Source organism: Streptomyces sp. NPDC058240 (assembly GCF_042882135.1).
Classification (GTDB): Bacteria; Actinomycetota; Actinomycetes; order Streptomycetales; family Streptomycetaceae; genus Streptomyces.
Map to the genome: position 1 here is coordinate 1 of NZ_JBHVWT010000008.1, position 56,291 is coordinate 56,291.

50 protein-coding genes, 1 tRNA gene and 1 pseudogene (1 of these 52 running past the window's edge) are annotated in these 56,291 nt (G+C 70.4%); 24 read left to right on the forward strand and 28 right to left on the reverse strand.

Features of this window, described 5'->3' with window-relative positions; genetic code table 11:
* The first annotated feature begins 288 nt into the window (after positions 1–288).
* Positions 289–696, forward strand: coding sequence for an SH3 domain-containing protein (locus ACFVX4_RS16275; RefSeq protein ID WP_389977060.1), 408 nt, complete (start codon positions 289–291; stop codon positions 694–696).
* Between the two features lie 443 nt (positions 697–1,139).
* Here the strand turns inward: ACFVX4_RS16275 and ACFVX4_RS16280 are convergent, their stop codons facing one another.
* Positions 1,140–2,951, reverse strand: coding sequence for a bifunctional metallophosphatase/5'-nucleotidase (locus ACFVX4_RS16280; RefSeq protein ID WP_389977063.1), 1,812 nt, complete (start codon positions 2,949–2,951; stop codon positions 1,140–1,142).
* 181 nt (positions 2,952–3,132) lie between these two features.
* Between ACFVX4_RS16280 and ACFVX4_RS16285 the strand changes: the two genes are divergently transcribed.
* Positions 3,133–3,882 carry an SIMPL domain-containing protein gene (locus ACFVX4_RS16285; protein WP_389977066.1) on the forward strand — a complete coding sequence of 250 codons (750 nt, stop codon included), beginning with the start codon at positions 3,133–3,135 and terminating at the stop codon, positions 3,880–3,882.
* A 74-nt stretch (positions 3,883–3,956) separates the two neighbouring features.
* On the forward strand, positions 3,957–5,390 hold the full coding sequence (pyk, locus tag ACFVX4_RS16290; protein ID WP_389977069.1) for a pyruvate kinase: 1,434 nt from the start codon (positions 3,957–3,959) through the stop codon (positions 5,388–5,390).
* A gap of 8 nt (positions 5,391–5,398) precedes the next feature.
* On the opposite strand, the gene ACFVX4_RS16295 is transcribed toward pyk, so the two are convergent.
* Both ACFVX4_RS16295 and ACFVX4_RS16300 read right to left on the reverse strand, forming a co-directional pair.
* Positions 5,399–6,163, reverse strand: coding sequence for a transcriptional regulator (locus ACFVX4_RS16295; protein ID WP_389977570.1), 765 nt, complete (start codon positions 6,161–6,163; stop codon positions 5,399–5,401).
* 110 nt (positions 6,164–6,273) lie between these two features.
* Positions 6,274–6,348, reverse strand: a tRNA-Leu gene (locus ACFVX4_RS16300).
* Between the two features lie 99 nt (positions 6,349–6,447).
* Here ACFVX4_RS16300 and ACFVX4_RS16305 point away from each other — a divergent pair.
* Positions 6,448–7,098, forward strand: coding sequence for an ANTAR domain-containing response regulator (locus ACFVX4_RS16305; protein WP_266420680.1), 651 nt, complete (start codon positions 6,448–6,450; stop codon positions 7,096–7,098).
* Positions 7,099–7,164: 66 nt separating this feature from the next.
* Here ACFVX4_RS16305 and ACFVX4_RS16310 read toward each other — a convergent pair whose 3' ends face one another.
* The 7 genes from ACFVX4_RS16310 to ACFVX4_RS16340 form a co-directional block, all read right to left on the reverse strand.
* Entirely contained in the window at positions 7,165–7,881 is a 717-nt protein-coding gene (locus tag ACFVX4_RS16310) for an ABC transporter ATP-binding protein (protein ID WP_266420683.1), read from the reverse strand.
* Positions 7,878–8,801, reverse strand: coding sequence for an ABC transporter ATP-binding protein (locus ACFVX4_RS16315; RefSeq protein WP_389977572.1), 924 nt, complete (start codon positions 8,799–8,801; stop codon positions 7,878–7,880). The genes ACFVX4_RS16310 and ACFVX4_RS16315 overlap by 4 nt, the downstream gene beginning before the upstream one ends.
* Before the next feature lie 5 nt (positions 8,802–8,806).
* Positions 8,807–10,600 carry a branched-chain amino acid ABC transporter permease gene (locus ACFVX4_RS16320; RefSeq protein WP_389977073.1) on the reverse strand — a complete coding sequence of 598 codons (1,794 nt, stop codon included), beginning with the start codon at positions 10,598–10,600 and terminating at the stop codon, positions 8,807–8,809.
* A 5-nt stretch (positions 10,601–10,605) separates the two neighbouring features.
* Positions 10,606–11,535 (reverse strand): branched-chain amino acid ABC transporter permease, encoded by a 930-nt coding sequence (locus ACFVX4_RS16325; RefSeq protein ID WP_266420688.1) that lies wholly within the window; start codon positions 11,533–11,535, stop codon positions 10,606–10,608.
* A gap of 101 nt (positions 11,536–11,636) precedes the next feature.
* Positions 11,637–12,854, reverse strand: a complete 1,218-nt coding sequence (locus tag ACFVX4_RS16330) for a branched-chain amino acid ABC transporter substrate-binding protein (RefSeq protein WP_389977574.1) — start codon at positions 12,852–12,854, stop codon at positions 11,637–11,639.
* Between the two features lie 684 nt (positions 12,855–13,538).
* A complete protein-coding gene (locus tag ACFVX4_RS16335; RefSeq protein WP_266420691.1) occupies positions 13,539–14,009 on the reverse strand; it encodes a PaaI family thioesterase in 471 nt (156 codons plus the stop codon).
* A gap of 99 nt (positions 14,010–14,108) precedes the next feature.
* Positions 14,109–16,385, reverse strand: coding sequence for an FdhF/YdeP family oxidoreductase (locus tag ACFVX4_RS16340; RefSeq protein ID WP_389977077.1), 2,277 nt, complete (start codon positions 16,383–16,385; stop codon positions 14,109–14,111).
* Positions 16,386–16,556: 171 nt separating this feature from the next.
* Between ACFVX4_RS16340 and polA the strand changes: the two genes are divergently transcribed.
* A complete protein-coding gene (polA, locus tag ACFVX4_RS16345; protein WP_389977080.1) occupies positions 16,557–19,268 on the forward strand; it encodes a DNA polymerase I in 2,712 nt (903 codons plus the stop codon).
* Between the two features lie 99 nt (positions 19,269–19,367).
* Here the strand turns inward: polA and ACFVX4_RS16350 are convergent, their stop codons facing one another.
* The gene (locus tag ACFVX4_RS16350) at positions 19,368–20,195 is read right to left on the reverse strand and encodes a DUF4184 family protein (protein WP_389977084.1); all 828 of its coding nucleotides are present in this window, start codon (positions 20,193–20,195) and stop codon (positions 19,368–19,370) included.
* A gap of 187 nt (positions 20,196–20,382) precedes the next feature.
* Here ACFVX4_RS16350 and ACFVX4_RS16355 point away from each other — a divergent pair, with 187 nt between their 5' ends.
* The 3 genes from ACFVX4_RS16355 to ACFVX4_RS16365 all read left to right on the forward strand — a co-directional run bounded on the left by ACFVX4_RS16355 (position 20,383) and on the right by ACFVX4_RS16365 (position 23,429).
* A complete protein-coding gene (locus tag ACFVX4_RS16355) occupies positions 20,383–22,095 on the forward strand; it encodes a lytic transglycosylase domain-containing protein (RefSeq protein WP_389977086.1) in 1,713 nt (570 codons plus the stop codon).
* 143 nt (positions 22,096–22,238) lie between these two features.
* Positions 22,239–22,376, forward strand: a complete 138-nt coding sequence (locus tag ACFVX4_RS16360; RefSeq protein WP_136330601.1) for an SPW_0924 family protein — start codon at positions 22,239–22,241, stop codon at positions 22,374–22,376.
* 57 nt (positions 22,377–22,433) lie between these two features.
* A complete protein-coding gene (locus ACFVX4_RS16365; RefSeq protein ID WP_389977089.1) occupies positions 22,434–23,429 on the forward strand; it encodes a DUF3068 domain-containing protein in 996 nt (331 codons plus the stop codon).
* Here ACFVX4_RS16365 and hrpB read toward each other — a convergent pair.
* On the reverse strand, positions 23,416–25,914 hold the full coding sequence (hrpB, locus tag ACFVX4_RS16370; RefSeq protein WP_389977092.1) for an ATP-dependent helicase HrpB: 2,499 nt from the start codon (positions 25,912–25,914) through the stop codon (positions 23,416–23,418). The two genes, ACFVX4_RS16365 and hrpB, sit on opposite strands and share 14 nt — an antisense overlap.
* 58 nt (positions 25,915–25,972) lie before the next feature.
* Positions 25,973–26,785: a class I SAM-dependent methyltransferase gene (locus tag ACFVX4_RS16375; RefSeq protein WP_389977094.1), complete on the reverse strand. Its 813-nt coding sequence runs from the start codon at positions 26,783–26,785 to the stop codon at positions 25,973–25,975.
* 400 nt (positions 26,786–27,185) lie between these two features.
* Between ACFVX4_RS16375 and rpsA the strand changes: the two genes are divergently transcribed.
* Positions 27,186–28,697 carry a 30S ribosomal protein S1 gene (gene rpsA / locus ACFVX4_RS16380; RefSeq protein ID WP_124718271.1) on the forward strand — a complete coding sequence of 504 codons (1,512 nt, stop codon included), beginning with the start codon at positions 27,186–27,188 and terminating at the stop codon, positions 28,695–28,697.
* A gap of 97 nt (positions 28,698–28,794) precedes the next feature.
* Here the strand turns inward: rpsA and ACFVX4_RS16385 are convergent, their stop codons facing one another.
* Positions 28,795–29,757, reverse strand: coding sequence for a right-handed parallel beta-helix repeat-containing protein (locus tag ACFVX4_RS16385; RefSeq protein WP_389977096.1), 963 nt, complete (start codon positions 29,755–29,757; stop codon positions 28,795–28,797).
* 463 nt (positions 29,758–30,220) lie between these two features.
* Here ACFVX4_RS16385 and ACFVX4_RS16390 point away from each other — a divergent pair, with 463 nt between their 5' ends.
* From ACFVX4_RS16390 to ACFVX4_RS16400, 3 genes are all read left to right on the forward strand, one after another.
* Positions 30,221–31,159, forward strand: coding sequence for a PAC2 family protein (locus ACFVX4_RS16390; protein ID WP_389977099.1), 939 nt, complete (start codon positions 30,221–30,223; stop codon positions 31,157–31,159).
* 133 nt (positions 31,160–31,292) lie between these two features.
* Positions 31,293–31,895 carry a dephospho-CoA kinase gene (gene coaE / locus ACFVX4_RS16395; RefSeq protein ID WP_389977102.1) on the forward strand — a complete coding sequence of 201 codons (603 nt, stop codon included), beginning with the start codon at positions 31,293–31,295 and terminating at the stop codon, positions 31,893–31,895.
* Between the two features lie 114 nt (positions 31,896–32,009).
* The gene (locus tag ACFVX4_RS16400; protein WP_266420798.1) at positions 32,010–32,378 is read left to right on the forward strand and encodes a tetratricopeptide repeat protein; all 369 of its coding nucleotides are present in this window, start codon (positions 32,010–32,012) and stop codon (positions 32,376–32,378) included.
* Positions 32,379–32,435: 57 nt separating this feature from the next.
* Here the strand turns inward: ACFVX4_RS16400 and ACFVX4_RS16405 are convergent, their stop codons facing one another.
* On the reverse strand, positions 32,436–32,714 hold the full coding sequence (locus ACFVX4_RS16405; protein ID WP_266420800.1) for a DUF6343 family protein: 279 nt from the start codon (positions 32,712–32,714) through the stop codon (positions 32,436–32,438).
* 78 nt (positions 32,715–32,792) lie between these two features.
* Between ACFVX4_RS16405 and ACFVX4_RS16410 the strand changes: the two genes are divergently transcribed.
* On the forward strand, positions 32,793–33,923 hold the full coding sequence (locus ACFVX4_RS16410) for an ADP-ribosylglycohydrolase family protein (RefSeq protein WP_389977105.1): 1,131 nt from the start codon (positions 32,793–32,795) through the stop codon (positions 33,921–33,923).
* Positions 33,924–33,989: 66 nt separating this feature from the next.
* Here the strand turns inward: ACFVX4_RS16410 and ACFVX4_RS16415 are convergent, their stop codons facing one another.
* From ACFVX4_RS16415 to ACFVX4_RS16425, 3 genes are read right to left on the reverse strand one after another with little or no spacing between them, the layout of a single operon-like run.
* Positions 33,990–35,087, reverse strand: coding sequence for a tyrosine-protein phosphatase (locus tag ACFVX4_RS16415; RefSeq protein ID WP_389977108.1), 1,098 nt, complete (start codon positions 35,085–35,087; stop codon positions 33,990–33,992).
* A gap of 40 nt (positions 35,088–35,127) precedes the next feature.
* On the reverse strand, positions 35,128–37,119 hold the full coding sequence (locus tag ACFVX4_RS16420) for a hypothetical protein (protein ID WP_389977111.1): 1,992 nt from the start codon (positions 37,117–37,119) through the stop codon (positions 35,128–35,130).
* Positions 37,120–37,124: 5 nt separating this feature from the next.
* Positions 37,125–38,081, reverse strand: coding sequence for an SGNH/GDSL hydrolase family protein (locus tag ACFVX4_RS16425; RefSeq protein WP_389977114.1), 957 nt, complete (start codon positions 38,079–38,081; stop codon positions 37,125–37,127).
* A gap of 130 nt (positions 38,082–38,211) precedes the next feature.
* Here ACFVX4_RS16425 and ACFVX4_RS16430 point away from each other — a divergent pair, with 130 nt between their 5' ends.
* Positions 38,212–39,426 carry a PucR family transcriptional regulator gene (locus ACFVX4_RS16430; protein WP_389977576.1) on the forward strand — a complete coding sequence of 405 codons (1,215 nt, stop codon included), beginning with the start codon at positions 38,212–38,214 and terminating at the stop codon, positions 39,424–39,426.
* A gap of 75 nt (positions 39,427–39,501) precedes the next feature.
* Entirely contained in the window at positions 39,502–40,239 is a 738-nt protein-coding gene (locus ACFVX4_RS16435; RefSeq protein ID WP_389977117.1) for a class I SAM-dependent methyltransferase, read from the forward strand.
* 13 nt (positions 40,240–40,252) lie between these two features.
* Here the strand turns inward: ACFVX4_RS16435 and ACFVX4_RS16440 are convergent, their stop codons facing one another.
* A complete protein-coding gene (locus ACFVX4_RS16440) occupies positions 40,253–40,600 on the reverse strand; it encodes a hypothetical protein (RefSeq protein WP_389977120.1) in 348 nt (115 codons plus the stop codon).
* 258 nt (positions 40,601–40,858) lie between these two features.
* Here ACFVX4_RS16440 and ACFVX4_RS16445 point away from each other — a divergent pair, with 258 nt between their 5' ends.
* The 3 genes from ACFVX4_RS16445 (at position 40,859) to ACFVX4_RS16455 (ending at position 46,281) form a co-directional block, all read left to right on the forward strand.
* On the forward strand, positions 40,859–41,842 hold the full coding sequence (locus ACFVX4_RS16445) for a slipin family protein (RefSeq protein WP_389977123.1): 984 nt from the start codon (positions 40,859–40,861) through the stop codon (positions 41,840–41,842).
* A 183-nt stretch (positions 41,843–42,025) separates the two neighbouring features.
* On the forward strand, positions 42,026–44,980 hold the full coding sequence (locus ACFVX4_RS16450) for a DEAD/DEAH box helicase (RefSeq protein WP_389977126.1): 2,955 nt from the start codon (positions 42,026–42,028) through the stop codon (positions 44,978–44,980).
* On the forward strand, positions 44,977–46,281 hold the full coding sequence (locus ACFVX4_RS16455; protein ID WP_389977129.1) for an SWIM zinc finger family protein: 1,305 nt from the start codon (positions 44,977–44,979) through the stop codon (positions 46,279–46,281). Before ACFVX4_RS16450 ends, ACFVX4_RS16455 begins: the two co-directional genes overlap by 4 nt.
* Before the next feature lie 22 nt (positions 46,282–46,303).
* Here ACFVX4_RS16455 and ACFVX4_RS16460 read toward each other — a convergent pair whose 3' ends face one another.
* From ACFVX4_RS16460 to ACFVX4_RS16470, 3 genes are all read right to left on the reverse strand, one after another.
* The gene (locus ACFVX4_RS16460) at positions 46,304–46,615 is read right to left on the reverse strand and encodes a hypothetical protein (RefSeq protein ID WP_389977131.1); all 312 of its coding nucleotides are present in this window, start codon (positions 46,613–46,615) and stop codon (positions 46,304–46,306) included.
* 89 nt (positions 46,616–46,704) lie between these two features.
* Entirely contained in the window at positions 46,705–46,947 is a 243-nt protein-coding gene (locus ACFVX4_RS16465) for a TetR-like C-terminal domain-containing protein (RefSeq protein WP_389977134.1), read from the reverse strand.
* Between the two features lie 75 nt (positions 46,948–47,022).
* Complete coding sequence (locus ACFVX4_RS16470) at positions 47,023–47,538, reverse strand: DUF3574 domain-containing protein (protein WP_389977137.1); 516 nt, start codon at positions 47,536–47,538, stop codon at positions 47,023–47,025.
* A gap of 269 nt (positions 47,539–47,807) precedes the next feature.
* Between ACFVX4_RS16470 and ACFVX4_RS16475 the strand changes: the two genes are divergently transcribed.
* From ACFVX4_RS16475 to ACFVX4_RS16485, 3 genes and pseudogenes are all read left to right on the forward strand, one after another.
* Positions 47,808–48,218: a RidA family protein gene (locus ACFVX4_RS16475; RefSeq protein WP_389977139.1), complete on the forward strand. Its 411-nt coding sequence runs from the start codon at positions 47,808–47,810 to the stop codon at positions 48,216–48,218.
* A 68-nt stretch (positions 48,219–48,286) separates the two neighbouring features.
* Positions 48,287–49,018 (forward strand): hypothetical protein, encoded by a 732-nt coding sequence (locus ACFVX4_RS16480; RefSeq protein WP_389977141.1) that lies wholly within the window; start codon positions 48,287–48,289, stop codon positions 49,016–49,018.
* A 32-nt stretch (positions 49,019–49,050) separates the two neighbouring features.
* A pseudogene (locus ACFVX4_RS16485) lies at positions 49,051–49,136 on the forward strand.
* Between the two features lie 336 nt (positions 49,137–49,472).
* Here ACFVX4_RS16485 and ACFVX4_RS16490 read toward each other — a convergent pair.
* Both ACFVX4_RS16490 and ACFVX4_RS16495 read right to left on the reverse strand, forming a co-directional pair.
* The gene (locus ACFVX4_RS16490; protein WP_389977144.1) at positions 49,473–50,090 is read right to left on the reverse strand and encodes a peptidase; all 618 of its coding nucleotides are present in this window, start codon (positions 50,088–50,090) and stop codon (positions 49,473–49,475) included.
* A 13-nt stretch (positions 50,091–50,103) separates the two neighbouring features.
* Complete coding sequence (locus ACFVX4_RS16495; protein ID WP_389977147.1) at positions 50,104–51,315, reverse strand: pyridoxal phosphate-dependent aminotransferase; 1,212 nt, start codon at positions 51,313–51,315, stop codon at positions 50,104–50,106.
* A gap of 86 nt (positions 51,316–51,401) precedes the next feature.
* Between ACFVX4_RS16495 and ACFVX4_RS16500 the strand changes: the two genes are divergently transcribed.
* Entirely contained in the window at positions 51,402–52,070 is a 669-nt protein-coding gene (locus tag ACFVX4_RS16500) for a winged helix-turn-helix transcriptional regulator (protein ID WP_389977150.1), read from the forward strand.
* Positions 52,071–52,168: 98 nt separating this feature from the next.
* Here ACFVX4_RS16500 and ACFVX4_RS16505 read toward each other — a convergent pair whose 3' ends face one another.
* On the reverse strand, positions 52,169–52,534 hold the full coding sequence (locus ACFVX4_RS16505) for a nuclear transport factor 2 family protein (protein WP_389977153.1): 366 nt from the start codon (positions 52,532–52,534) through the stop codon (positions 52,169–52,171).
* Positions 52,535–52,965: 431 nt separating this feature from the next.
* The gene (locus ACFVX4_RS16510; RefSeq protein ID WP_389977155.1) at positions 52,966–53,538 is read right to left on the reverse strand and encodes a hypothetical protein; all 573 of its coding nucleotides are present in this window, start codon (positions 53,536–53,538) and stop codon (positions 52,966–52,968) included.
* Here ACFVX4_RS16510 and ACFVX4_RS16515 point away from each other — a divergent pair.
* Together ACFVX4_RS16515 and ACFVX4_RS16520 are read left to right on the forward strand one after the other, a co-directional pair.
* Positions 53,507–53,746 carry a hypothetical protein gene (locus ACFVX4_RS16515; protein ID WP_389977158.1) on the forward strand — a complete coding sequence of 80 codons (240 nt, stop codon included), beginning with the start codon at positions 53,507–53,509 and terminating at the stop codon, positions 53,744–53,746. The genes ACFVX4_RS16510 and ACFVX4_RS16515 overlap by 32 nt on opposite strands.
* A 28-nt stretch (positions 53,747–53,774) precedes the next feature.
* Positions 53,775–54,425 (forward strand): uridine kinase, encoded by a 651-nt coding sequence (locus ACFVX4_RS16520; RefSeq protein WP_389977159.1) that lies wholly within the window; start codon positions 53,775–53,777, stop codon positions 54,423–54,425.
* Positions 54,426–54,496: 71 nt separating this feature from the next.
* Here ACFVX4_RS16520 and ACFVX4_RS16525 read toward each other — a convergent pair whose 3' ends face one another.
* Positions 54,497–55,393 (reverse strand): carbohydrate kinase family protein, encoded by an 897-nt coding sequence (locus ACFVX4_RS16525; protein ID WP_389977162.1) that lies wholly within the window; start codon positions 55,391–55,393, stop codon positions 54,497–54,499.
* On the reverse strand, positions 55,390–56,291 hold the 3' portion of the coding sequence (locus tag ACFVX4_RS16530; RefSeq protein WP_389977165.1) for a pseudouridine-5'-phosphate glycosidase. The gene runs 64 nt beyond the window's last position; only the last 902 of its 966 coding nucleotides appear in the window; the start codon falls outside the window, past its right edge; its stop codon occupies positions 55,390–55,392. Before ACFVX4_RS16530 ends, ACFVX4_RS16525 begins: the two co-directional genes overlap by 4 nt.

Sequence of the window (56,291 nt, forward strand, 5' to 3'; positions counted from 1 at the left end):
ACTCAACGCCTTCGACATCACCTTCGACGGCCGGCTCTCCGCAGCACGCCAGTAACTCCAACAACCTGAGTTACACCGCTCGTTTGACAGACCCAGCCGGTCGGCCCTCCCGGACGGACGGCTGGGCAGAACCTGCCGCCCAGCTCGGTGCGCAGTCGACCTTAGCCCGATTGCGATCGTCTTTTCGGGGGGTCAATACGCTCCCACGGCACAGGGTGCAGGGCATATGACCCGAGAGGTGATCGGATGTGACTCAGGGGCAGGGGCGAAGAGCGAGAGGAAAAAGTCATGTTGAAGATCGTGAAGAGGCGCGCTCGGCACATTGCCGCGTGCTCGGGTGCTGCCGTAGCCATGGTGCTAGGTGCTCCGTTGCTGGCAGCTGCGGCGCCTTCTCAGGACTCTGTTCCCGTGGAGCCCTACGCCACGGTGATCAGTCAGAGTGGGGTGAACGAGCGGCAGTACCCCAGCACCGACTCGTCGGTGCTGGGCATCCTCAGTTACTACGATCAGGTGGGCCTGCGATGCAAGGTCCGTGCGCAGGACATCGTCGGCGACGACGTCTGGTACCTGCTGCGTGACGAGCAGGCATGGATCTCGGCCAGGTACGTAGTCCAGACCGGAGCCGTCCCCTACTGCAAGGATGCCCAACCGAACGGGTTCACTTCCAGCCCGCAGGCCGCCGACGCCAAGGGCTGAGCACACCTGTCCCTCCGAACGTTCGAACCTTGGCGGACCGTGGTCCTCGGGCTGTTTCGCCCGAAACTGCGGTCCGCCGTGGCGTGCCCCGCCCGGACGACGAAGTCCTCGTCGTCACTGCCGAGCAGACGGGGGCGGCCTCCCGCTCGCTGAGGGGCCAGGCACCAAAGCCCAATCCCGTTGAAACGATGGATCAACCCGGACGGCGTCCTCGTCCGCCTGGACCAGGCGCGCGACGACCGGGACCGAACCGGTACTGCCCCGCCACACGATCTGCTACGGCCTCTGCCCTTCCGGCTCGGTCGGCCTGCGATCCCTCACCGGCGGTGCCGAACCCCGCCCCGGTAGGAGACGTTGCCATGGCCAACCAGTGCAACGAGCAACCCGGCGAACGTTCCCGTCACAGGACAGAACAACCAGGGCCATGATCCGCCGGACAGGACCTAGAACACCGGCGTGCCGTCCCGCGTCAGACGCCAGTCCACCGACGCGAACTGCGAACGGTCCACCGAACCCTTCGCCTGCACCCAAGCAATGATCGTGTTACGGATCTCCTCCGAATTCGCCCACAACTGCTTGGCACCCGCCACATGCGGGAAATTCCCCCCACCACTGGCCCGATAATTGTTCACCGCCAGCACGAACTGAGCCGCCGGATCGATCGGCTTCCCCTCGAACGCAAGATTCACGATCCGCGAACCATTCGGCTTCGCGATATCGATCTCATACGTCAGACCCGACACCGCGTCATAGTTGTAATCCGGGGTATTGTCCGCATTCGTCAACTTCGCCGTGTCCACCGGCGCACCAGCCGCCGTCTGCACGTAATACCGCGCCGAGAACTCCAGATAATCCTTCAGCTGCGCACCCGTCAGCAAACGCGCCTCAAGCGTGTTCTCGAACGGATACAGACCCGCCGCATCCTTGATCGTCACATCGCCGGCCGGAATCTGCGCCGTACGCGAGAAGCACGACGCCTGCGAAAGCACCGGAAGCGCCGCATACGCGCCACCCGCCAGAGCCGCCTTCACCGTCTCCGCCTGAACGACATTGATCAGATCGATGATCGGCTCGTCCTTCCACGCGGCCTCCGCCGTCGTCATCGCCGCCGTCGACGTACCGATCACCTGATTGACGTACGCCACAACCTTCTTGTGCTCGTCCGTCAGCAGCCTCGTGATCTTCGGGTCCTCCGCCACGGTGTTGGAGTTCAGCACCTGCGAACCCGCCTTCTCTACCACCCAGCGACCCTTCTCCCACACCAGATCGAAGTCGAACAGCGTCAGCCGCTGCCCCCACTTCAACGGCTCCGAAAGCACCACCTTCTTGCCGGTCTGCTTGTTCTCCACGAAATACTCGGGGATCTCCAGATGCGCATGCCCGACCAGAATCGCATCGATACCCGGCACCTGCTCGGCCACCAGACCCGCCGCATTCTCCACATACGGGATCTGATCACCGTACGACGACGTACCACTGTTGCCCGAGTGCGCCGAAACAATCACCACATCCGCACCCATCGAACGAAGCCGCGGCACAAACTTCGCCGCCTGCTCCTCCAGGCCCGGGAACACCATCTTCCCGCCGACATTCGCCTTGTCCCAGATCGCAATACCCGGATTCGTCAGCCCCAGGATCGCCACCTTCACATCCCGGCCGTGCGGAGTACGCAACCGCTTGATGACATACGGGGCGAACGCCGGCCGCAACGTCTTCGCATCCAGTGCGTTCGCACCCAGCAGCGGGAAGTCGCACTGCTCCTCGAACTTCCGCAGCACCGGAATACCGTAATTGAACTCATGGTTGCCCAACGCCGCCGCGTCGTACCCGATCGCATTCATCGCCTGCGCCATCGGATGCACCGGACCACGCTTCGCCGTGATCGGATCGATCTTGGCGTAGTAGTACGACAACTGGGTGCCCTGGATCGTGTCACCCGCATCGATCATCAGCGTGTTACGACGACCCTTCTCCCGGCGCACCTGGTCCACCAGAGTCGAGATCTTCGCCAGACCGACATCGTTGTGCGCCTTGTCGTCGAACTCCTTGTCCGTGAAGTAGTCCCAGTTGAAGACATTCCCATGCAGATCCGTCGTCCCCATCACGGTGAACGAGTACCGCTTCGGCGGACGCCCGTGACCATGCCCATGGTCATGACCATGGGCCGCGGCAGGCGCCGCGGAACCCCCCGCGATCGCCACACCCGCACCGGCGGCCGCCGATGTGCCCAGGAACGTCCTACGGTTCAGCGGCATTTCGTCTCCCACATCTCAGTTCTCACGCAGCTCGGTTCTCGTACGACACGGCACCCGCACAACAGGGCCCGCCGCACACAACGCGCGTAGATAATGACCCAGGAGCCGCACCCGGCAACACCCCCTGCGGGTTTCGATCTGATGACCACCCGCTGTCGGACCCGGATGCGACAGTGAACCCATGACCCACACCCCACCGTCCTACGGCACCCCCGAACACCCCCGCGTCGCAGTCCGCGGCGAAGCCCGCCTCGAAGTCGACCCCGAGACCGCCCGCATCACCATCACCGTCACCGCCCGCGGCAAGGACCGCCGCAACGCCCTCGAAGACCTCACCCGCCGCAACAACCACGTACTCGAACTCGCACGCTCCTACGGACAAGCCATAGAAAAACTCGAAACCGGCGCAATCTCCATCACGCCCGAACTGACCCAGAAAGGCCGCAACGAACAAATCCACGCCTACCACGGCCGCGTCCACATCACCGCCGTCCTCAACGACTTCACCGCGCTGGGCGAATTCACCACCCGAATCGCCGACCTCGACATGACCCGGGTCAACGGCCCCTGGTGGGACCTGCGCCCCGACTCACCCGCCCACGGAACCGCCCGCCGCCAAGCCGTCCACGAAGCCGTCCAACGCGCCCGCGAATACGCCGACGCCCTCGGCGCCCAGCTCACCGCCCTCGTCGAACTCGCCGACTCGGCGCCGAGAACACCGCCCCTCCCGCGCTCCCCGCCCCCGGCGCCATGCGCGGCCGCGCCGCCTTCGGCGGAGCAACACCCGAACCCGCCCCCGCCCTCGACCTCGAACCACAACGCCAGACCGTCTACGCCCAGGTCAACGCCCGCTTCATCATGTCACCGCCAAAACTGTAGAAAACAATGCTCATCCGAGCACCCCGCCGCACAATTCAACACTTGTCAATAAGCCTTCATCCAAAGGTCGTTGAGCAGTCACGGCACGCCAAATAACTACCCGTAGGTAAGGTCTAGGCTCGAACCATGCGCCGAGCAAAAATCGTTTGTACCCTGGGCCCCGCCGTCGACACATACGACCAGATCAAGGCATTGGTCGAAGCGGGAATGGACGTCGCCCGCCTCAACCTCAGCCACGGCACCTACGCCGAACATGAAGAGCGATACCACCGCGTACGCAAGGCCTCCGACGAGAACGGACACAGCGTCGGCATCCTCGCCGACCTTCAAGGCCCGAAGATCCGCCTCGGACGCTTCCGCGAAGGCCCCGTACTCCTCGAACGCGGCGACAGCTTCACCATCACCGTCGAACCCGTCGAAGGCGACCGCCACACCTGCGGCACCACCTACGACGGCCTCGCCGCCGACGTCACCACCGGCGAACGCATCCTCGTCGACGACGGCCGCGTCACCCTCGAAGTCACCCAAGTCGACGGCCCCCGCGTCCACACCACCGTCATCGAAGGCGGCATGGTCTCCGACCACAAGGGCCTCAACCTCCCCGGCGTCGCCGTCTCCGTCCCCGCACTCTCCGAGAAGGACATCGAAGACCTCCGCTGGGCCCTGCGCACCGGCGCCGACATCATCGCCCTCTCCTTCGTACGCAGCGGACGCGACATCGAGGAAGTCCACCGCATCATGGACGAGGAAGGCCGCCGCCTCCCCGTCATCGCCAAGGTGGAGAAACCCCAGGCCGTCGAGAACATCGACGGCATCGTCGCCGCCTTCGACGGAATCATGGTCGCCCGCGGCGACCTCGGCGTCGAAATGCCCCTGGAGCAGGTGCCGATCGTCCAGAAGCGCGCGATCAAACTCGCCAAGCGCAACGCCAAACCGGTCATCGTCGCCACCCAGATGCTCGACTCGATGATCGACAACTCCCGCCCCACCCGCGCCGAGGCCTCCGACGTCGCCAACGCGGTCATCGACGGCACGGACGCGGTGATGCTCTCCGGCGAGACCAGCGTGGGCAAGTACCCCATCGAGACGGTCCGCACGATGTCCCGCATCGTCGAGGCCGCCGAGGAGGACATCCTCACCAAGGGCCTCCCGCCCCTGACCGACCGCAACAAGCCCCGCACCCAGGGCGGCGCGGTGGCCCGCGCGGCAGCCGAGATGGGCGACTTCCTCGGCGCGAAGTTCCTGGTCGCCTTCACCCAGAGCGGCGACACGGTCAGGCGCCTCTCCCGCTACCGCTCACCCATCCCGCTCCTCGCCTTCACCCCGGACCCGGCCACCCGCTCCCAGCTGAACCTGACCTGGGGCGTCGAGACCTTCCTCGGCCCGCACGTGGACTCGACGGACGCGATGGTCGCCCAGGTCGACGAGGAGCTGCTGAAGATCGGCCGCTGCCAGGAGGGCGACGTCGTGGTCATCACGGCCGGCTCCCCGCCGGGGGTCCCGGGCTCGACGAACCTGGTGCGGGCGCATCACATCGGTGAGGACGACAGCCCGAAGTAGGCCGGTCGTCAGTACTTCGGCCCGACGTGGGCGTCCATCAGCGCGACGGACGCCCGTCGGGCGACGGAGATGTTCCGGCTGTTGGCCTGCTTCCAGTGAACGCCGACGAAGTCCAAGGCGTCGGTGAAAAGCCGCAGGATGTCGGCCGACAAGTTGGTGAAGAAGTACCGGGGGTATTCGTAGCGCTTCTGCTCGCCGCCGATGAGTCTCGTGGTCCAGTTGGTGACTCGGCATCCGTCGGAGTGGACCAGACCGCGGATGAACTCCCAGGGGTGGGTACGCACGATCTGCTGCTGCCAGGGTTCGAGAGAGATCGTGCGCTCGTGCTTCTTGCCGGGGCCGTGCTGGGGGAAGAAGCACGGCCAGTGCTTGCTGTAGCAGGTCACGTTCTGGCAGCCCTGACGCTGAACTCGGAACACCTTGTTGCCGGGGCGCACGAGCTGCATGGCTTCGGCGCAAGCGTCGATGAGACCGGGCCAGCTGTCGGCGCAGGCGATACGGAGGAAATGCACGCCCCTCTTGCTGGAGCTGATGCAGCCGTCGCCGAGATAGAGGCCCAGTAAGTAGGCGTACGCAGCGGGGACTTCAGGATCACTCGGCATGTCGCTGCATCGCGGACAGCCCGCAGCGCGCCCCCTGCCGAGGGGATCTGTTCGTGTCTGCCACGAACGGATTGCGGCGCGCGAGATGCCGGTCTGTCTGCTTACGGAGTTCTGGCTGAAACCCTGCGCGACGAGGGCCAGAGCGCGCTTGCGCGTATCAAGGTCGTACACCAGGCCGAGCCTGTCCGGTATCCAGGCAACCTGGAGGCGGAACAAGCTGGCATTCACACGTTCACGTGAAGCCTAGCCATTCTTCGGCGGCCTTGGAATCGAAGGAAAAGTACCCCGAGTCGGACTCGAACCGACACTGTATGGGTTTTGAATCCATTGTCTCTAACCAATTGGACTACCGGGGCTCGCTGAATCGTAGGTTTCCCTCGACCCGCTGCCCGACCACCTTACCGCAGCTGGGTAGGCTCTTGGCAGCAGTACCCCTGCCTTGATCAAGGAGCCCCGTGACCACGCCCGAGTCGCCCCAGCCCGCCGCCGACGACGACAAGTCGCACGTTCCGCCGCTGACAACCCGCGTCGTCATCGCCGAGGACGAGGCGCTCATCCGTCTCGACCTCAAAGAGATGCTGGAGGAAGAGGGCTACGCGGTCGTCGGCGAGGCCGGGGACGGGCAGCGGGCCGTCGAGCTGGCTCGGGAGCACCGGCCGGACCTGGTCATCCTCGATGTGAAGATGCCGGTCCTGGACGGGATCTCCGCGGCGGAGAAGATCGCCGAGGAGTCCATCGCGCCGGTCCTGATGCTGACCGCGTTCTCGCAGCGCGATCTCGTCGAGCGGGCCAGGGACGCCGGGGCGATGGCGTATCTGGTGAAGCCGTTCAGCAAGAGCGACGTGGTGCCGGCCATCGAGATGGCGGTGTCGCGGTTCGCGGAGCTGAAGGCGCTGGAGTCCGAGGTCGCGGATCTCGCGCAGCGGCTGGAGACGCGGAAGCTGGTGGACCGGGCGAAGAGCATTCTGCAGACGGATTACGGGCTCTCCGAGCCGGCCGCGTTCCGGTGGATCCAGAAGACGTCGATGGACCGACGGCTGTCGATGCAGCAGCTGGCAGAGGCGTTGATCGAGGACGCCGAGGAGAAGAAGAAGGCGGCCGAGTAGGCCGTACGCGAGTACGAGGAAGGCCCGCGTCCCGGACATCCGGGACGCGGGCCTTCCTCGTGTGTGTCAGTCCTCGCCGAGGTAGGCCTTGCGGACGGACTCGTCGTGGAGGAGGTCCGCGCCGGTGCCGGAGAGGACGATCTTGCCGACCTCCATGACGTGGCCGTGGTCCGCGAGCGAGAGCGCGGCCTGGGCGTTCTGCTCGACGAGCAGGATGGTGGTGCCCTGGGCCTTGAGTTCGACGATGGTCTCCATGATCTTCTGCATCATGATCGGGGAGAGGCCCATGGAGGGTTCGTCGAGCATCAGGAGTTTGGGCTGGCACATGAGGGCCCTGCCCATGGCGAGCATCTGCTGTTCGCCGCCGGAGAGGGTTCCGGCGGCCTGCTTCCGGCGTTCCCCGAGGATGGGGAAGAGGTCGTAGGCGCGCTGGATGTCCTTTTCGATGCCCGCCTTGTCGTTGCGGAGGTAGGCGCCGAGCTGGAGGTTCTCGGTGATGGTCAGCCGGGGGAAGATGTGGCGTCCCTCGGGGGAGTGGGCGAGGCCCAGGGAGACGACCTTGTGCGCGGGGATGTCGGCGAGCGGTTTGCCGTCGAAGACGATGCGGCCGCCGACCGGTTTGAGGAGGCCGGAGAGGGTGCGCAGGGTGGTGGTCTTGCCGGCGCCGTTGGTGCCGATGAGGGTGACGACCTGGCCGGCTTCGACGGTGAAGGAGATGCCCTTGACGGCTTCGATCTTGCCGTAGGCGACGCGGAGGTCCTCGACCTCTAGCAGTGCGGTCATCGGGTGTCCTCCTCCTCGGTGCTGGTGCTGGTGCTGGTGCTGGTGTCGGTGGTGGCCGCGGTCCTGGCGGTGCTCGCTCCGGCGGCTCCGGCTTCTGCGGCTTCGACCTCGGCGGCTTCTTCGGCGCCGGGGGCGCCTTCGAAGGGGGTGCCGAGGTAGGCCGCGACGACGCGTTCGTCGCTCTGGACGATGTCGGGGGTGCCTTCGACGAGCTTTTCGCCCTGGACGAGGACGGCGACGCGGTCGCAGAGGTTGAAGATGAACCGCATGTCGTGCTCGATGACGAGGACGGCGATGCCCTGGTCACGGATGGCGAAGATGAGTTCTTCGGTGACGCGGGTCTCTTGCGGGTTCATGCCGGCGGTGGGCTCGTCGAGGAGGAGGAGTCCGGGGTCGCTGGCGAGGGCGCGGGCGATTTCCAGCTTGCGCTGGTCTCCGTAGGGGAGGTTGCGCGCGAGGTGGTCGGCCTTGTCCGCCAGGCCGATGAAGTCCAGGAGTTCCATGGCGCGTTCGCGGCTGGCGTTCTCGGCCCTGGTGAAGCCGGGGAGGCGCAGGAGGGCGGACCAGAGGCCTTCCTTGGTCCTGGTGTGGCGTCCGACGAGGACGTTTTCCAGGACGGTCATGTTGGCGAAGAGCCGGATGTTCTGGAAGGTGCGGGCGATGCCTGCCTGGGTGACGAGGTGGGGCTTGGGCGGCAGGACGGTGCCCTTGTAGCTGACCTTGCCCTCGGTGGGGACGTACAGGCCGGTGAGGCAGTTGAAGAAGGTGGTCTTGCCGGCGCCGTTGGGGCCGATGAGGCCGACGATCTCGCCCGCGTTGACGGTGAGGTCGACATCGCGTACGGCGGTGAGGCCGCCGAAGCGCATGGTGACGCCGCTGGCGTCGAGGACGGTGGTGGCGGTCTTCGTGGTGGTGGTCATGGTGGTCACGCCCCCGCCTTGGCGATGCCGGCGCCGGTCTCTTCGGGCTGCCGTGCTTCCGGTACGTCGGGCTCGTCGTTCTCGTGGAATTCGAGCTGCTTCCTGCGGTCGGCGACCAGTCCTTCGGGGCGCAGGCGCATCAGGAGGATGAGTGCGATGCCGAAGAGGAAGAGCTGGTAGTCCTGCATGAACTGGAGCTTGGCCGGGATGAGGTAGAGCAGTGCGGCGCCGACGAGGGGTCCGCTGAGGGTTCCCATGCCGCCGAGGATGACGGCGGCGAGGAGGAAGGCGGAGTTGGGGGGTACGGAGCCGGCGAACTGGTACTGCTCGGGTGTCACGGTGTAGTTGACGTGTGCCTGGACGGTTCCGGCGAGTCCGGCGAGGGTGGCGCCGAGGGCGAAGGCGAGCAGTTTGAGCCGGAAGGCGTTGATGCCCATGGCGGTGGCTGCGGTTTCGTCTTCGCGGATGGCGACCCAGGCGCGGCCGATGCGGGATTCTCCGGAGCGGCGGAAGACGAGGACGACGACGGCGGTGAAGACGAGCATCAGCAGGTAGTAGTTGGCGGACCTGCCGAGGTCGAAGCCGAGGATGTTGTGCTTGAGGCCGAAGTCGAATCCGAAGAAGTTGAGGTCGGGGATGCTGGGGATGCCTTGGGAGCCGTTGGTGAGGTCGGGTCCGCTGTTGCCGTTGAGGTTGTTCACGGTGAGGCGGAAGATTTCACCGAAGCCGAGGGTGACGATGGCGAGGTAGTCGCCGCGCAGTCGCAGGGTGGGTGCGCCGATGAGTACGCCGAAGACGAGTGATGCTCCGGCGCCGGTGAGGACGGCGGCCCAGAAGGGGAATTCGACGCCGATGGCCGACATGGTGGAGCCGGAGACCAGGGCGGCGGCGTAGGCGCCGACGCCGAGGAAGGCGACGTATCCGAGGTCGAGGAGGCCGGCGAGGCCGACGACGACGTTGAGGCCGAGTGCGACGGTGCCGAAGATGAGGATGTTGGCGCCGATGAGCGCGTATTCCTCTTTCTGCTGGGTGAAGGGGAAGCAGACGGCTGCGACGAGGGCTGCGGCGAGAGTGATGTTGCGGTGCTTCGCGGTCAGTGCGGTGAGGCGGGAGATGAGTCCGGCTCGGTGGAGTGCGGTGAAGGCGAAGCCGACGGTGATGAGGAAGCCGATGAAGAGTTCGGTGTAGTCGGTGTCGATGCCGTAGGTGAAGACATAGAGGCCGATGCCGAACGCGGCGACGATGATGAGGATTTCGGCCCAGGAGGGGAGGGCTTTGGCGCGGGGGGCCTGGGGGGCGCCGAGGCTGTTGCGGAAGCGCTGCCAGGCGGTGGTCCCGGTGTCGGCGAGTGGGTGGTCGCCGGGGAGTCCGAGTGCGGTGATGGTGGCGATGAGTGCGCCGATGCCGCTGACCCAGGCGCCGGGTTCCAGGTTGACGACGCCGCCGAGGTCGTAGGCGATGGCGCCGATGGTGTAGCCGGTGGTGCCGAGGGTGCCGAGGGCGAGGAGGCGGACGGGGCTGTTGGTGCCGCCGGGGGTGAGCCAGCGCAGGCCTCGGATGCCGTATCCGGACAGTGCGAGGAGCAGGGTGAGTGCGGCGCTGATGAGGGTGAGGACCTGGAGGCCGCCGGGGTAGCCGGTGACGGTGAGGTCGCCGGGGAACTGGTCGGTCCAGGTCCAGGCGAGGAAGGTGCCGGCGAGTGCGACGGCGGCGCCTGCGACGGTGCCGATGCGGGCGGCTGCCGCGGGGATCGGCAGGAAGGGGGCGGGTGCGGGTGTGGTGGTGTGGTTGGTGGTCATCCGTATCACGCCCGATCCGCGACGCGTTCGCCGAGCAGGCCCTGGGGGCGGAGCAGCAGGACGATGATGAGGAGGACGAAGGCCCATACGTCCTTCCAGGCGCCGCCGCCGAAGAGTTCCATGCCGGGGACGTTGCTCATGTAGCCGGTGGCGAGGGATTCGGCGATGCCGAGTACGACGCCGCCGAGCATGGCGCCGTAGATGTTGCCGATGCCGCCGAGTACGGCTGCGGTGAAGGCTTTGAGGCCCATGATGAAGCCCATTTTGAAGCCGATCTGGCCGTTCTTGAGCCCGTAGGCGACGGCGGCGACGGCGGCGAACGCGGCACCGATGGCGAAGGCCATGACGATGATGCGGTCGGTGTTGATGCCCATGAGCTTGGCGGTGTCGGGGTCCTGGCTGGTGGCTTGCATGCCGCGGCCGGAGCGGGTCTTGGAGACGAAGAGCCCGAGGGCGAGCATGCAGATGGGTGCCGTGATGAGGACGAAGAGGTCACCGCGTTGGATGTGGGCGCCGAAGATGTCGATCGCTTCGCCCTTGAACTGGGGGAAGGAACGGTCCTTCTTGGCGTCGGGGTACCACTTCCAGATGGCCTGCTGGAGTGCGAGGGAGAGTCCGATCGCGGTGATCAGCGGGGCCAGTCTGGGGGCGTTGCGCAGGGGCCGGTAGGCGAAGCGTTCGGCGGCTGCGCTGACGGCGACGGAGCATATGACGCCGCCGATGATCATGAGTGGGATGATTGCGAGGAGGGAGACACCGGCCGGCATCCAGAGGTACACGGTGAGAGCTCCGAAGCCTCCGATCATGAAGATCTCGCCGTGGGCGAAGTTGATGAGCTGGATGATTCCGTAGACCATCGTGTAGCCGATCGCGATGAGTCCGTACATCGCGCCGAGGATGAGTCCATTGGCCAGCTGTTGCGGCAGTTCGTTCACCGCAGGGCCTCCGTGGAGTGGTTCGGATATGGCACCGCGCGGGAGGGCTGGTAGCGCTCCCGCGCGGTCTGGTGTGGGTCAGGCGTGGGCCGGGGAGCTTGTTACGGCTTGTAGGCCTCGCTGAGCTTGGAGGTCCACTTGCCGCCGTCGACCTGGTAGGCGGTCATCATGGTGTTGGTGGTGTCGCCGTACTCGTCGAAGGAGACGGGGCCGGTGACGCCGTCGAACTTGACCTTGGCCATGGCTGCGAGGACCTTGGCGCGGGCGTCGTCGCCGCTGGGGAGCTTGCCGCCGTTGTCGGCGACGGCGATCTTGACGGCTTCGATGATCGACCAGGTGGCGTCGTAGGTGCCGCCGCCGTAGGCCTCGTAGGCGTCCTTGTAGCCGGCGGTCTTGTAGTCCGCGATGAACTTCTTGGCCGAGTCGAGTTCCTCGACGGGCTTGCCGACGGAGGTGGCGATGTCGCCCTGGGCCTTCTTGTTGAGCTTGATGAAGTCGGCGCTGTACATGCCGTCGCCGCCCATGAGGGGGATCTGGACGCTGTCCTTGAGCTGCTGGCTCAGGGGTGCGCCGGCGGGGTATTCGCCGCCGTAGTAGACGGCTTTGGCGCCGGACTTCTTGACCTGGGTGACGACGGCGTTGAAGTCGCGGTCGTCGGGGTTGACGTGGTCGGAGCCGACGATCTTACCGCCGAGGGTGGTGAAGGTGTTCTTGAAGGAGGCGGCGAGACCGGCGCCGTAGGGCTTCTGGTCGTCGATGAGGTAGACCTGCTTGATCTTCGCGTTGTTGAAGAGGTACTTCGCGGCGAAGGCGCCCTGGATCTGGTCCGTGGTGGCGGTGCGGAAGTAGGTCTTGAAGGGGCGCTTCTTGTCGCCGGTCTTCCACTTCTCGCCCTGGGTGAGCTCGGTGCCGGTGTTGGCGGGGGAGACCTGGGTGAGGCCGGCGTCGTTGAGCGGCTTCTGCATCGACTGGGAGACGCCGGAGTTCAGGGGGCCGACGACGCCGAGGACGGTGTCGTCGTCGATGAACTTCTGGGCGTTCTGCTGGCCGACGGAGGGCTGTGCCTGGTCGTCGAGCGGCTTGACCTCGAACTTGATGCCGGGGACGGTCTTGTCCTTGTTGGCCGTCTGGGCGGCGAGGTCGGCGGAGTTCTTGATGCCGAGGCCGAGGGCGGACAGGTCGCCGGTGATGGGCGCGTCGACGCCGATGACGACGGTCTGGGTGCCGCCGCTGTCGCTGCTCTTCTTGTTGTCGTCGCGCGACCCGCAGGCGGTGAGGGTCAGTGCTCCGGTCGTGAGCACGGTGGTGAGGATGAGCAAAGAACGGTGTCGCACGAAAGGTCCTTTCCCTGGCGCGGCCTCCTCTGCTTGAGGTGCCGTGTCGTTCGCCGGGCCGTACTGGTTGGTACAGGGCCGTGCTGCAGACGCGCCCGGCGGCGCGGTGACTGGCGGTGACTCTAGGCGCAGGTGTGGGGGTCGGGGATGGGTCCGCCGCAGGATGTGACTCTCTTGTTATGCCCTTGAGGAAGGCTTGAGGTGGCTGTGCGGACATGTACGGCTTTTTACCGGACGGCGAAGTGACCGCATTCTGAGAACGCGCAGCTCTGCTAAGGGGCTTGAGCCGATCATGGTGCTGTCGCGCGAGGTGGGGCGGGGTGGGGTGTGCGAGGGCATGGCGAGGTGCCCGGCGGCTGTGGGGGCCGGGTCGGTGGGGCCGCGTGAGGGCGTCCGCGTATCGGATAGTGGTTACGCAGTGTCACATCTGGGCTGATGTGGTCGACGCGGTGTTGTGTGTGGGGGATGCGGGGTCGGTGTGTGTGGGGTGCCGAGTGGGCCACACAACGAGGTTTCCGGTCAAGGGAGTTGGTGCGTCCGGTTGTCAATCGTGAGTGGTGCGTGGGTGGTTGTGGGCGGGTATGGCGATGCCCGGCCGGATTGTGTTCCGGCCGGGCAGTGGTGCCGGGCGGTGGTGCCGTGTGGTGTGTGCGGTGTGTTTCCGGCCTGTCAGGCGGCGTCGGGCCGGGGGGCGTCGCGGAGCATGCAGGTGAGGCGTGCGGTGCAGACCCGCTTGTCCTGTTCGTCGGTGATGGCGATCTCGTACGTGGCGGTGGAGCGGCCGCGGTGTACGGGGGTGGCGACGCCGGTGACGAGTCCGCTGCGTACGCCGCGGTGGTGGGTGCAGTTCAGGTCGACGCCGACGGCGAGTTTGGTGGCGCCGCCGTGGAGCATGGAGCCGATGGAGCCGAGGGTTTCGGCGAGGACGGCGGAGGCGCCGCCGTGGAGCAGTCCGTAGGGCTGGGTGTTGCCCTCGACGGGCATGGTGCCGACGACGCGGTCCGCGGAGGCTTCGACGACGGTGACGCCCATGCGTTCGCCGAGGTGGCCGGCGGAGAAGAGGGCGGGCAGGTCGACGCCGAGTGCGGCGTACTCGTCGATGATCTCCTGGGGGAACTTGGGTGCGGTGTGCTCGCCCATGGGCCGGCTCCGATCGTCTGCGGTGGTTCACGGCTTCGTTGCTGTGTGCATCGTTCTTATCAGACGACTGAGCGGACGCTTAGGGCCTGTCCGTCGTGATCATGCGACGGTGTTCTCGAAGCGGACGACGACGGACTTGCTGGCCGGGGTGTTGCTGGTGTCGGCGGTGGAGTCGAGAGGGACCAGCACATTGGTCTCCGGGTAGTAGGCGGCGGCGCAGCCCCGGGCGGTCGGGTAGTGCACGATGCGGAAGCCGGGGGCGCGGCGCTCCACGCCGTCCTTCCATTCGCCGACGAGGTCGGTGTACGCGCCGTCGGGCAGGCCGAGGGTGCGGGCGTCGTCGGGGTTGACCAGGACGACGCGGCGGCCGCCCTTGATGCCGCGGTAGCGGTCGTCGAGGCCGTAGATGGTGGTGTTGTACTGGTCATGGGAGCGCAGGGTCTGCAACAGCAGCCTGCCTTCGGGGAGTTCGGGGTACTCGACGGGCGCGGCGGTGAAGTTGGCCTTGCCGGTCGCGGTGGGGAAGCGGCGTTCGTCGCGGGGGGCGTGCGGGAGGGCGAAGCCGCCGGGGTGCGCGACGCGGGCGTTGAAGTCCTCGAAGCCGGGGACGACGCGGGAGATGCGGTCGCGGATCGTCGCGTAGTCCTTCTCGAACTCCTCCCAGGGGGTGGCCGATCCGGGGCCGAGGACGGCGCGGGCGAGGCGGGCGACGATGGCGGGTTCGGAGAGCAGGTGGGGGCTCGCGGGGGTGAGGTTGCCGCGTGAGGAGTGGACCATGCTCATGGAGTCCTCGACGGTGACGAACTGCTTGCCGCTCGCCTGGACGTCCTTGTCGGTGCGTCCCAGCGTCGGCAGGATCAGTGCGCGGGTGCCGGTCACGGCGTGCGAGCGGTTGAGCTTGGTGGAGACGTGGACGGTGAGGCGGGCGCGGCGCATCGCGGCCTCGGTGACGTCCGTGTCGGGGGTGGCCGCGACGAAGTTGCCGCCCATGGCGAAGAAGACCTTGGCGTCGCCGTCGCGCAGGGCCTGGATGGAGCGGACGACGTCGTAGCCGTGGTGGCGCGGTGAGGTGATCCCGAATTCTTGGTCGAGGGCGTCGAGGAAGGCGGGGGCGGGGCGCTCGAAGATGCCCATGGTGCGGTCGCCCTGCACGTTGGAGTGGCCTCGGACGGGGCACACTCCGGCGCCGGGCCGGCCGATGTTGCCGCGCAGCAGCAGGAAGTTGACGACTTCGCGGATGGTCGGCACGGAGTGCTTGTGCTGGGTGAGGCCCATGGCCCAGCAGACGATGGTGCGCTTCGAGGCGAGGACCATGGCGAGCGCCTGCTCGATGGCGCCGCGGTCGAGGCCGGTGGCGGCGAGGGTCTGGTCCCAGTCCGCTTCGCGGGCCGCTCGGGCGAACTCCTCGTAACCGTGGGTGTGCTCCCGTACGAAGGCTTCGTCGACGGCGCCCTCGGTCTCCAGGATCATTTTGTTGAGGAGGCGGAAGAGGGCCTGGTCGCCGCCGATCCGGATCTGGAGGAAGAGGTCGTTGAGCGCGGCGCCCTTGATCATGCCGAGCGGGGTCTGCGGGTTCTTGAACCGTTCCAGGCCCGCCTCGGGGAGCGGATTCACCGAAATGATCTTCGCGCCAGCCGATTTGGCCTTCTCCAGGGCGGAGAGCATCCGGGGATGGTTCGTGCCGGGGTTCTGTCCGGCGACGATGATCAGGTCCGCCCGGTGGAGGTCCTCCAGGGAGACGCTGCCCTTGCCGATGCCGATGGTCTCCGTCAGTGCCGAGCCGGAGGACTCGTGGCACATGTTGGAGCAGTCGGGGAGGTTGTTGGTGCCGAATTCGCGGGCGAACAGCTGGAGCAGGAACGCGGCCTCGTTGCTGGTGCGGCCCGAGGTGTAGAAGAGGGCTTCGTCGGGGGAGCCGAGCGCGCCCAGCTCCTCGGCGATGACGGCGAAGGCGCGCTCCCAGGTGACCGCCTCGTACCGGTCGGCGCCCTCGGGGAGGTACATCGGCTGGGTGATCCGGCCCTGCTGGCCCAGCCAGTACCCGCTGCGCGAGGCGAGGTCGGCGACCGGGTGCGCGGCGAAGAAGTCGGGGGTGACCCGGCGCAGCGTCGCTTCCTCGGCCACGGCCTTGGCGCCGTTCTCGCAGAATTCCGCCGTGTGCCGCTTGTCGCCCTCGGGCCAGGCGCAGCCGGGGCAGTCGAAGCCGTTCTTCTGGTTGACCTTGAGGAGGGTCTGCGCGGTGCGCCGCACACCCATCTGCTGCTGGGCGATGAGCAGGCTGTGGGCGACGGCCGGCAGCCCGGCGGCGGCGTGCTGCGCCGGCTCGATTCGCGGCGCGTCCTGGACCGGATCTCCGGTGGGCGGCTTGGTGGCCATTTCGTGCTCCCCTTTGAGCCGACTGCGAAGCTGCGCGGTGCGCGGTGCGCATCGATGCTGTCCGTGTTCCTCTCGCGATCCTGTCACGCGGCACCGACACGCGGCACCGGCAGGGAGGACGGCGAGCGAGGCCGGTCGGGAATGTCAGTGGTCCGTGGCAGGATCGGGGGCGTGGCTGAGACGGCATCGAAGAAGACGGCAGACAACCGACCGCGCCTGCTCCTGATGGACGGGCACTCCCTGGCGTACCGGGCGTTCTTTGCGCTGCCTGCGGAGAATTTCACGACAGGGTCGGGGCAGCCGACGAACGCGGTGTACGGCTTCGCGTCGATGCTCGCGAACACGTTGCGTGACGAGGCGCCGACGCATTTCGCGGTGGCGTTCGACGTCTCCCGCAAGACCTGGCGCTCGCAGGAGTTCCCGGAGTACAAGGCGAACCGCTCGAAGACACCGGACGAGTTCAAGGGGCAGGTCGAGCTGATCGGCGAGCTGCTGGACGCGATGCATGCGGACCGTTTCGCGGTCGACGGCTTCGAGGCGGACGATGTCATCGCCACGCTGGCCACGCAGGCCGAGGCGGCCGGTTTCGAGGTGCTGATCGTCACCGGTGACCGGGATTCGTTCCAGCTGATCACGGACAACGTCACCGTGCTGTACCCGACCAAGGGCGTCTCGGAGCTGACGCGCTTCACCCCGGCGAAGGTCGAGGAGAAGTACGCGCTGACACCGCAGCAGTACCCGGACTTCGCGGCGCTGCGCGGTGACCCGTCGGACAACCTCCCGGGCATCCCCGGTGTCGGTGAGAAGACCGCAGCGAAGTGGATCAATCAGTTCGGTTCGTTCGACGAGCTGATCGAGCGCGCCGAGGAGGTCAAGGGCAAGGCCGGTCAGAATTTCCGGGACCACCTGGACGCGGTGCGGCTGAACCGCAGGCTGACCGAGATGGTCCGTGACGTGGAGCTGCCGAAGACCCCGCAGGACCTGGAGCGCGCACCGTACGACCGCACCGCGGTGACGGGTGTGCTGGATGTCCTGGAGATCCGTAACCCGAGCCTGCGCGAGCGGCTGCTGGCCGTCGACCCGGGTGCGGCCGAGGACGAGGCCCCGGCGCCCGCCGCGGGCATCGAGCTGGACGGCGCGGTGCTGGGCGCGGGCGAGCTCGCGCCCTGGCTCGCCGAGCACGGCGGGCAGCCGCTCGGCGTGGCCACGGTCGACGCCTGGCTGGTCGGCAGCGGCACGGTCACCGAGATCGCGCTGGCCGCGGCGGACGGCGCGGCGGCCTGGTTCGACCCGGCCCTGCTCGACGCGGGCGACGAGCAGGCGTTCGCCGCCTGGATCGCCGACGCGGACCGGCCCAAGGTCATGCACAACGCGAAGAGCGCCATGCGGGTCTTCCCCGAGCACGGCTGGCAGGTCGACGGCGTCACGATGGACACCGCGCTGGCCGCCTATCTGGTCAAGCCCGGCCGTCGTTCCTTCGCGCTGGACGCGCTGGCGGTGGAGTACCTGGGCCGTGAGCTGGCCCCCGCCGCGGCGTCCGACGGCCAGCTGGCCTTCGGGGCGGACGACCAGGCCGAGGCCGAGTCCCTGATGACGCAGGCCCGCGCCGTCCTGGATCTGGGCGATGCGTTCGCCGCCCGGCTGGCAGAGGTCGGCGCGACCGATCTGCTGCACGGCATGGAGCTGCCGACGTCCGCTCTGCTGGCCCGTCTGGAGCGGCACGGCATCGCCGCCGACCGGGCCCATCTGGAAGGCATGGAGCAGCAGTTCGCCGGTGCGGTGCAGCAGGCGGTGAAGGAGGCGCACGCCGCGGTCGGCCGCGAGTTCAACCTCGGTTCGCCCAAGCAGCTCCAGGAAGTCCTCTTCGGCGAGCTGGGCCTGCCCAGGACGAAGAAGACGAAGACCGGGTACACGACGGACGCCGACGCGCTGGCCTGGCTCGCCGCGCAGACCGAGCACGAGCTGCCGGTGATCATGCTGCGCCACCGCGAGCAGGCCAAGCTGCGGGTCACGGTCGAGGGCCTGATCAAGACGATCGCGGCGGACGGCCGTATCCACACCACGTTCAACCAGACGGTGGCGGCGACGGGCCGGCTCTCCTCCACCGACCCCAACCTGCAGAACATCCCGGTCCGTACGGACGAGGGCCGGGCCATCCGCCGCGGCTTCGTCGTCGGCGAGGGCTTCGAGACGCTGATGACGGCCGACTACAGCCAGATCGAGCTGCGGGTGATGGCGCACCTCTCCGAGGACGCGGGCCTGATCGAGGCGTTCACCTCCGGCGAGGACCTGCACACCACGGTCGCCTCGCAGGTCTTCGGCGTCGACAAGTCGGCCGTCGACCCGGAGATGCGCCGCAAGATCAAGGCCATGAGCTACGGACTCGCGTACGGGCTCTCCGCGTTCGGTCTCTCCCAGCAGCTGAACATCGAGGCGGGCGAGGCGCGCGGCCTGATGGACACCTACTTCGAGCGGTTCGGCGGGGTGCGTGATTATCTGCACCGGGTGGTGGAGGAGGCCAGGGCCACGGGATACACGGAGACGGTCTTCGGCCGCCGCCGTTACCTCCCCGACCTCAACAGCGACAACCGCCAGCGCCGCGAGATGGCCGAGCGGATGGCGCTCAACGCACCGATCCAGGGCACGGCCGCGGACATCGTCAAGGTCGCCATGCTCCAGGTCGACCGGGCTCTGACCGAGGCGAAGCTGAAGTCCCGGATGCTGCTCCAGGTCCATGACGAAATCGTGCTGGAGGTCGCCGAGGGCGAGCGGGCACAGGTGGAGGAGATCCTCCGCCACGAGATGTCCACGGCCGTGCAGTTGCGCGCCCCGCTGGATGTCTCGGTGGGCGTCGGTACGGACTGGGAGTCCGCGGCCCACTGACCCGCCGACGGCGCCGGACGGGCCCGGGACGCGATGTTCCCGGGCCCGTCCGGATCCCCGGGCCCGTCCGGATCCTTGGGTCCGCCCGGCCCCTGTGTCCTATGCCCGTCCGGCGACCGCGGGTGCGGCCGTGCGCGGTCGCCGCAGCCGCATCCACGCCCCGTACAGCACCAGGCCCACCGCCAGCCCCGCCCCGGCGCCGAAGCAGGCGGTCGGGATGATGTCCAGCGGGGTGTCGATGTGCCCGAAGTACGCGTACCAGCGTGCGCACCGGTGGGCGATGCCGAGCAGTACGCAGACGCTCAGCAGCACCCCCGCCGACCACCGTCCCCGGCGGTCCAGCACCGGCACGGACGGGGGGACCGGGCGCGCCCCGGTCCGCCGCAGCCCCGACGCCGTGAACCACGCGAGCACGGCCAGGGCCACCGCCGAACTGCCGTACTGCACCAGCTGGAACACCGGAAATCCGCCGACGCTCCCGTCGAGCAGCGGCACCAGGCGAACACCCCACCGGTCGTGGTGGGTAAAGGCGTCCCAGACGACATGGGTGGCGGCCCCGATCACCGCCGACAGTACGAACCCGGCGGCCTCCCGCACGCCCCGGGCGGCCCCGCGCCGTCCCCGTACGAACGCGTGCACCCGTCCCTGCCAGGTTCCCGGCAGCAGCGCCACCAGTGGTTCGCGCAGCAGCAGCCACAACGCCACGACGGCCGCGGTGATCAGCACATCGACCGTGAACACACCCCACACCGAGTGGGTGACCCGGCCGAACTCCATGGCGCCGGGAACCGCGGTGTCCGCGTAGTACGTCATGTCGGGGGCGAACGAACCCGCGACGAGGGCCGAGGCGAACAGCGGCCCACGTGCCGTCCCGTCCCGCCGCATCCCCGGGAGAACGGCGGCGGCATGACTGAGTGTGAACGGCATGGCGGCAAGTATGCGCGAGCCACCGTCGCCCGCCCGACCACTGCCGTACAACTTGCTGTCCGGAACGTGAAAAACAGGTGAGAACCGGTCAGTGCACGGTGTCTTGGCGGCACAAGTTGCCGTAGGGTCGCCTGAGTCCTGCTGCTGGGGAGCGTGGACAGTCGTCGAAGGGGAGGGGCCAGAGGTTATGGCAGCGCAATTCGGTCGCCGGCTTCGCAAGGGGGCGACCACCACTGCTGTGGCCGCCGTCGCCGTGGCGGCGCTCTCCGCCTCGGGGGCCCCGGGCACATCGCTGGTCACCGAGAGCGGCGACCAGCAGTCCACCGGGTCGACGCCTCCGCCCGACGACAGCGCGGCCACGGGCAACTCGCCGTACTACACGGACCTGCCCCCGCTGAACACCCCCGACAAGCCGGGCACGTCCACGAATCTGCCCGTCACCGGCAGTGCGGAATCCGGTATCCCGGCTTCGATCCTGGCCGCGTACAAGAAGGCCGAGCAGACCCTCGACGACACCGACGCCGCCTGCCGGCTGCCCTGGCAGCTGCTCGCCGCGATCGGCAAGGTCGAGTCCGGCCAGGCCCGCGGCGGCAGGGTCGACGCGAACGGCACCACGTTCTCGCCGATCCTCGGCCCGGTCCTCGACGGCCGGGGCTTCGCCATGATCAAGGACACCGACAACGGGGCGTACGACGGGGACTCGACCCACGACCGCGCCGTCGGCCCGATGCAGTTCATCCCGTCCACCTGGGCGACCTGGGGCCAGGACGGCAACGGCGACGGCCGCAAGGACCCCAACAACATCTACGACGCGGCGCTCGCCGCCGGACGCTACCTCTGCGCCGGCTCCCGCGATCTGTCCCTCGCCGCGGATCTCGACCGGGCGGTCCTGAGCTACAACCACTCGGACGCCTATCTGCGCACCGTCCGCTCGTGGTTCGACTACTACAACCGCGGCACCCATGAGATCCCCGACGGAACCGGCACCGTTCCGCCCGGCCTCGGTGGAGGCAGGGACCACAGCTCCGGCAGCCCGAGCCCGTCCCCCTCGCCGTCCGGGACGACCAAGCCGAAGCCCGAGCCGAGCCCGGACCCGACGAAGCCGGGTGATGGCGGATCGACCGGCCCGACCTCGCCGCCGACCCCGCCCACGACCCCGCCGGCCCAGACCCTCGCAGGCCTGGAGAACGCCGGTACCGGCACGCTGACCGCCACCGCGGGCGACGCCTTCGCCGAGCGGATCAAGGTGCGGGCCAAGAACAGCCTCGGCGGCCCGCTCGCCAAGGTGTCCGTGACCTTCACCATCGCCGGTGACACCGACGCCGCCTTCGGCGGCGGGAAGAACGCGGTCACCCTTCTCACCGGAACCGACGGCACGGTCACCGCCCCGGTGCTGAAGGCGGGCGAGAAGGCCGGGAAGTTCAGGGTGCGGGCCACCGCCACCGGCCGCTCGCTGCCCCCCGTCGCCTACACCGCGACCGTCACCGCCCGTCAGGCCGACGAGATCGCGAGGACCGACGACAAGGCACTGACTGCGGCACCCGGCACCGAGTTCGCCGACACCGTCGAGGTCAAGGCCACCTACAAGGACGCGGTCGCGGCCGGTGTCGCCGTCACCGCCACCATGATCACCGACGCCGAGGAGCCGGCCGAGAACGACAAGGGCCCCTACTTCAAGGACGCCGACGGCAAGACGGTCCGTACCCTCACGGAGCTGAAGACCGACGCCGACGGCACCCTGAAGCTGCCCGAGATCTACGCCGACGACACCGCGGGCACCTACAAGCTGCGCCTCACCACCGAGGGCGGCGCCACGATGGTCATCGAGCTGAAGGTCGAGGCCCCCGAGGCATCCGAGACCCCCGAGGCGTCCGAGACCCCCGAGGCGCCCGCCGCCTGACCCCGCCCGGCCGCACGCAGGAGCAGCCCCTTTGCCACCACCCGGCAGAGGGGCTGTTCTACGTGTTCTCATCTCGCGCCCGCATTGCTACGGTGCCCCAACCCTGACGACCCATCAGATCCATGCTCTCCGGGAGGACCGGCATGCGTGCTCTCGTCGCCGCCGCCATCGGGCTGGCCGCAGCCCTCGCGCTCGTCCTCACCATCAGCGCGATCGGCGCCCCGCCGGGAGAGACCTCGCCCAAACCCCTGCTGACCACCGTTCCGGGCCCCAAGAACTAGTGCCCCTTTGGCACCGACCACCGGAAGAAGCAACCGAAGCCGCGGGAGGGCACCATCATGCGCCGCCGAGCCAGCCTCGTACTCCTGGCATTCGCCGTCTTCTTCGCCGCCATGTCGCCACTGCTGCGCTGGTACGCCTTCCCGAGGCTGGCGAAGATCCCGCCCAGTCAGTACCAGGAGACGGTGCTGGAGGCGAAGCCCGCCACCCTCCTCGACTACAACGACAACATGAAGGTGAAGAAGGTCCCCAAGGTCACCATCGTGCAGACCCTCAAGGGCAACGTCGAGGAGTCCGAGAAGATCGAACGCAGCGCCGGCCGCGACGTCGTCGTCTGGGACGCCCTCAGCTACGTGGCCGGCCCGGACGGCAAGATGGTCTCCGAGATCCCCGAGCGCTACATCTTCGACGCCCACAGCCAGGCCCCCGTCCACGCCACCGGGGAATCCGTCGACGGCGACCCGGTCAGGCGCGAGGGCATCGAGTTCAAGTGGCCCTTCCTCACCCAGAAACGCGACTACGAGTACTTTGACGCCCAGGCCCGCACCAGCTCGCCCATCCACTACAAGGGCACCCGCACCTTCCACGGCATGGACGTCTACTACTTCGAGCAGACCATCCCGTGGACCAAGGTCCCGATGCCGAAGAAGATGCCGATCAAGGGCGTCACCCCGGAACAGATCGCGAAGACGGGCATGACCCGCTGGTACACCACCAAGCGGATGTTCTGGGTGGACCCGGTCACCGGAGCGCCGGTCAACGGCGAGGAGATCCACAAGGAGGAGCTGCGCAACGCCAGGAAGATGGGGATGCCCCAGGACACCGTCACCGTCTTCGCCGGGCATGTGAAGATGCGCCCGGACTACGTCGAATCGATCGTCGACCTGGTCAAGTCCCAGCGCCTGCTGGTCCTGCTGCTCACCTCGTACCTGCCCTGGGGCTTCCTGGTCCTCGGTGTCGGACTGCTCGCGCTCGCCCTGTGGCTGGAGGCCCGCTCCCGCCGCCCGCACGGGCCACCGGCATCCTCGCCGGAACCCGCCCCTACTCCCGCTTGAGCCGAGCCTTCGTGAACCGGGTCGCCTCCACCGTCGTGGGATCCTCCGGCCACGGATGCTTCGGGTAGCGGCCGCGCAGATCCGCACGCACGGCCCGGTAGCCGTCCCGCCAGAACGACGCCAGATCCGCGGTGACGGCCGCGGGACGGCCGGCCGGGGAGAGGAGATGGACCAGGACCGGCACCCCGGCCACCCTCGGAGTCTCCCGCAGACCGAACAACTCCTGGAGCTTCACCGCGAGTACGGGCTGCGCCCCGCCGTACTCCACCCGGATACGGGAACCGCTCGGCACCTCGATCCGTTCCGGCGCCAGCTCGTCCAGCCGCACCGCCTCGCCCGTCGCCCACGGCAGCAGCCGCCGCAGCGCCTGCCCCGCGTCGATCCGCGCCAGATCGGAGCGCCGCCGGGCCCGTGACAGCTCGGGCTCCAGCCACTGCTCGGTACGCTCCAGCAGCGCGCCCTCCGACACATCCGGCCAGGGCGCCCCCAACTCGCGGTGGAGAAAGGCGAGCCGCTCCCGCAACTGCTCGCTCTCCCGCGTCCAGCGCAGCAGCCCGAGCCCTTCGCGCCGCAGACCCTCGACCAGCGCCTCGCGCACCGGCCCGGGTGCCGGCTGCTTCAGCGGGCGCACCGACAGTTCGACGGCACCCAGCCGCTCCACCCGACGGGCCACCACATCGCCGCCGGCCCAGTGGACCTCCTCGCCGCCGCGGAGCAGATGCCCGGCGGCCGCCCGTGCCGTGTCCTCGTCGATGACGGCAGCGAGCCGCACCCGTGCGGACGCCGCGTGCGCGGGCCGGTCGGCGACCGCGACCGCCAGCCAGGGCGCACTGCGCAGCCCCGAGCTGTCCCGCAGCTCCGCGCCCGTCCCCGACGCCATCAGGAACGCTCCCTCGCCGCGGGCCCGTGCCACCCGTTCCGGGAACGCCAGCGCGGCCACCAGACCGACGGCCGCGTCGTCCGGACCGGAACCGCCGGCCGCGTCCTTCACCGACGAGGACAGCCGCCGGACCTCCTGCCGCCAGCGCGCCGCGTAGCCGTCCCCGCCCCGCCGCGCGGTACGCAGCGCGGCCGCCAGATCGTCCCCGTACTCCCGCGGCGGCTCCTCGCTCAGCAGCGCCACCACCTCGGCCGCCCGCCGCCCGCCCACCTCGGCGGCGCCGTCCAGCAGCGCCCGCGCCAGCCGCGGATGCAGGCCGAGACGGGACATCCGTACGCCCCGGTCGGTCACCCGCCCGTCCGCGTCCACCGCGCCGACCGCCGTCAGCACCTCGCGCGCCGCACTCATCGCACCCGCGGGCGGCGGGTCGAGCAGCGCCAGCCCCGACGCGTCCGGATCGCCCCAGCACGCCGCCTGCAACGCGAACGCCGCCAGATCCGCGACCTTGATCTCCGGGGACGGGAACCGGGCGAGCCGGCCGTCCTCCGCCTGTGCCCAGCACCGGTACACCGCCCCGGGCGCCTCCCGCCCGGCCCGGCCCGCCCGCTGCCTCCCCGCCGCCTGCGAGGCCCGCACCGTCGTCAGCGCGCTCAGCCCCCGCGCGTGATCGGTGCGCGGCTCCCTGGCCAGCCCCGAGTCGACCACGACCCGCACCCCGGGCACCGTGAGGGACGACTCCGCCACCGAGGTCGCCAGCACCACCCGCCGGCCGTCCGACGACCCGGCCAGCACCGCGTCCTGCACCGCCGCCGGAGCCCGTCCGTGCACCTGGAGCACCTCGGCGGCCACCCCGGCCAGCTGCCCCGCCACCCGGCCGATCTCGCCGACCCCGGGCAGGAAGCACAGCACGTCGCCGTCCCGCTCGGCGAGCGCCCGGCGCACCGTCGCGGCGACATGCGTCAGCAGCGCCGGATCGACGCGCATCCCGTGCGGCGGCCGCACCGGAGCGGCGGGCGGCGCCCAGACCACCTCCACCGGATGCGAGACGCCCTGCGCCTCGACCACCGGGGCATCGCCCAGCAGCCGCGCCCAGCCCTGCGCGTCCGTCGTCGCGGACGCGGCGACCAGCCGCAGATCGGGCCGGATGGCCTCGCGCACATCGAGCAGGAACGCGGCGACCGTGTCGGCGTCCAGGTGCCGCTCGTGGCACTCGTCGATGATCACCGCGTCGACCCCGGCCAGCTCCTGGTCGCGCTGGAGCCGCTGGAGCAGCACACCGGTGGTCACCACCTCCACCACCGTGTCGCGCCCCACCACCCGCTCCCCGCGGACCGTGAACCCCACCCGGCCGCCGGCCTGCTCCCCGACGAGCCACGCCATCCGCCGCGCCGCCGCCCGCGCGGCGATCCGCCGCGGCTCGGCGACCAGCACCCTGCGTACCGGCCCGCCCCCGGTCAGACCGGCCAGGACCAGCGGTACGAGAGTCGTCTTGCCGGTGCCGGGCGGCGCGCACAGCACCGCGACACCGCGGTCGTCGAGCGCCCGCTCCAGGGCGGGCACGGCGGTGCGTACGGGCAACTGGTCCAGGGCGTCGGTACGGATCACGCCCCCAGTCTCGTACGACGCGCCCCCGCCGGGCCCAGGGCCCCCGTGTCCGGGACCGTCAGTCCCGTTCGCAGACGAAGATCGCCGTGCCGGGGATCAGATTCCCGCGCAGCGGGGACCAGCCGCCCCACTCCTGGCGGTTCCAGGCGGGCCACTCCGGTTCGACGAGGTCGACCAGCCGGAAGCCGCCGGCCACCACGTCCCGCACCCGGTCGCCCAGCGTCCGGTGGTGCTCGACGTACACGGCGTCGCCCCGCTCGTCCTGCTCGACATAGGGAGTGCGGTCGAAGTAGGAGGCCGCGACCGAGAGGCCCTCCGGCCCCGGCTCGTCCGGGAACGCCCAGCGGACCGGATGCGTCACCGAGAAGACCCAGCGGCCCCCGGGACGCAGCACCCGGTGGACCTCGCGGAACACCTGCACGGGGTCGGCGACGAAGGGCACCGCGCCGTAGGCGGAGCACGCCAGGTCGAAGGAGCCGTCCCGGAACGGCAGCACCCCGGCGTCCGCCTCCACCAGGGGGACCTCGTCGCCGATCCGCAGCGCGTGCTGCAACTGGCGGTGCGAGAGGTCCAGGGCCACCGGACGGGCGCCCCGTGCGGCGAGCCAGCGCGAGCACTGCGCGGCGCCCGCACCGATCTCCAGGACGTCCAGGCCCCGCAGCGACGCGGCGGGGCCCAGCAGACCGGCCTCCGCCTCGTCGAGCCCCTCCGGCCCCCAGATGAAACGGTCGTCGCCGAGGAAGGCGCCGTGGTCGCTCTGGTACTCGTCGGCGTTCCGGTCCCACCAGCCGCGACTTGCCCGGCTGCTCTCGGCCTCCGACGCGTCGCGGCGGGTCGCTTCGGGTTCGGCCGCGTAGATCTCTTGGCTCATCGTGTCCGTCGTTGTAGTTTGCCTTCACCCTGCCGCACGCGGTACGTACCGGGGGGTACCTGTGAGTACGGCTCCCGTACCCATGGATTGTCTCCTGGGGCCGATCTGGCCTCGGGGAACACGAGTTGTGCCGGATATGAGCCGTTGCGCCCCCGGTGTGCGCCTTCGCGCATTGACCGTGCCCGGCTGCCCCCGTATGCTACAAGTTGCGCTGCGAGCCTGCGCGCCTCAGACCTAGCAGGCCGCGCTCGCATCTGTTGTATGTCCCCTCGGTTCACGAGGCGCCTCCCGGTCCAGCGGGGTCGGCGGTTCCCGAGCTGTCCGGCTTCTGCAGAGGTGATACGGGCTCCCGGCGTAGCAGTACCTACGACTCACTGTCCGTACCGGAGCCCTTTCCCACATGACGAGCAGCACCGAGACCACCGCCACCACTCCGCAGGTTGCGGTCAACGACATCGGCGACGCGGACGCGTTCCTCGCGGCGATCGACGAGACGATCAAGTACTTCAACGACGGCGATATCGTTGACGGTGTCATCGTCAAGGTTGACCGGGACGAGGTTCTCCTCGACATCGGTTACAAGACCGAAGGTGTCATCCCGAGCCGCGAGCTCTCGATCAAGCACGACGTCGACCCGAACGAGGTCGTCAAGGTCGGTGACGAGATCGAGGCCCTGGTCCTCCAGAAGGAGGACAAGGAAGGCCGCCTGATCCTCTCGAAGAAGCGCGCTCAGTACGAGCGTGCCTGGGGCACCATCGAGAAGATCAAGGAAGAAGACGGCATCGTCACCGGTACCGTCATCGAGGTCGTCAAGGGTGGTCTCATCCTCGACATCGGCCTCCGTGGCTTCCTGCCGGCGTCGCTCGTCGAGATGCGTCGTGTCCGCGACCTTCAGCCCTACGTGGGCAAGGAGCTCGAGGCGAAGATCATCGAGCTGGACAAGAACCGCAACAACGTGGTCCTGTCCCGCCGCGCCTGGCTGGAGCAGACCCAGAGCGAGGTCCGCCAGACGTTCCTCACGACCCTGCAGAAGGGCCAGGTCCGCTCCGGCGTCGTTTCCTCGATCGTCAACTTCGGTGCGTTCGTGGACCTCGGCGGCGTCGACGGTCTCGTGCACGTCTCCGAGCTGTCCTGGAAGCACATCGACCACCCCTCCGAGGTTGTCGAGGTCGGCCAGGAAGTCACCGTCGAGGTTCTCGACGTCGACATGGACCGCGAGCGCGTCTCCCTGTCGCTCAAGGCGACGCAGGAAGACCCGTGGCAGCAGTTCGCCCGTACGCACCAGATCGGGCAGGTCGTTCCCGGTAAGGTCACCAAGCTCGTTCCGTTCGGTGCGTTCGTGCGCGTCGACGAGGGCATCGAGGGTCTGGTCCACATCTCCGAGCTGGCCGAGCGCCACGTGGAGATCCCGGAGCAGGTCGTCCAGGTCAACGACGAGATCTTCGTCAAGGTCATCGACATCGACCTCGAGCGCCGTCGCATCAGCCTCTCGCTGAAGCAGGCCAACGAGTCCTTCGGTGCCGACCCGGCCTCGGTCGAGTTCGACCCGACCCTGTACGGCATGGCCGCGTCCTACGACGACCAGGGCAACTACATCTACCCCGAGGGCTTCGACCCCGAGACCAACGACTGGCTCGAGGGCTACGAGACCCAGCGCGAGGCGTGGGAGGGCCAGTACGCCGAGGCGCAGCAGCGCTTCGAGCAGCACCAGGCCCAGGTCATCAAGTCCCGCGAGGCCGACGAGGCCGCTGCTGCCGAGGGCGCTGCTGCCCCGGCCGGTGGCGCCCCGGCTGCCTCCGGCGGCAGCGGTGGCGGCTCGTACTCCTCGGAGTCCGCGGACAACTCCGGCGCCCTGGCGTCGGACGAGGCCCTGGCTGCCCTGCGCGAGAAGCTGGCGGGCGGCCAGAGCTGACGCTCTGCACCCCCTCCGGTCGATGATCGACCGCAGTAGCTGAAAAGTGAGGCCCGCTCCCTTCGGGGAGCGGGCCTCACTCGTTGTCGCGGCGCGGCTACGGCGTGACGGTGATGTTGGTCAGGCCCTTCCCGCCGGTCACCGTGTTGCTGCTGTGGACGGTGGCCGGGCAGCTCGTGCCGTAGTTGGTGATGTTGATCGCGAGCTGCTTGTCGCCCTTGGAACCGGTCAGGTCCGAGGTGTTGTCGCGGAAGACGGTGCCGCAGCCCCAGCCGCTCTCCTGGGTGTGGGTCTCATAGCCGTTGTTGGTCGTACGGGAGCCCTTGTTGCCCTCGACCAGGACGTCATTGCCCTTCACGTCGACCCAGGAGTCGTCGTAGTTGGCGCCGGTCAGCCCGCTGCCGTCGAAGGTGTTGCCGACGATCTTCGCCCCGGTGGTGCCCTCCTTGATGTCGACGTTCTCGCCGCCTACCCCCGGACCGATCGTGTTGTCCAGGATCTGGACCCGGTCGCTCCGGTCGGAGAGATCGCCGGCCGTGCCGACATAGACGCCCTCGCCCATGCCGCGGCCGTCGTGCCCGGTGTCGTAGATCCGTGAGTTCTTGATGACGCCGTCCTTGCTGGACTTGCGGAAGTGGACGCCCTCCATGTCCAGATCGTGCACGGTCACCGAATCGATGACGACGCCGGTGGCGGTGTCGGCCATGATGCCCTTCTGGCCGCCGGTGACGGTGATGCCCCTGACGGTCCAGTAGGAGGCGCCGTTGAGGTGCAGTCCGTAACCCCCGCCCGCCGTGAGGATCGCCTTGGCGGAGCCCGTGAGCGTGATCCGGGCGGAAGCGGTGCCGGGGACGGTCGCCTTGAAGTTGCCGGTGTAGGTGCCGTCGGCGAGCCGGATCGTGTCGCCGGGGGCCGCGGCGGTGAGGGCGGACTTGAGCTGGGCGGCGGTGCTCACGTCGATGACCGTCGCCGCACCCGCCGCGGTGGCGGAGGCGAGGGCGAGGCCGCCGGTGGCGAGCGCGGTGGCCAGCAGGGCCGGGAGCAGCGTGCGGGTGCGCATGGGGGGTGCCTTCCCGTCGAAGGAGTTCGAGGTTCTCGTACATGAATGTGGGGCGAGTCTCTGAACTTGCTGCCCAGTGACGGTAGGGATGCGGTGCGGCCGTGTCAATGTCTGGACCATTGCCCGTGGGGCAGGGGCGACGGGTCGGGTGAACGGGGGAACACCTGTGGGGTGGGGGGAAGCTGACGGCCCGTGACGCGCCCCGGCGAGGATCCCGGGGGGCCTCGGGCCCGTCGTGAACTCGGCTTCCCCGCAGAGGTGTTCACCGACATGAACGTCAACGCCCTTGTCCTCGGCGCGGATGCCGGTGCCTTCGAGGGGCGGGCGGGCGCCCGCCGCTGTGGTCGCACCCCGGGTTCTCGCGTGGCTCCCGGCATGAACCGGTGGCTGAAAGGGCACAGTCCGGGAATGCATGTCCCCTGCCGGACGTTCTTCTCGACGAACACGAGGAGGAGCGGTAACCGTGCCTGATCCGCAGAGTTTGTACGAATGGGAGCCGAAGGGCCTGGCCGTCGTCGACATGGCGCTGGCCCAGGAGTCGGCGGGCCTGGTCATGCTCTACCACTTCGACGGATACATCGACGCGGGCGAGACCGGCGAGCAGATCGTGGACGGCCTGCTCGAAACGCTGCCGCACCAGGTCGTGGCCAGCTTCGACCACGACCGTCTCGTCGACTACCGCGCCCGGCGTCCGCTGCTGACCTTCCGGCGCGACCGGTGGGCCGCCTACGAGACCCCGACGCTCGACGTCAGGGTCGTGCAGGACGCCACCGGAGCGCCCTTCCTGCTGCTGTCCGGGCCCGAGCCCGATGTGGAGTGGGAGCGCTTCGCCGCCGCCGTCGAGCAGATCGTCGAGCGCCTCGGCGTCCGCCTCGCGGTGAATTTCCACGGGATCCCGATGGGTGTCCCGCACACCCGCCCCGTCGGCATCACCCCGCACGGCAACCGCACGGACCTCATGCCCGGCCACCGCAGCCCCTTCGACGAGGCGCAGGTGCCCGGCTCCGCGGAGGCCCTGGTGGAGTACCGGCTGATGGAGGCGGGACACGACGTCCTCGGTGTCGCCGCCCATGTGCCGCACTACGTCGCCCGCTCCGCCTACCCGGACGCGGCGCTCACCGCACTGGAGTCGATCACGGCCGCGACCGGCCTGGTCCTGCCGACCGTCGCCCACGCGCTGCGCACGGAGGCGCACCGCACCCAGACCGAGATCGACCGGCAGATCGGCCAGGGCGACGAGGAGCTCGTCTCGCTCGTCGAGGGCCTGGAGCACCAGTACGACGCGGTCGCCGGATCCGAGACCCGGGGCAACCTGGTCGCCGAGCCGGTGGACCTGCCGTCCGCCGACGAGATCGGCCTCGAATTCGAGCGGTTCCTCGCGGAGCGCGAGGGGGACACCTGACCGGCTCCCGCCGCTCACCCGCGTTCCAGGCCCTGTCGTCAAACTGCCGTCGTCGCCCGGAGGGCGGCCGAGCGTGTGTGCCAGACGCCGCACGGCAGACGGCAGTTTGACGACAGGGCCTAGGCTGTCGGGCATGCTGAAAGTGGGCCTGACCGGTGGGATCGGCGCCGGCAAGAGTGAAGTGTCACGGCTGTTCGTCGGATACGGAGCCGTGCTGATCGACGCGGACCGGATCGCCCGCGAGGTCGTCGAGCCGGGGACACCCGGGCTCGCGGCCGTCGTCGACGAGTTCGGCGCCGACGTCCTCACCGCGGACGGCACCCTGGACCGGCCGAAACTCGGCTCGATCGTCTTCTCCGACACCGACCGGCTCGCCGCACTCAACGCGATCGTCCACCCGCTGGTCGGCGCCCGTTCCGCCGAGCTGGAGCGGGCCGCGGGGCCGGACTCGGTCGTCGTCCACGACGTCCCCCTCCTCACCGAGAACGGCCTGGCGCCGCTCTACGACCTGGTTGTCGTCGTGGACGCGAGCCCCGCGACCCAGCTCGACCGGCTGGTACGGCTGCGCGGCATGACCGAGTCCGAGGCCCGCGCCCGGATGGCCGCCCAGTCCACCCGGGAGCAGCGCCGGGCCGTGGCCGACCTGATCATCGACAACGACGGACCGCTGGAGGACCTGGAACCGCAGGTCCGCAAGGTCTGGTCGGAGCTGACCGAGCGGGCCGCGGCCGGCTGAACCCGGCACCGGGGGAGGGTCCGGGCGCCGCGCCCCGGGACACCGGTCCCGGTGCGGAATACCGGACCCCGGCCGGACGTTGGGGACCCGGTGAAGAAGGGAAGGATGAAGACCGTGCCCGAGAGGACCCCGGAGACCGACGTCATCGACTTCCGCGCTGCCGAACACCTGCTGGCGGCGCGCGACCCCCGTGGCGCGGTGAAACTGCTGGATGCGGTGATCGCGGCCCATCCGGAGAACACCGCGGCCCGGCTGCTGCGTGCCCGCGCGTTCTTCGCCGCCGCTCAGCTGCGCCCCGCCGAGCTCGAATTCGAACTCGTCCTGGAACGCGAACCGGACAATGCCTTCGCACACTTCGCGCTGGCCCGTACCTTCGAGCGCTCCGGCCGCACGGACCGGGCCGCCCGCCACTTCCGGCTGGCCGCCGCGCTCGACCCGAACCCGGAGTATCTGAAGGCGGCCCGCTTCCCGGCCCAGGACTGACCTCCGGCGCCGGGCGGGCGCGCCCCGGCCCGGTTCCGGGCACGCTTCCGGCCCGGTTCAGTGCCCGTACCTGCCGCGCCCGCCGTGGTCGGGTTCGTACGGCGGGACATCGCGGCCGGGCTGGTAGTGCGGTCCCTGGTGGATGTGGTGGACGATCACTGTCAGGTCCACGAGGACCAGCACGAGCAGCAGGCCGCAGGCGGCGGCCCAGCCCGGCCGGTCGGTCATCGTGAAGGCGGCCAGGCCGAAGACGGCCCAGGCCAGCCCCCATAGACTCAGCCAGAGCCGCAGCCGCAGTGGACTGCGGGCAGTCGTCGGTTCATTGCCGGTACGCATGGCGATCGCCTCTTCTACCAGGATGGACCCGCGACGGCGTTTTTGGGACATGTAGACGTCGGATTGAGGGGATCGTGCGTGAACGGCACATCGTGGGAGGACCGCACAGGCCGCAGGGCGAGGGTCCGGGGCTGTCTGCTGGGCGGGGCGATCGGGGACGCGCTGGGGAATCCGGTGGAGTTCCTTTCCCTGGCCGGTATCCGCCGCGCGCACGGTGAGTACGGCGTACAGGGACTTCTCCCGGACGAGGAGGGGGTCGTCGGACGGGTCACGGACGATACGCAGATGACCCTGTTCACGGCCGAGGGGCTGATCAGGGCCCATTCCCGCGCGATGTCGAAGGGCGGTGGCACCGAGGACGGCGGCGCCGAGGCCCGGATCGTACGGAACGCCTATCTTCGCTGGCTGGACACCCAGAACCATCCCGCACCGCCGGCCCGCGGCGGCGACAACCCGGTGCGTACCGGTTGGCTCAGGCAGCAGCCCTGGCTCTACGCGCGCCGGGCCCCCGGCAACGCCTGCCTGACCGGGCTCGCGACCGGCCACGTTCCCGAACCGACGGGCCGGCTCGGTGAGCCCGGACCCGTCAACACCGGGTCCAAGGGGTGCGGCACGGTGATGCGGTCCGCCCCCTTCGGACTGGTCGGGGAGGACGCCGAGGCGGGCTTCCGGCTCGCCTACTGGTGCGCGCAGATCACCCACGGCCACCCGACCGGTGCGTACGCGGCCGGGGCCCTCGCCGCGATAGTCGCACACCTTCTGCAGGGCGACTCGACGGCGGGCGCCGTACTGAGGGCCATGGAGCTGCTGCGCCGCCACCCGGGGCACGAGGAGACGACCGCGGCGCTGCGAGCCGCCGTCGACCTGGCCGCCGAGGGTGCGCCGACCGGCGAGAAGGTGGAGACACTGGGAGCGGGCTGGGTCGCCGAGGAGGCCCTTGCCATTGCCGTGTACTGCGCCCTCGTGCTGCCCGGCGCCGATCAGGTGGCCCGGTCGCTGCTGCTCTCGGTCAACCACTCGGGCGACAGCGACTCCACCGGTGCGATCTGCGGCAACCTGCTCGGCGCACGCCACGGGGACGTGTACCTTCCGTCGTCCTGGCTGGTGTCGACCGAGGGCCGGGCCGTGATCACCGAGGTGGCCGACGATCTGTGCGTGGAGTTCGAGCACGCGGTCGACTGGCCGGCCGACCGCTACCCGGCGTACTGACGGCGGGCCGTCCGCCGGTGAACGACGGGGTCACCATGGGTCAGTACGCCGGATGTTGACGGTGCGTCAGTCCGTCAGCAGCTTGTTGCGCAGTGCGGCCACCGTCGCGTCGTCGAGCTTGAGGCCCTCGCGTATGTAGGTGTCGAAGTCGCCGTACAGATGGTCCACCTCGTCGAACGCCGCGCGCAGCCAGCTCAGTTCGACGGCCTTCGGGTTGCCCAGGTAGTCGTTGCTGGCGAGGAAGTCCGCCTCGACGGTCTCGCGCGGGACGCCGAGCAGGGTGAGCAGGACGGCCGTGCTCCAACCGGTGCGGTCCTTGCCCGAGCTGCAGTGGAAGACCGTCGCACCGGAGTCGTTCGTCGCGACGGCCGTGAGCAGGTCGCGGAAGGCGTAGTCGGCGCCCACGAAGTTGACCATGAACGGGTAGCCGATGGACTGGCCGAGGTCGGACGAGCCGGAGAACAGCCCGGCCGCGATGGCCTCGGCCAGTGTCATCAGGGCCGAGTCGTGGAAGCGGACGCCGTGGCTGAGCGACACCACGTCGGCGACCTGGTACTTCACACCGGCGGGCACCCGGTCCGGGTCGTCGTGCCGCTCCACCGCGTTGCGCAGGTCCACGTCGAGGGTGAGGCGCTGGGCGAGCAGGCGCTGCTGCTCGGCGTCGGTGAGGCTGTTGATCTTGTTGGAGCGGTAGACGAGACCGGGGCGCACCCAGCGTCCGTCGGTGGTGCGGTAGCCGCCGATGTCCCGGAAGTTGCGGGCGGACTCGATCCCGAGCGAGCGTTCGGCGACGACGAGCGGGGAGCCGCTGTCCGGCACCAGCCGGAAGTACCAGCGTCCCGTGTCGGCGAGGGTTCCGGCGGGGACGGTCAGCGAACCGGTGCCGGGGGCGGTGCCCACCGGGGTGCCGGTGGTGGTGTCGGGGGAGGTGACGGCGGTGACGGTCACCGAACCGGCGGCGGAGGACCAGGAGAGCGTGTAACCGCCGCCGGCGGCGCGCCGGGCGGTGGCCGCGGTGAACGGCACGGCGGCGGCCCGCGTGGTGGCCCCGGCGCTCGCCGCGGGTGCGTCGGCGGGGGTGGCGGCGAGGGCGGGCGGGACCAGGACCGTACCGGCGAGCAGGACGGCCGCGACGGCTGCCTGGGTGATGCGGTGCGTGCGCATGGTGCTCCTTGTCTGCATCCCTGTCGGGGAGTGGGGGGTGTCAGGAGGTGGGGGCGGCGGTGCACGGCATGGTGCCGCAGACATTGATGACACGGCCGGTGGTCAGGAAGGTGGCCTTCTGCTGACGGGCGGCCGACGAATTGCGGGGGTCCGAGTGCGGGTCGTGGCCGTACTGCGGCCCGGCGGGCGGGGTGTTGGTCAGCGGCGGGGTGGGTGTGCCGCTGTCCCACACCGTCATCGCGGAGCCCCGGTACGGCAGTCGGTCGGGTGCGAGGGTCCCGATGCCCCAGTAGGGGACGGTGTCCGGGCTGCGGCCCGGTGCGAGCGCGGGGGTGGTCAGCCGGGCGCCGATGGTGCGCGCCTCCACGTCGGCCGCCGCGTTCGCGACCTGGTGGTCCCCGTACGCGATGTGCATCAGTACCTGATGGCGGTCGGTGAGGTGGTTCGCGTACGCGTCGGTCTCGCCGCGGTCCCACACCATCTGGAACAGCTGGAGGACGATCTGCTGGCGCAGCTTGTCCGGGTAGGAGACGTCCAGGACCTGCTGGAACGGTGCGAAGTCGACGCTGCGGTCGAGGAGCAGGCCGTAGTTCATGCCGGTGACGCCGAGGACCCCGCGCCGGATGTCGGGGGAGGCGGCGATCAGGGCCCCGCCGAGGATTCCGCCCTGGCTGTTCCCGTCGTACCCGATGCCGTGCCGGATGTCGACGAGCGGGCGGCCGTTCGCGTCGCGGAAGGCCGCGTCGGTGGTCAGCCCGTCGGCGTGGATCAGGGCGCGGGCGAGGAAGAGGGCGTTCAGCATGCCCTGCTCGCTGCGTTCGGGAACGGCGGGGAAGAGGTTCGGGTCGGCGAGCGCGCCGAGCACCACGGGGATGTCCTCCTCGGCCATCCCGATCCAGTCCGTCGCGCAGAACGTGAAGTCGTGCTCGGCCGCCATCGCCTTGACGTTGCCCGCGCCGACCTCGGAGCGGCGGCCGAGGAGGCCGTGCCCGTAGAGGGCGGGGTGCGAGGGGGCGCGGAAGGCGGAGTGCGGTATCTCGCAGCGGAACGTGGCGAGTCGGGTGCTTCCCGGGAGCCGCCGGGGCAGGCCGTCACGGCCGCGGTGCAGTACGGAGCCGGGCGGACCGCCGGGCAGGTCCAGATAGCCGGGCACGCTGATCTCACCGGTGACTTCACGGGCGATCCGGGGGTCCTGATCGGCCGTGAAGTCGGTGACACCGGTGACGGCGAACGCGGGCGAACGGCCGCCGAGACGGCGGAACGCGTCGTCGCGGACGGTGAAGAGATCGCCGGTGAGACTGCGGGTGCTCGCGACGGTGAAGTCCCAGGCGAGGTACAGCCCTTCGGTCCGTACTCCGGCCCTGTGCAACGCCTTCAGGGCCGGGCGCAGCCGTTGCTGACGGGTGCGCAGCGGATGCCCGGCGGGCAGCGGCTTCCCGGCGACGGCGGCGAACGGCGCGGCGGCCGGGATCGTGTGCCCCGACCCGTCCTTGAGGTTTCTCAGCGCGACGGCGTAGTGGTGGCCGTCGCGGAAGTTGCGCGCGGGATGGATCAGCAGGGCCCGGCGCGCGGGGTCGGTGGCGTTGGCGTCCGCTTCGGCCCAGTACGGCCACCGCTCCCCGGTCCGGGTGTCCAGCAGTACGACGGGGGCGTCCGGGGCGAGGGAGCGGCCGATGTCGGTGAGCGGGGCGGTGCCGGTCGCCGCCGGGTCGAGGCCGGGGACGTGCGCGATCAGCGTCGAGCCGGGGGAGAAGCCGTCGGACCGGTTCCAGGCCGTCGGGTCGACGGGCTGGCCGGCCGTGGCGCGCGGCAGCGTGGTGGCGCCGAAGGACACCCGGCGGCCGGTGTCGGTGGCCGGGTCGGGCCGGGTGTACCAGTCATTCGGGAACGGCAGCAGGCACTCGACGGGCGCCAGCGGGTCGCAGCCGGTCCCGGACTGCCCGGCGGCCCGTGCCGCGGGGGCGTCCGGGACGAGCACGGCGGCGGCGCAGAGCGCCGCCGCCAGTACCCCGCGCAGCAGGCGGTGGCGCAACGGGGTCAGCTCCCCTGGAGGTGCGCGCCGATGATGGCGGCGTAGTTCGTCTCGCCGTTCCGGTTGGGGTGCAGCGGGGCGGCGGCCGCGGTCGGCACGTAGCCCTCGACCCACTTGTCCGACGGGGCCTGGCAGGAGTCGTGCCCCTTGCTGGGCGTGGCGAGATCGATGTACTCGGCGCCGTGCGCCGCGCTCTGCTCGGCGATCACCGCGTTCATCCGGTCGACGCTGCCCTGGAGGAAGTCGGCGTCCACCGGGAGGACCGGCTGCAGCGGCCAGCAGCCGCCGGGCTTGATGTAGAGGCCGTAACCCGTGACGATCACCCGGGCGTGCGGCGAGCGCTGGTGGATCGAATCCAGCACGACCCCCAGCTTCGGCGCGAACTCCGCGATGCGCTGACCCACCTGGTCCACGCCGCCCTCGTTGTACTTCTCCTTGCACGGGGTGGCGTTCGGGTCGAGGGTGGTGCACTTCTGCGCGATGCCGACCAGACCGGCGTCGTTGCCGCCGATGGTCAGCGTCACCAGGTCGGTGTCCGGGCGCAGCGCGTCGAACTGGGGCGGGGCCGAACCCATCGGGATGTCGAGCAGGGACAGCGACTGCTTCTCGGTCATGTGCTTGGACGCGGCACCGCTGCAGGTGACGTCGCGCAGCGACGCGCCGAGGCGCTCGGCGAGCTCGTGCGGGTAGTTGTGCGTCGAGCGACCGCAGGCCACCGGCCCCGTGATGTCCGGAATGAGCGGCCCGGAGGCCATCGAGTCGCCGAGCGCGACATAGGACGTGGTGCCGTCCTCGGCGGCGGCGGATGCCGGAACCGCGCCGGTTCCCACGGCCAGACCGGCCAGGGCGAGTGCGCCCACGGCACTCCTGACGGTTCGACAGAAGCCCTTGTGCTGCGGAAAGTTCACGGAATCCTCCGACGGTGGGGGCGTGCGTGGATGGCGTGTGACGCCGGTCATCATGCAGACTCAAGTGCCGTCGTTTAACTGGTGGGTAACGCAGACTTCTGCGGGGGAACTTGTGACGCGTGACAATCGGCCGCTCGTCATCACGGGGGAGCACGGTGTCCCGGGACGGCCGCAGGACCGGCCGCTGTCCATCGCCGGGCGCCCGGTGGCCGCGCAGCTGCGCGCCCGTGTCCCGGCCCTGACCGGCCGTGTCGTCGCCCGGCTCCTGGCCGATCTGCCGGTCTACGCCGAACTGCCGCACGAGGAGATCTCCGGCGACATCGCCGACATCGTCCAGCACAATCTGCGGCTCTTCGCCGACGTCGTCGAGCACCGCCGCCCCGCCACCGACGCCGAACTCGACCAGCAGCGCGACTCCGCCGCCCAGCGCGCCGAGGAGGGCGTGCCGCTGGACGCGATCCTCACCGCCTACCAGGTCGGCACGGCGATGTGCTGGCAGGAGACCGCGAAGGGGGCGCTGCCCGGCGATCTCCCCACCGTCCTGGAGATCGTGGAGCGCATCATGGTCCTCCAGCAGCAGCTGACCTCCGCCGTCAGCAGCGCGTACCTGGAGGCCCGGCAGATCCTCGACAGCCAGGAACACGGCGGCCGGCACGCCCTGATGGCCGCCCTGCTGACCGGTGAACCCCTGGACCGCTTCACCCATCGCACCGGACTGCGCCCGGCCGCCCGGTACCTCACGATGACGCTCGCGCTGGCCCCGCACCCCGACGAGCTGGGCCAGTCACCGGGGCCGGGCGCCGGTGTGGCGGCCCGGCGCAAGATCCGGCGCGTCCGCACGGCCCTCGACCACTTCGCCGGTACGCCGGTGCTCACCGCCCTCGACGCCTCCGGCGGCACGGTGCTGCTGCCGGCCGCCGAGCCACCGCCGCCGTGGCGCGGACCGGGGGGTCTGTGCGCACTGATCGAGGAGGCGGCCCGTGCGGCCGGTGTGCCCATCACCGCCGCCGCGGAGACCGCCGAACCGGAGGCGGTGCCGGCGGCCGTGGCCCGTAACGCCGAGATCGTCGATCTGGTCGCCGGTACGGGCCGGCCTCCCGGCCTGTACCGGCTGGCCGATGTCCTGCTGGAGTATCAGCTCAGCCGGCCCAGCGAGGCCCTGCACGGGCTCGCGCAACTGCTGGGGCCGCTGGAGGTGAAGCCGGAGCTGCTGCGCACCCTGGAGACCTATCTCGAACTGGGCCTGGACCGGCGGGCCACCGCCGCCGCCCTGCACATCCACCCCAACACCGTCGACTACCGCATACGCCGCATCGACCGGCTGACCGGCCTCTCCCCGGCCCGCCCGGCCGACCTCCAGCACATCAGCGCGGCACTGGTCGCCCGTCGCTCGGTGTGAACGGGAAGCGGAGTCCGGTGCCGGTCAGGGCTTCGCGGCCGGAACCACCGTCAACGGCCGGTCGTTTGTCCGTACATGAGCGGACAACTGGTGCGTGAGGGTTATTCAGGAACGGGCCCCGGCGCGATCACGCCGGACGGCTGCGCGGTCGAGCTGTACCGACGGCTGCCCGTCGGCGACGAACCGGAGGTGATCGCGGCCGCGGTGCCCGCCGGGGCGAGCATTCTGGAGCTGGGCTGCGGCGCGGGCCGGGTGACCCATCCGCTGATCGAGCGCGGCTTCGAGGTCACCGCCGTGGACGAGTCGGCGCAGATGCTGGAGCACATCCGGGGTGCCCGCACCGTGCAGAGCCCCATCGAGTCGCTGGACCTCGGCGAGGAGAGGTTCGACGTGGTGATGCTGGCGTCGTTCCTGGTGCACGCGAGCGAGGACCGGGTGCGTGACGGGTTGCTGCGGGCCTGCCGGAAGCACGTCAAGGACGGCGGCGTCGTACTCATCCAGCGCGAGGGCGCCGACTACCACACGAATCTGCCGCGGGAGAGGTCGTATCCGAGCGGACACACCGTACGGATCGTCTCGGCGGAGCCCGTGGGGAACGGGGTGGACTCGATACATGTCGAGTACGTCTTCGACGACGCGCGATGGACCCAGACGTTCCTGTCGCGGGAGCTGTCGAAGGAACAGTTCGAGGGGCACCTGGAGGCAGCGGGCCTGACCGTCGACCGGTATCTCACGGACGACGGGATCTGGGTGCGCGCCGTGCCCGAACAGCCTCGGAACGAAGTGCCGTCGCGGGCCGGTGGGCCGTGCTGATCGCGGCGGCCGGTCAGTGGACCGTGGTGTAGCTGCGCCACGGCAGGGCGGAGGTCCCGTTGACATCGCTGAACGACCTCGGGAGGTAGGTCGTGCCCGGACCGGTGCAGTCGCGCGTGCGGTACAGGATGATGTCGACCAGGGTGCCGTTGTCCACCGCCTTGGCGCCCGCCGGGGCGAGCCGGTGGCAGCCCTTCACGGATGGGCTGTTGACCATGATCACGGCGTCCCGCTCCGTCGTGTAGGTGATCGGCCCGACCGCGGTCCGGCCGAGGCCGGAACAGCCTGCGACGGTGAGGGTCAGGAGCGCGGTCCCGGCTGCGATGCCGAGACGGCGGCGTCGATGGGCGATCACGGGCATGGGCGGGTCCTCGTCTGTCTCGTCCGGCTCGTCGCACCGGCACCGGTGCTGCGTATGCCACGGAGTACGTGCTGACGCTGGTCACCCTGCCCCTTCCCCGGCGCCCCGGCATCCGGTGCGCGGCCGGGCGGGGGACAGCCATGACGGCACGGGGCCGATCCGTGTTCATATTGATTGATACTGGGCATACCGTGGTAATAGCGTCTGATTCATTCGATTCAGGCAGTACTGGGTATTTCCGGCTTTCAGGGGGCCGTCATGGTCCAGGAGCTCGTGATCGCGATAGTGGCGGCGGCCTCGGCGGGCGCGCTGTACACGGTGGCGGCGGCCAAGGTCGTCAAGCAGTACGAGCGGGGCGTCGTGCTGAGGCTCGGCAGGCTCCGCAACGACGTACGGGGGCCCGGCTTCACCATGGTGCTCCCCGGCGTCGAGCGGCTGCGCAAGGTCAACATGCAGATCGTGACGATGCCGGTGCCGGCGCAGGACGGGATCACCCGTGACAACGTCACGGTCCGGGTGGACGCGGTCATCTACTTCAAGGTCGTCGACGCGGCGAGCGCCGTGATCCAGGTCGAGGACTACCGGTTCGCGGTGTCGCAGATGGCCCAGACCTCACTGCGGTCGATCATCGGCAAGAGCGATCTGGACGATCTGCTGTCCAACCGCGAGAAGCTGAACCAGGGCCTTGAGCTGATGATCGACAGTCCCGCGGTCGGATGGGGTGTGCAGATCGACCGGGTGGAGATCAAGGACGTGTCGCTGCCGGAGACGATGAAGCGCTCCATGGCCCGCCAGGCCGAGGCCGACCGTGAGCGGCGTGCCCGGGTCATCAACGCGGACGCCGAGCTGCAGGCATCGAAGAAGCTCGCCGAGGCGGCGAAGGAGATGTCCGCCCAGCCGGCCGCGCTCCAGCTGCGCCTGTTGCAGACGGTGGTGGCGGTCGCGGCGGAGAAGAACTCCACGCTGGTGCTGCCGTTCCCGGTGGAGCTGCTCCGCTTCCTGGAGCGGGCGCAGCAGCCCGTGCAGCAGCAGATGACGCCGCCACCGCAGGCGGTCCAGCCGCAGCAGCCGACGCAGCCGCCGCGCCCCGCACAGCCGCAGCGCCCCGCGCAGGCCCAGCGCCCCGCGTCGGCCCAGCCGCGGCCGCAGCGGCCGCCGGCCGTGGCACCCCCGCCCATGCCCGCGCCCCCGACCGCTGTTCCCGCACGGCCCTCCCCTTCGAAGCCGCTGGCCAAGCACTGAGGCGCACCGCCCGTTCATCGTTTCCCGCCTCGGTCCGGCAGGCACGGACCGAGGTGTTCCATATCGTGCCTGACCTGCTGAAATACGGCCGGGCGACCGGCTGTCAGACCCCCCGCCTAGACTCGCAGGAGTCATGAGGATCAAGGCGATCAAGAGGACCGGGGCGGGAGGGGAGCGGGACCGATGACCACGGCACAACAGCAGCAGGACGCCTCCGCTGCCCGTCTCCTGCGCTGTGCCACCGTGTTCCTGCCCGCACCGCTGCCGCGGGGCGGGAGCGTCGCCTTCTGGGATCCCGACGGCGGCCCCCTCCCGGAGCCGGGCGAGGTCTGCGGACACCCCGTGGACCCGGGAAGCCCCGCACCCGGTGCGCGTACGGCCGAGATCACCGTCGTCCGCCGGCACGGGCAGGGGGACGACGTCCGCAGGCGTACGGTGCCCGCGGTCCTGCTGCCCGTCGCCGATGCGCTGCCGTTGCTGGTCAGGGCCCGGCAGCAGGAGTCCGCCCACCCCGCCACGCGATGCTGGGGCGCCGCCGCGCTCCACGCGCTCAACCTCGCGGCGCGCGGCAGACTGCTCCCCGGCCTGACGGGCGACGACCACGACGCCTGGCGGGCCGGGCCGCGCGACGCCGAGGACATCGCCCATCTCCGGGCGATCGCCGCCGCCATGCCGGTCGAGGGGCACGCGGTCCCGCTGCCGGATCGCACACCGCTCCGGCTCCCCGACCCCGAGTGGCTGCTCGGGTCGTTCCTCGACGCGGTCGCCGACACCCTGCCCCGTACGCCCGCCGCGGCGTACGCGATGGGGGCCCCCTTCGCGGCCCGCGAGGCCCAGCACCTGCCGGGGGTCCGCGACTGGGCGGTCGAGGTCGCGGCCGGGCTCGACGCGGGCGTACGGGTGTCGCTGCGCCTCGACCTGTCGGCGTACGAACTCTTCGACACGGCCGATACGTACGACACCTCCGACGCCACCGGTTCCGCAGGGATCGATGCCACCGGTCCCGGCGGCCGCACCGGAGGCGCCGCGCGGCACGCCGCCGCGGCCATCACCCAGGTGCACAGCCTCGCCGACCCGACCTACGTCACCGACGCCGCCGCGCTGTGGAACGGCGGAGCGGGCGAGCCGTTCGGCCCGCGGGCCGAGGTCGACACCGTGCTCGCCCTGCGCCGCGCCGCCCGCGTCTGGGCGCCGCTGGAGCGCTTGCTGGACCAGCCGGTGCCCGATGTGCTCGCCCTGGTGGAGGACGAGCTGTACGAGCTGCTCGGCGACGCCGGAGCCCGGCTGGCGGCGGCCGGAGTGAGCGTTCACTGGCCCAGGGAGCTAGTCCGCTCGCTCACCGCCTCCGCCGTCGTGCGGCCCGCGCCCGGCTCGGCCACCGACGGCACCTCGTTCTTCGACGCCGAGCAGCTCTTCGCCTTCGACTGGCAGCTCTCGCTGGGCGACGAGCAGCTCACCGAGGCGGAGATGGACATCCTCGCGGAGGCCCACCGGCCGGTGGTGCGCCTGCGGGACCAGTGGGTCGTCGTCGACCCCGCGCTCGTACGCAAGGCACGCAAGCGGGAGCTCGGCCTGCTCGATCCGGTCGACGCCCTCGCCGTCGCCCTGACCGGCACCGCCGAGGTCGACGGCGAACAGGTCGAGGCCGTGCCCGTCGGGGCGCTGGCCGCACTCCGCGCGCGCATCACCGCCGACCACACCGCCATCGCCCCGCCGCCCGGCCTCGACGCCACGCTCCGCGACTACCAGCTGCGCGGCCTGGCCTGGCTGGACCGGATGACCTCGCTCGGCCTCGGCGGCTGCCTCGCGGACGACATGGGCCTGGGCAAGACGATCACCCTCATCGCCCTCCATCTGCACCGCGCCCATCCCGCGCCCACCCTGGTGATCTGCCCCGCCTCCCTCCTGGGCAACTGGCACCGGGAGATCAACCGCTTCGCCCCCGGTGTCCCCGTGCGCCGCTTCCACGGCACCGACCGCACACTCGCCGAGCCCGACGGCGGCTTCGTCCTCACCACGTACGGCACGATGCGTTCCAGCGCCGCCCAACTGGCCGGCCACAGCTGGGGACTGATCGTCGCCGACGAGGCCCAGCACGTGAAGAACCCGCAGTCCTCCACGGCGAAGGCGCTGCGCACCATCCCGGCCCCGGCCAGAGTCGCCCTCACCGGCACCCCGGTGGAGAACAACCTCTCCGAGCTGTGGGCCCTGCTCGACTGGACCACTCCCGGTCTGCTCGGCCCCCTCAAGGCCTTCCGCGCCCGGCACGCCCGTATCGTCGAGAACACCGGTACGGCTGCCGGGCTCGCCAACGACGAAGCGGTCGAACGGCTCTCCCGCCTGGTCCGGCCCTTTCTCCTGCGCCGCAAGAAGTCCGACCCGGGCATCGCCCCCGAACTGCCGCCCAAGACGGAGACCGACCACCCCGTCTTCCTCACCCGCGAGCAGGTCACGCTCTACGAGGCGGCGGTCCGCGAGACGATGGCGTTCATCGAGGCCTCGGAGGGCATCGCCCGGCGCGGCCTGATCATGAAGCTGCTGGCCTCGCTCAAGCAGATCTGCAACCACCCCGCGCAGTATCTGAAGGAGGAGCCGACCCGCCTCGTCGGCCGTTCCGGAAAGCTCGCCCTGCTCGACGAACTCCTCGACACGATCCTCGCCGAGGACGGCTCCGTCCTCATCTTCACCCAGTACGTGACCATGGCCAGGCTGCTCTCCGCCCACCTCGCCTCGCGTGCCATCCCCTCCCAGCTCCTGCACGGCGGTACGCCCGTCGCCGAGCGGGAACGGATGGTGGACCGCTTCCAGTCCGGCGAGGTCCCGGTCTTCCTGCTCTCCCTCAAGGCCGCAGGCACCGGACTCAATCTCACCAGGGCCGCCCACGTCATCCACTACGACCGCTGGTGGAACCCGGCCGTCGAGGAACAGGCCACGGACCGGGCGTACCGCATCGGCCAGACGCAGCCCGTGCAGGTTCACCGGCTGATCGCGGAAGGCACCGTCGAGGACCGGATCGGCGAGCTGCTGGAGGCGAAGCGCGCCCTGGCCGACACGGTCCTCGGGACCGGCGAGACCGCGCTGACCGAGCTCAGCGACCGCGACCTGGCCGATCTCGTCTCGCTCCGGAGGCCGGCATGAGACCCCGCCCGCACAGCGGTCACGACCCCCGTCCCGCCGCCCGCCCGCGCCCCGGCCCCGACGACCTGCGGCGCACCTTCGAGGCCGTACCGCCCCGCACCTCCGACGGCGACGAACCCTTCGCGGACAGCTGGTGGGGCCGTGCCTGGGTGGCCGCCCTGGAATCCCTCTCGATGGACGAGGGCCGGCTCTCCCGCGGCCGTACGTACGCCGACAGCGGCAAGGTCGCCGCGATCACCGTCACCCCCGGACGGGTCGTCGCCTACGTCCACGGCAGCCGCCCCCGTCCCTACCGCTGCGAACTGCGGCTGCGGACCCTCGCCGACCCCGGCTGGGACACCTTTCTCGACGCCGTCGCGGCCCGGCCCGGCCACCTCGCCGCGCTGCTCACCAAGGAGATGCCGCACTCGCTGGCCGACGCGGCGGCCGAGGCCGGCATCGGGCTGCTGCCCGCCGCGGGAGACCTCGACCCCGGCTGCTCCTGCCCGGACCACGGCTGGCCCTGCAAGCACGTGGCCGCGCTCTGCTACCAGATGGCGCGGCTCCTGGACACCGACCCGTTCGTCCTTCTGCTGCTGCGCGGCCGGGGCGAACGGGAGCTCCTCGAAGAGCTGGGCCGCCGCAACGCCGCACATTCCGCCCGGGAACGTCCCACGGCCCCCGCCGCCCCCTCCGTACCGGCCCGCGAAGCCCTCGCCGACCGCTATCTTCCGCCGCTCCCCGCCCCACTGCCGGTGCTGCCGCATCCCGCACAGCCACCCTCGTACCCGAGCCTGCCCGGGGCGCGCGACCCGCTCGCCCTCGACCACCTCGCCACGGACGCGGCGGCCCGCGCGCACGCGCTCCTCACCACCGGCCGCGACCCGCTCGCCGGACTCACCCCCTGGCAGGACGCGGTACGGCTGGCCGCGTCCCGTCCCACCGCCGGGCTCACCGCCACCACCCGCGCCCTCTACCGCGAGCTGGCGTACGCCACCGGCCGCACCACCACCGACCTGGCGCGGGCGGTCGCGGCCTGGCGCCAGGGCGGCGCCGGAGGGCTCGCCGTCCTCGAAACCCCCTGGGATCCCCCGGCCGGCCCCTTCGACCGGGCCCGCCCCGCACTCTCGGCAGCCGGCTTCCCCCGCTTCCAGCCCCGGCGCAACCACCTCACACACCCCGGCGGCACACTCCAGCTCCGCTTCGGCCACGACGGCCGTTGGTACGGCTACGAATCCGAGCCGGGCGAGGACGACTGGTGGCCCCGCGCGACCCCGGACACCGACCCGGTGAGCGCGCTCATGGAGCTCAGCGGGGGCTGAATCCGACCGGGCCGTTCAGGGCTCAGTAGCTCTGCAGACAGACGAAGAGAACGATCAGGAGCACGGCGACGATCGGCAGCACGATCAGCCGGGCCTTGCGGAACCCCTCGTTCTCCTGGTCGGACCGGCCCCGGTCGGCGCCGTGCACCGACGTCAGATGCTCCCAGGCCATGTCGGTGATCCTCTTCGTCGTCAGCAGCGAAGGCGACCAGTCGCAGTGTGCGCAGACCACGAAGTCGCGGTACGGGTCGTACCGGAAGTCCCGCTCGATATTGACCGTGAACACCTGGCCGTCCGGCGTCGTGGCCGTGAAGTGACGAACTGGCGTGCCCATGTGGATCGTTCCCCGTCCCGTGCGTGTGCCCGGTCCGGTACCCGGCCGCGGCACAGTACCCGAACGGACCGCTCCCGCTCCCGGCACCGTCAGCGAGGCAGTACGGCATCGACGACATCCCGGGCGAAGTCCGGCGGTACCGGTTCGCGGCGGAGCAGCACCCGCATCCAGACGGCCCCCGCGATCAGGTCCAGCAACGGCATCGGGTCGGTGTCCACGGGGAGTTCGCCGCGGGCGGCGGCGCGGGTGAAGACCGGCTGTTCACGGGAGAAGCGATCGGCGAAGAAGTCGCGGGTGAGCGCGGCGAGTCGGTGACCGTGGCGGGAGTTCACGCGCTGGCGCACCGGATCAACCGGCCGCGCGGGCGCAGGGCCCGCGCGGCGGTGTGACCGGGCGGTGGCCGGGTGTCAGAAGTCGGCGGTCGTGCGCTCCTCGAGCCGGGCCACCGAGTCCTGGGCGTAGGCCTTCTCGTAGGCGTCGCGGATCCGCTCGATCCGGGCGTCGCGCACACGGGCCTCGGACGCGGGGTAGAGCAGGGTCAGTTCGTAGCTGCGCTCCCGTTCGATGACTCCGTTGGAGTCCCGCCACTGCCCCCGGCCGTCCTGGATGGTCAGTCCGTTCGGGAAGCGCGGTGTGACCTCCTCGTCGATGAAGGCCAGGAATTGACGATCGGTCACATCGGGGCCGCCGTCGGGGCGTTCGGTGCCGAAGAACAGCCGGGTCTCGATGTAGGCCTTCCCGCGCGAGGTGAGGGCCGACGCCGTGGACCGCGAGGCCGCGGGGGCTTCGTCGCCGAGTGTGGCGTACGCGACGGGCGTTCCCACGGTCAGTACGGCCAGGGCGGTGGCCGTCGCGGTGAGCGCGGTGTGCTTCTTGGGGCCGGTGAGGCCCTTCGGGACGGCGAAACGGGGGAGACGAGGCAAGGCAAGGACCTTCGTTCGGCGCCTGGAAGAGGCGGTGACGGGTGGTGTCCGGACGCGGCTGGGGGAGAGCCCCGCGAGGACGGAGTCCGTGCGCGAGCGGGGAGCCTGCGGGCCGGTGGTGCGGATGCGCGGGCCTCACTGTGACAAGCGGTCCCCGCCGGACAGCGGCAGGGACATGGGCATCCGGCGGAAACCACCCGTACGGGTCGGTCCGGGGCACTCTCGAAATCCCGCTGCGCCCCGCGGCCCAGGCCGTCAGAATCACCCTCATGCCCGCGGAGATCAGCCGGATCAATCCGGAGAAGCTGCACCCCACACCCGGCTATCACCACATCACCGTCGTGGAGGCGGGCCGGACCGCCCATCTGGCCGGGCAGTGCCCGCTCGACGGATCGGGCGCCCTGGTGGGCCCGGGTGATCTCGATGCCCAGATCGACCAGGTCGCGGCCAACGCCCTCGTCGCCCTCGCGGCCGTGGGGGCCGGACCGGAGCGGGTCGTCCGGTCGGTGATCTACGTGGTCGGCGACGACGTCACGGTCCTGGGGGCCGCCTGGCGCCGGCTCACCGGCTCGGTCATCGGGCCCGCATTCACCACCGCGAGCACCCTCCTCGGAGTCGTGCGGCTCGGCTTCCCCGGACAGCTGATCGAGGTCGACCTCACCGCGGCACTGCCCGCCTGACATCCGAGGGGCGGGCCATCCGAAAAATCGTTTGTCCAGGCCGACTTGACGTTGCTAGCTTCCTCGACGTGGCGAAACTCAACCAGATCATCGCAGTGGAGAAGGGCGTCAAGTCCAAGGCTCACCAGGACCTGACGGCGGCGCATCACGGCCTCCAGAAGACCGGCCTGCTGGCCGGGATCTCCCGGACGTACCAGCCGAAGGACGAGGAGGGCGAGCAGCTGCCGCCCGAGTCGACGCTGGTGCAGATCAAGGCCGAGGACGTGTTGCGGGAGACCGCGGCGACCCTGACCCGGCTCTTCGATGTGACCGCCACGAAGGACTGGGCCAACTGCACGGCCCGCGCGGACGTGAAGGTCGACGGACGGGTGCTCGTGAGCGAGGTGCCGGTCTCGTATCTGCTCTTCCTGGAGAAGCAGCTGACGGACCTCAACACCTTTGTCCGCAAGCTTCCGGTGCTCGACGCCGCGGAGGCATGGACCCAGGACCCGTCGACGGACTCCTGGAAGACCGATCCGGTGCGGACCCTCCGTACGAAGAAGGTGCCCCGCAACCACGTGAAGGCGGAGGCCACCGACAAGCACCCGGCGCAGGTCGAGGTGTACTACGAGGACATCCCGATCGGGTACTGGACGACGGTGAAGTTCTCCGGCGCCCTTCCCGCGCGGCGCGTCAACGAGCTGCTGGACCGGGTGGAGAAGCTCCAGCAGGCCGTGAAGTACGCCCGCGAGGAGGCCAACGGCGTGGACGTCACGGACCAGCGGGTGGGTGATGCGGTATTCGGTTACCTCTTCGGGTGACCGACCATTGATTCCCCGGCCGACTCATTTCGGCCGGGGTGCGCGAGGAGCGCAAGCTGAAACTGAAGCTTGTCGTGACGACGCGGTTCCAGTGGAGGTTCGAGTCCTCCCCCCGGCATTCCGTGCCTCCCGCACAGGAACGGGCCGGGGTGGCCCAAATGGTAGAGGCAGACCGCGATCAATCTCAGACTCTTGCTCCAGACTCAGCATGCGCCACCCATCGCCGAATCGAACGGGCCCGTGCCCATGGGCGTCGAGATGCCGGTTCGACTCCGGCCCGCAGAGCTTCGATCTGCGGTCGTCTAAAGGCAGGACGCGGCGACATAAACCTGACACGGGTCCTTAAAAGTGTCGGCGTGCCGTATGGGTGGCACACCAGGGCTCGGGGGTCGGCTACGCCCCCGGGCCCGCTCCCGTCTCCGGCGACGTGCGGCTCGATCCCGCGACGCGCCGTTCAGACGCTCGCGGGCAGCGACACCCCGCGCCCCGCGAAGAAGCGCTCGAAGTCGGGCAGCGCGAGCTCCGCGGCCCGCGTTCCCGCCGTCGTGCCCGACGGGTTGTGGAAGTGGACGCCCGTGCCGTCGGCCGTACGGGACGTCAGCAGCACCAGATGCCCGCCCCGCCCGGGAGCCGGCCGCCCGGGGTACCGGATGCCGTAGTGCACCGAGGCCATCACCGTCCGGCCGCCGTCCAGCAGGCCGAGGATCTCCTCCGGCGCGAGATGGCGGTGCACCCTGGCGTCCACACCGTGCACCTCGCGTGCGTACTCGGCGAAGGGGGCGTAGATCAGACCCCAAATCTCGCCCTGCGCGTCCTCCGCGTACGCGCCGTACCGGAGCGCCCCGTCGCGCAGCGCGAACAGGGACGGGGCCCCGGCGCCGAGTGCCATGCGCAGGCAGGTCATACCGCACAGATGACCCGACCAGCGCGCGTACTCGGCCGGTGACGCCGCCCCCGACTCCGCCCAGGCCGGGTCGGAGGCCGGATCGAGTCCGTCCTCCACGATCGGGCCGACGAGCCCGGACGAGGCGAACTGGGTATGGACGGGAAAGCGGCAGGTGGAGCAGGTCACCGGGGGCATCCGATCACTGGCGGTATCCGGTCAGGAAGCGGCCGATGCGGCTGATCGCCGCGTCGAGATCGTCAGCGTACGGGAGTGTGAGGATCCGGAAGTGGTCGGGCCGCGGCCAGTTGAAGCCGGTGCCCTGCACGACCTGGATCTTCTCCCGCAGCAGCAGATCCAGCACGAACTTCTCGTCGTCGACGATGCGATGCACCTTCGGGTCGAGGCGCGGGAACGCGTACAGCGCGCCCTTCGGCTTCACGCACGACACCCCCGGGATCTCGTTCAGCTTCTCCCAGGCCCGGTTGCGCTGCTCGTACAGTCTGCCGCCCGGCGCGACCAGCTCCCGGATCGACTGCCGGCCGCCGAGCGCGGCCTGAATGGCGTACTGCGCGGGCGCGTTGGGGCACAGGCGCATGGAGGCGAGCGTGGTCAGCCCCTCCAGATAGTTGCGGGCGTGCTGCTGCGGGCCGGAGACCACCATCCAGCCGGAGCGGAAGCCCGCCACGCGGTACGTCTTCGACAGGCCGCTGAAGGTGAGGCAGACCAGGTCGGGGGCGAGGGCCGCCACGCTGTGGTGCTCGGCGTCGTCGTACAGGATCTGGTCGTAGATCTCGTCGGCGAACACCATCAGGCCGTGCCTGCGCGCCAGGTCGAGGATGCCTTCGAGGATCTCGCGCGGGTAGACGGCGCCGGTCGGATTGTTCGGGTTGATGATCACGACGGCCTTGGTGCGGTCGGTGATCTTCGAAGCCATGTCGGCGAGGTCCGGGTTCCAGTCCGACGCCTCGTCGCAGGTGTAGTGCACGGACTTGCCGCCCGCGAGGGTCACCACCGCGGTCCACAGCGGGTAGTCGGGGGACGGGACGAGCACCTCGTCGCCGTCCTCCAGCAGCGCCTGGACGGCCATCGAGATCAGCTCGGAGACACCGTTGCCGAGGAAGATGTCGTCGACCCCGACGTCCGCCAGCCCCATCGCCTGGTAGCGCTGCGCCACTGCCCGGCGGGCGGACAGGATGCCGCGCGAATCCGTGTAGCCGTGGGCCTGCGGAAGCATCCGGATCATGTCCTGGACGACCTCCTCCGGCGCCTCGAAACCGAAGAGCGCGGGGTTGCCCGTGTTGAGCCGGAGCACGCTGTGGCCCGCCTCCTCCAGGGCGTTGGCGTGCTCGATGACCGGGCCCCGGATCTCGTAACAGACCTCGTTGAGCTTGCTGGACTGCCGGAATTCCATGCGGTGGCCTCCCCGACCTGATTGCGATACTTGGTTTTACCAAGCTCGGGCTTGGAAAGTCCAACAACATGTCTAGACTGCGTCGCATGCCACGTCAGCAACAGCCCGCAACGCGCCCGGTCCACCGCCGGAGCTACGACCAGTTCTGCGCCACCGCACGGGCCCTCGATTCCGTGGGCGACCGGTGGACCCTGCTGATCGTCCGTGAACTGCTGGCGGGCCCCCGCCGCTACACCGACCTCCACGCCGACCTGCCGGGCGTCAGTACGGACGTGCTCGCCTCCCGGCTCAGGGACATGGAGCAGAGCGGCCTCGCCACCCGCCGCCGGCTCCCGCCGCCCGCCGCCGCCTCGGTCTACGAACTGACCGGCCGCGGCCACGGTCTGATGCCGGTGCTCGCCGCGCTCGCGGAGTGGGGTGCGCCCGAGCTCGCCGAACGGCGGCCCACCGACGCGGTGCGGGCCCACTGGTTCGCCCTCCCGCTGCTGCGTGCGCTGGACGGGCTGACCCACGCCGGGGTCGTCGAAGCGCACCTGGAAGAGGGCGAGTTCCACGTGCGCGCCGGTGGTGCGGAGGACGGGGCGGCGGTCTACGGGGATGGCCCCGCCGCCCGCGCCGATGCCCGTATCGCACTCGACGTCGAGGTCTGCCTGGAGCTCGCGCAGGGCGGTCTGACCCTCGCCGAGGCCGTCAAGGGCGGGCGCGTCGAGGTGTCGGGCGACGGGCCGCTCGCCGCCGAGCTGCGCGGCCAGTGACGGAGCGGCCCGAAGGCTCCCCGCGCCGACTTCCTCGGGGACCGTGGGAGTTGATCGGCCCGGGGCGATCTCCGGGCGCCGACGCGGTTGGCCGGTCGTCAGTTGGCGAGCGTCTCCCCGTACGCCCCGAAGCCGGAGATCACCAGCCCGTCGCGGAAGGTCAGCACCTCGCTGACCCGGCCGCCGATCTGGTTGCGGTAGTCGATCACCAGGGCGTGGACGCTCACCCGGACGTCCACCAGCTCGAACCGCAGCTCGGGGATGCGCTCCAGGCCCGTCGCCCAGTACGCCCGCAGCGCCTCCTTGCCGTGCACCGTGCCGGACGCGTCGCCGGTCATCTGCGCGATCACGGGTGAACTGAATGTCACGTCGTCGTGATAGTGCGTCAGAATGCGGTCCAGGTCATGGGAGTTCCAGCCGTCCAGCCACTCGGCGGCGAACGCGCGGGCGAATTCGAGGTCCATGGGGGCGATCGTAGGAGGCGGACCCGCCGGGAACGGAGCATTCTTCTGACGAGGGGAGAGAGGCCATGAATGCGGAGGGCCCCCGGGACCGGACGAGCGCGTGTGAACTCGACCCGGTGCGCCGCGCCGCGTTCGCACAGGACCTGACGAGGGCGCTCACCGCGCACTGCCCCGGTTCGCGGGCGGAGCTGCGGGGCTCGCTCGCCCGCGGAACAGCGGACGCGTACAGCGACATCGACATCGCCTGGATCGTGCCCGGCGACCGGTTCGACACCTGCCTCGCCGCCGTCCCGGGCGTGCTCGAAACGGTTTCGCCCCTGGACTCCCTGCGTACCGATCCCGAGTCGCGGAACTCCCGTGAGCGGCGGCTGCTCTTCGCCGCCTTCCGCGGGCTTCCGCTGTTCTGGCGCGTGGACCTGGAGATCAGGGCGTCACCGGGCTCCCACCGGTCCGGCCACGGCCAGGACGTCCCTGGGACGGACGGCGACGACTGGTCGCGGTCGGCGAGCGCGCTGGCCAACGCGGTCGCCGCGACGAAGGCCGTACTGCGCGGACAGCCGCAGAACGCCCAGGGGCTGCTGGAGCGCGGCCTGCGGCGCATCGACGCGCCGGACAGCGTGTCCGGACGGTGGTTCGACGACATCCGCCGGCTCGCCGATACGGCGGCCGACAGTGAACCCGGCCTGCGCCCGCTCGCCGACCGTGTACTGCGCCTCGCCGAGGGCCACCGGGCACAGCTCATGTGGTGGACGTTCCCCGCCGACGTACGCGAGCGGGTCGACGCGCTGGTCCTGGCGGGCCGGACCGTCCAGGCCGTCCACGCGATGCGGGAGTGCGGCATCGAGCCCCGTCCGGAGCTGCACACATGCGTGGATGTGCTCGAAGGGCGCCACCGCGTGCTCGCGGATCGCATGCCGCCACCGCTCCGCCACGACGTGGACACCCTGGCCGCCGCTGTCGGCGCCCTGCCCCGTGGCCGTCGAGGCGGTCTGGGACGGCGACACCCGGGGCTGGATCGTGGTGCTGACCGCGGTCCTGGCCCGGCCGTGGGAGGGCGTCGCCCTGGCCGGCTTCCGGATCGGCGCGGCGGGTACCGGCGAGGCGGAGCGGACGGGACGGGAGCTGGCGGAGCGGCTCGGCGTCCCGTTCCGCTTCGCCGGCCCCGACGAACCCGACGAGGACGCCTTCCGGTGGTGGGACGGCCGGCACTGAGCACCGGAGCCGGGGCGATGATGGTCGGGTGCGATTCGAAGCGATCACCTGGGAGCGGCTGGCCGAAGCCTTCGCCGCACGTGCCGACGCCCTCGAACCCGCCGACGGCGGGCCCTGGCTGAAGGTCGCCGTCGACGGTGCTCCTGCGGCCCGTACCAGGGAGCCGGCCGAGTGCGTCGCACAGGCGTTGCGGGTCCGGGGCCGTGCGGTGCTGGTCGTGTCCACCCAGGGATTCCTGCGGCCGGCGAGTCTCCGGTACGAGTACGGCAAGGAGGACCCCGACTCGTACTATGACAGCTGGTTCGACACGGGCGCGCTGTGGCGCGAGGTCTTCGGGCCGCTGGAGGCCGGCGGGAGCGGGCGGGTGCTGACCGATCTCTGGGATCCGGTGACCGACCGGGCCACGCGCAGCCCGTACCGGCCGCTGCCCGAGGGCGGAGTGCTGGTGATGCACGGCCCGTTGTTGCTGGGGCACTGGTTCCCGTTCGATCTGAGTGTCCATCTGCGGTTGTCGCCGGGCGCGCTGCGGCGGCGCACCGAGGAGGGCGAGCGCTGGACGCTGCCCGCTTTCGCGCGGTACGAGGGCGAGGCGGCGCCCGGCGACCGGGCGGACGCGGTCGTGCGGGCCGACGATCCGCTGCACCCGGCCTGGACCGGGTGGGGCGGGTCGGCGACTTGACGGTGTGCTCAGGGCCGGGGCGGCGAACCGATGGTGTGGTACGGGGCCGGGGCGGCGACCTGACGTCCTGGTCAGGGGCCGGGGCGGCCGCCCACGGTGGTGACCGCCTCCGCCCCCGCCCGGCATCCCGCCGCCGCGGCCGAGGCGTCGTCCGCCCCCGCCAGGTGCGCCGCGAGGAATCCGCCGGTGAACGCGTCGCCCGCCCCGGTCGAGTCCACCGCTCCGCGCACCTGAACGGCCGGGACGCGCCGGGTCACCGCGCCCCCGGCGGCAAGCAGCGCCCCGCCCTCGCCGAGCGTGACGACCACCCGGCCCGCCTGGAGGCTCAACTTGGCCGCGGCGTCCGCCGGTTCGGGCAGTCCGGTGAGCAGCCGGGCCTCGTCCGCGTTGGGCAGCAGCAGATCGACGCCCTCCACGGCGGTCAGGAACCGGTCGGCGCCCAGCTCGGCGAGGAAACCGGCCGAGGCCGGGTCGACGCTCACCGGGATCCGTCGCCGCCGCGCCTCCCGCAGGGCGAGCAGGGCCGTCGCACGGCTCGTCGAGGCGAAGAGCAGATAGCCGGAGAGGTGGAGATGGGCGATGCCGTCCAGCATCGACGGTGACCAGTCGTCGGGGGAGAGGCGGAGCACGGCGCCGCTGTCGGTGAGGAAGGTGCGCTCGGCGGCGGAGTCGACGAGCGCGACGACGGTGGCGGTCGGCGCGTCGTCGTCCACGGCCAGCAGGCAGCGCACCCCCGCCCGCCGCAGTGCGTCCCGGTGCCAGTCCGCGCTGTCGGCGCCGACCCTGGCCAGCAGCCGTACGTCGGCACATCCCGAACGGGCCGCCCAGCAGGCGACGTTGGCCCCCGCGCCGCCGGGCAGGGTGCGGATCCTGGCCGGGGTGTCCGTGCCGTGGACCAGCGCCGTTCCGTGCCGGGCCACCACGTCCGTGACCACGTCCCCGATGACGAGCAGACCGCCGTCGGTCATGCTCCGGCCGCCGGGTCCTGGGGCGTGGCGGCCCACGCGCCGGAGATCCGCGCGGCAAGCGATACGTTTCCGCGCACGGCCGCCAGATTGGCCTCCAGCGAAGCGCCCCCGGTTCCCCGCATCAGCCGGTCCAGCAGGAACGGTGTGACGGCCTGGCCCGCGATGCCGCGCTCCCGGCATTCCTCCAGGGCCTCGGCCAGCACGCGGTCGTGGAGCGCGGGATCCAACTGGTCCGCCACGGGCACGGGGTTGGCGACGATCAGCGCGGAACCGGGGCCGCCGAGCACGTCCTGGGCCCGCATCACCCCCGCGACCTCCTCGGGCGTCCGCACCGTCCAGTCGACCGGCTCGCCCGAACTGGTCAGATAGAAACCGGGGAAGCGGTCGGTGCCGTAGCCGAGCACTGCGACGCCGAGTGTCTCCAGGCGCTGCAGCGTGGCCGGGACGTCCAGGATCGACTTCACCCCCGCGCACACCACGGTGATGCCGGTCCGTGCGAGGAGCCGGAGATCGGCGGACTCGTCCTGGGTCCGGGTCCATTCCCGGTGTACGCCGCCGAGTCCGCCGGTCGCGAAGACTCGCAGGCCCGCGCGCGCGGCCAGGAACGCCGTCGCGGACACGGTCGTCGCCCCGCTCGCGCCCGTCGCCAGGGCCGGCGCGAGGTCCCGGTGCCCCAGCTTCCGCATCGCGGGGTCCGCGGCGACCCGCTCCAACTGGGCCTTGTCCAGGCCGATATGGGCCCTGCCGTCGAGCACGGCGATCGTCGCGGGTACCGCGCCCGCGGACCGTACGAGCCCTTCGAGCTCCTCGGCGACCCGCAGATTGCGGGGGCGCGGCAGACCGTGGGCGATGATCGTCGACTCCAGGGCCACGACGGGGTGGTGCGTGGCGAGGGCCG

Excerpts from the sequence above, each read along its gene's own strand:
- ACFVX4_RS16275 (WP_389977060.1), top strand. The coding sequence starts at position 289 with ATGTTGAAGATCGTGAAGAGGCGCGCTCGGCACATTGCCGCGTGCTCG.
- ACFVX4_RS16280 (WP_389977063.1), bottom strand. The coding sequence starts at position 2,951 with ATGCCGCTGAACCGTAGGACGTTCCTGGGCACATCGGCGGCCGCCGGT.
- ACFVX4_RS16285 (WP_389977066.1), top strand. The coding sequence starts at position 3,133 with ATGACCCACACCCCACCGTCCTACGGCACCCCCGAACACCCCCGCGTC.
- pyk (WP_389977069.1), top strand. The coding sequence starts at position 3,957 with ATGCGCCGAGCAAAAATCGTTTGTACCCTGGGCCCCGCCGTCGACACA.
- ACFVX4_RS16310 (WP_266420683.1), bottom strand. The coding sequence starts at position 7,881 with ATGACCGCACTGCTAGAGGTCGAGGACCTCCGCGTCGCCTACGGCAAG.
- ACFVX4_RS16315 (WP_389977572.1), bottom strand. The coding sequence starts at position 8,801 with ATGACCACCACCACGAAGACCGCCACCACCGTCCTCGACGCCAGCGGC.
- ACFVX4_RS16320 (WP_389977073.1), bottom strand. The coding sequence starts at position 10,600 with ATGACCACCAACCACACCACCACACCCGCACCCGCCCCCTTCCTGCCG.
- ACFVX4_RS16335 (WP_266420691.1), bottom strand. The coding sequence starts at position 14,009 with ATGGGCGAGCACACCGCACCCAAGTTCCCCCAGGAGATCATCGACGAG.
- ACFVX4_RS16340 (WP_389977077.1), bottom strand. The coding sequence starts at position 16,385 with ATGGCCACCAAGCCGCCCACCGGAGATCCGGTCCAGGACGCGCCGCGA.
- ACFVX4_RS16350 (WP_389977084.1), bottom strand. The coding sequence starts at position 20,195 with ATGCCGTTCACACTCAGTCATGCCGCCGCCGTTCTCCCGGGGATGCGG.
- ACFVX4_RS16355 (WP_389977086.1), top strand. The coding sequence starts at position 20,383 with ATGGCAGCGCAATTCGGTCGCCGGCTTCGCAAGGGGGCGACCACCACT.
- ACFVX4_RS16360 (WP_136330601.1), top strand. The coding sequence starts at position 22,239 with ATGCGTGCTCTCGTCGCCGCCGCCATCGGGCTGGCCGCAGCCCTCGCG.
- ACFVX4_RS16365 (WP_389977089.1), top strand. The coding sequence starts at position 22,434 with ATGCGCCGCCGAGCCAGCCTCGTACTCCTGGCATTCGCCGTCTTCTTC.
- ACFVX4_RS16375 (WP_389977094.1), bottom strand. The coding sequence starts at position 26,785 with ATGAGCCAAGAGATCTACGCGGCCGAACCCGAAGCGACCCGCCGCGAC.
- rpsA (WP_124718271.1), top strand. The coding sequence starts at position 27,186 with ATGACGAGCAGCACCGAGACCACCGCCACCACTCCGCAGGTTGCGGTC.
- ACFVX4_RS16385 (WP_389977096.1), bottom strand. The coding sequence starts at position 29,757 with ATGCGCACCCGCACGCTGCTCCCGGCCCTGCTGGCCACCGCGCTCGCC.
- coaE (WP_389977102.1), top strand. The coding sequence starts at position 31,293 with ATGCTGAAAGTGGGCCTGACCGGTGGGATCGGCGCCGGCAAGAGTGAA.
- ACFVX4_RS16405 (WP_266420800.1), bottom strand. The coding sequence starts at position 32,714 with ATGCGTACCGGCAATGAACCGACGACTGCCCGCAGTCCACTGCGGCTG.
- ACFVX4_RS16415 (WP_389977108.1), bottom strand. The coding sequence starts at position 35,087 with ATGCGCACGCACCGCATCACCCAGGCAGCCGTCGCGGCCGTCCTGCTC.
- ACFVX4_RS16425 (WP_389977114.1), bottom strand. The coding sequence starts at position 38,081 with ATGATGACCGGCGTCACACGCCATCCACGCACGCCCCCACCGTCGGAG.
- ACFVX4_RS16435 (WP_389977117.1), top strand. The coding sequence starts at position 39,502 with ATGAGCGGACAACTGGTGCGTGAGGGTTATTCAGGAACGGGCCCCGGC.
- ACFVX4_RS16440 (WP_389977120.1), bottom strand. The coding sequence starts at position 40,600 with ATGCCCGTGATCGCCCATCGACGCCGCCGTCTCGGCATCGCAGCCGGG.
- ACFVX4_RS16445 (WP_389977123.1), top strand. The coding sequence starts at position 40,859 with ATGGTCCAGGAGCTCGTGATCGCGATAGTGGCGGCGGCCTCGGCGGGC.
- ACFVX4_RS16450 (WP_389977126.1), top strand. The coding sequence starts at position 42,026 with ATGACCACGGCACAACAGCAGCAGGACGCCTCCGCTGCCCGTCTCCTG.
- ACFVX4_RS16455 (WP_389977129.1), top strand. The coding sequence starts at position 44,977 with ATGAGACCCCGCCCGCACAGCGGTCACGACCCCCGTCCCGCCGCCCGC.
- ACFVX4_RS16460 (WP_389977131.1), bottom strand. The coding sequence starts at position 46,615 with ATGGGCACGCCAGTTCGTCACTTCACGGCCACGACGCCGGACGGCCAG.
- ACFVX4_RS16475 (WP_389977139.1), top strand. The coding sequence starts at position 47,808 with ATGCCCGCGGAGATCAGCCGGATCAATCCGGAGAAGCTGCACCCCACA.
- ACFVX4_RS16495 (WP_389977147.1), bottom strand. The coding sequence starts at position 51,315 with ATGGAATTCCGGCAGTCCAGCAAGCTCAACGAGGTCTGTTACGAGATC.
- ACFVX4_RS16500 (WP_389977150.1), top strand. The coding sequence starts at position 51,402 with ATGCCACGTCAGCAACAGCCCGCAACGCGCCCGGTCCACCGCCGGAGC.
- ACFVX4_RS16505 (WP_389977153.1), bottom strand. The coding sequence starts at position 52,534 with ATGGACCTCGAATTCGCCCGCGCGTTCGCCGCCGAGTGGCTGGACGGC.
- ACFVX4_RS16525 (WP_389977162.1), bottom strand. The coding sequence starts at position 55,393 with ATGACCGACGGCGGTCTGCTCGTCATCGGGGACGTGGTCACGGACGTG.